General features: G+C 61.0%; 53 protein-coding genes (1 of these 53 only partly in view). 15 read left to right on the top strand and 38 right to left on the bottom strand.

The annotated features are described in order from the left end of the window. From M5G11_RS20290 to fabB, 3 genes are all read left to right on the top strand, one after another. Window positions 1-623 carry the end of a response regulator gene (locus M5G11_RS20290; protein ID WP_273910430.1) on the top strand. The gene continues 1306 nt to the left of window position 1, outside the view, so the window shows 623 of its 1929 coding nt (coding positions 1307-1929); its start codon lies beyond the left edge, outside the window; it ends in the stop codon at window positions 621-623. Between the two features lie 206 nt (window positions 624-829). Then, window positions 830-1345, top strand: a complete 516-nt coding sequence (gene fabA, locus M5G11_RS20285; RefSeq protein ID WP_011060067.1) for a 3-hydroxyacyl-[acyl-carrier-protein] dehydratase FabA — start codon at window positions 830-832, stop codon at window positions 1343-1345. A gap of 11 nt (window positions 1346-1356) precedes the next feature. Then, a complete protein-coding gene (fabB, locus tag M5G11_RS20280; protein WP_273910431.1) occupies window positions 1357-2577 on the top strand; it encodes a beta-ketoacyl-ACP synthase I in 1221 nt (406 codons plus the stop codon). A gap of 213 nt (window positions 2578-2790) precedes the next feature. On the opposite strand, the gene M5G11_RS20275 is transcribed toward fabB, so the two are convergent. The 3 genes from M5G11_RS20275 to M5G11_RS20265 form a co-directional block, all read right to left on the bottom strand. Continuing rightward, entirely contained in the window at window positions 2791-4416 is a 1626-nt protein-coding gene (locus tag M5G11_RS20275) for a methyl-accepting chemotaxis protein (protein WP_273910432.1), read from the bottom strand. A gap of 139 nt (window positions 4417-4555) precedes the next feature. Then, the gene (locus tag M5G11_RS20270; RefSeq protein ID WP_273910433.1) at window positions 4556-5020 is read right to left on the bottom strand and encodes a DUF3859 domain-containing protein; all 465 of its coding nucleotides are present in this window, start codon (window positions 5018-5020) and stop codon (window positions 4556-4558) included. Window positions 5021-5088: 68 nt separating this feature from the next. Beyond that, window positions 5089-6093: an amidohydrolase family protein gene (locus tag M5G11_RS20265; RefSeq protein ID WP_420793806.1), complete on the bottom strand. Its 1005-nt coding sequence runs from the start codon at window positions 6091-6093 to the stop codon at window positions 5089-5091. A 115-nt stretch (window positions 6094-6208) separates the two neighbouring features. On the opposite strand from M5G11_RS20265, the gene M5G11_RS20260 reads away from it, so the two are divergent. Further along, window positions 6209-7072 carry a pirin family protein gene (locus M5G11_RS20260; RefSeq protein WP_273910435.1) on the top strand — a complete coding sequence of 288 codons (864 nt, stop codon included), beginning with the start codon at window positions 6209-6211 and terminating at the stop codon, window positions 7070-7072. An 80-nt stretch (window positions 7073-7152) separates the two neighbouring features. Here M5G11_RS20260 and M5G11_RS20255 read toward each other — a convergent pair whose 3' ends face one another. The 4 genes from M5G11_RS20255 to M5G11_RS20240 form a co-directional block, all read right to left on the bottom strand. Next, window positions 7153-7878, bottom strand: a complete 726-nt coding sequence (locus M5G11_RS20255; RefSeq protein ID WP_273910436.1) for a dienelactone hydrolase family protein — start codon at window positions 7876-7878, stop codon at window positions 7153-7155. A 56-nt stretch (window positions 7879-7934) separates the two neighbouring features. Further along, window positions 7935-9839, bottom strand: a complete 1905-nt coding sequence (gene htpG / locus M5G11_RS20250; protein WP_273910437.1) for a molecular chaperone HtpG — start codon at window positions 9837-9839, stop codon at window positions 7935-7937. A gap of 114 nt (window positions 9840-9953) precedes the next feature. Next, complete coding sequence (locus tag M5G11_RS20245; RefSeq protein ID WP_273910438.1) at window positions 9954-10409, bottom strand: PaaI family thioesterase; 456 nt, start codon at window positions 10407-10409, stop codon at window positions 9954-9956. Beyond that, window positions 10406-10882: a PaaI family thioesterase gene (locus M5G11_RS20240; RefSeq protein WP_273910440.1), complete on the bottom strand. Its 477-nt coding sequence runs from the start codon at window positions 10880-10882 to the stop codon at window positions 10406-10408. Before M5G11_RS20240 ends, M5G11_RS20245 begins: the two co-directional genes overlap by 4 nt. Before the next feature lie 157 nt (window positions 10883-11039). Here M5G11_RS20240 and M5G11_RS20235 point away from each other — a divergent pair, with 157 nt between their 5' ends. Then, window positions 11040-11324, top strand: a complete 285-nt coding sequence (locus M5G11_RS20235; protein ID WP_273910441.1) for a hypothetical protein — start codon at window positions 11040-11042, stop codon at window positions 11322-11324. Between the two features lie 48 nt (window positions 11325-11372). Here the strand turns inward: M5G11_RS20235 and M5G11_RS20230 are convergent, their stop codons facing one another. The 12 genes from M5G11_RS20230 to sdhC form a co-directional block, all read right to left on the bottom strand. Next, on the bottom strand, window positions 11373-11774 hold the full coding sequence (locus M5G11_RS20230; protein ID WP_273910443.1) for an MAPEG family protein: 402 nt from the start codon (window positions 11772-11774) through the stop codon (window positions 11373-11375). Then, a complete protein-coding gene (locus tag M5G11_RS20225; protein WP_273910444.1) occupies window positions 11771-12511 on the bottom strand; it encodes a DUF599 domain-containing protein in 741 nt (246 codons plus the stop codon). Before M5G11_RS20225 ends, M5G11_RS20230 begins: the two co-directional genes overlap by 4 nt. Before the next feature lie 197 nt (window positions 12512-12708). Continuing rightward, window positions 12709-14022, bottom strand: a complete 1314-nt coding sequence (gene brnQ / locus M5G11_RS20220) for a branched-chain amino acid transport system II carrier protein (protein ID WP_273910446.1) — start codon at window positions 14020-14022, stop codon at window positions 12709-12711. Between the two features lie 465 nt (window positions 14023-14487). Next, window positions 14488-15372, bottom strand: coding sequence for a succinate--CoA ligase subunit alpha (sucD, locus tag M5G11_RS20215; RefSeq protein ID WP_273910447.1), 885 nt, complete (start codon window positions 15370-15372; stop codon window positions 14488-14490). Beyond that, the gene (sucC, locus tag M5G11_RS20210; protein ID WP_038613110.1) at window positions 15372-16538 is read right to left on the bottom strand and encodes an ADP-forming succinate--CoA ligase subunit beta; all 1167 of its coding nucleotides are present in this window, start codon (window positions 16536-16538) and stop codon (window positions 15372-15374) included. Before sucC ends, sucD begins: the two co-directional genes overlap by 1 nt. Window positions 16539-16716: 178 nt before the next feature. Beyond that, window positions 16717-18153: a dihydrolipoyl dehydrogenase gene (gene lpdA / locus M5G11_RS20205; protein WP_273910449.1), complete on the bottom strand. Its 1437-nt coding sequence runs from the start codon at window positions 18151-18153 to the stop codon at window positions 16717-16719. 124 nt (window positions 18154-18277) lie between these two features. Then, window positions 18278-19486 carry a 2-oxoglutarate dehydrogenase complex dihydrolipoyllysine-residue succinyltransferase gene (odhB, locus tag M5G11_RS20200; RefSeq protein WP_273910450.1) on the bottom strand — a complete coding sequence of 403 codons (1209 nt, stop codon included), beginning with the start codon at window positions 19484-19486 and terminating at the stop codon, window positions 18278-18280. Window positions 19487-19528: 42 nt separating this feature from the next. After that, window positions 19529-22360 carry a 2-oxoglutarate dehydrogenase E1 component gene (locus M5G11_RS20195; protein WP_273910451.1) on the bottom strand — a complete coding sequence of 944 codons (2832 nt, stop codon included), beginning with the start codon at window positions 22358-22360 and terminating at the stop codon, window positions 19529-19531. Window positions 22361-22605: 245 nt separating this feature from the next. Next, window positions 22606-23310, bottom strand: a complete 705-nt coding sequence (locus tag M5G11_RS20190; RefSeq protein WP_273910452.1) for a succinate dehydrogenase iron-sulfur subunit — start codon at window positions 23308-23310, stop codon at window positions 22606-22608. 11 nt (window positions 23311-23321) lie between these two features. Beyond that, window positions 23322-25094 (bottom strand): succinate dehydrogenase flavoprotein subunit, encoded by a 1773-nt coding sequence (gene sdhA / locus M5G11_RS20185; RefSeq protein ID WP_273910453.1) that lies wholly within the window; start codon window positions 25092-25094, stop codon window positions 23322-23324. A gap of 3 nt (window positions 25095-25097) precedes the next feature. Continuing rightward, window positions 25098-25466, bottom strand: a complete 369-nt coding sequence (gene sdhD, locus M5G11_RS20180; RefSeq protein WP_273910454.1) for a succinate dehydrogenase, hydrophobic membrane anchor protein — start codon at window positions 25464-25466, stop codon at window positions 25098-25100. After that, window positions 25460-25846, bottom strand: coding sequence for a succinate dehydrogenase, cytochrome b556 subunit (sdhC, locus tag M5G11_RS20175; protein ID WP_273910455.1), 387 nt, complete (start codon window positions 25844-25846; stop codon window positions 25460-25462). The genes sdhD and sdhC overlap by 7 nt, the downstream gene beginning before the upstream one ends. Window positions 25847-26197: 351 nt before the next feature. Here sdhC and gltA point away from each other — a divergent pair, with 351 nt between their 5' ends. Beyond that, complete coding sequence (gene gltA, locus M5G11_RS20170; protein ID WP_273910456.1) at window positions 26198-27487, top strand: citrate synthase; 1290 nt, start codon at window positions 26198-26200, stop codon at window positions 27485-27487. A gap of 124 nt (window positions 27488-27611) precedes the next feature. On the opposite strand, the gene M5G11_RS20165 is transcribed toward gltA, so the two are convergent. From M5G11_RS20165 to M5G11_RS20125, 9 genes are all read right to left on the bottom strand, one after another. Further along, a complete protein-coding gene (locus M5G11_RS20165) occupies window positions 27612-28217 on the bottom strand; it encodes an START domain-containing protein (RefSeq protein WP_273910458.1) in 606 nt (201 codons plus the stop codon). Between the two features lie 33 nt (window positions 28218-28250). Then, window positions 28251-28505, bottom strand: coding sequence for a YkgJ family cysteine cluster protein (locus M5G11_RS20160; RefSeq protein ID WP_273910460.1), 255 nt, complete (start codon window positions 28503-28505; stop codon window positions 28251-28253). 125 nt (window positions 28506-28630) lie between these two features. Next, window positions 28631-29128 carry a translation initiation factor 2 gene (locus M5G11_RS20155; RefSeq protein WP_273910461.1) on the bottom strand — a complete coding sequence of 166 codons (498 nt, stop codon included), beginning with the start codon at window positions 29126-29128 and terminating at the stop codon, window positions 28631-28633. A 69-nt stretch (window positions 29129-29197) separates the two neighbouring features. Then, window positions 29198-30643, bottom strand: coding sequence for an aminotransferase-like domain-containing protein (locus tag M5G11_RS20150; RefSeq protein ID WP_273910463.1), 1446 nt, complete (start codon window positions 30641-30643; stop codon window positions 29198-29200). A gap of 214 nt (window positions 30644-30857) precedes the next feature. Beyond that, window positions 30858-31637 (bottom strand): OmpA family protein, encoded by a 780-nt coding sequence (locus M5G11_RS20145; protein WP_273910492.1) that lies wholly within the window; start codon window positions 31635-31637, stop codon window positions 30858-30860. 26 nt (window positions 31638-31663) lie between these two features. Next, on the bottom strand, window positions 31664-32017 hold the full coding sequence (locus M5G11_RS20140; protein WP_273910464.1) for a DUF4398 domain-containing protein: 354 nt from the start codon (window positions 32015-32017) through the stop codon (window positions 31664-31666). A gap of 9 nt (window positions 32018-32026) precedes the next feature. Continuing rightward, a complete protein-coding gene (locus tag M5G11_RS20135) occupies window positions 32027-32833 on the bottom strand; it encodes a substrate-binding periplasmic protein (RefSeq protein ID WP_273910493.1) in 807 nt (268 codons plus the stop codon). 99 nt (window positions 32834-32932) lie between these two features. Continuing rightward, window positions 32933-33862, bottom strand: a complete 930-nt coding sequence (locus tag M5G11_RS20130) for an electron transfer flavoprotein subunit alpha/FixB family protein (protein ID WP_273910465.1) — start codon at window positions 33860-33862, stop codon at window positions 32933-32935. Further along, window positions 33863-34612: an electron transfer flavoprotein subunit beta/FixA family protein gene (locus M5G11_RS20125; protein WP_273910466.1), complete on the bottom strand. Its 750-nt coding sequence runs from the start codon at window positions 34610-34612 to the stop codon at window positions 33863-33865. A gap of 545 nt (window positions 34613-35157) precedes the next feature. On the opposite strand from M5G11_RS20125, the gene M5G11_RS20120 reads away from it, so the two are divergent. Beyond that, complete coding sequence (locus M5G11_RS20120) at window positions 35158-36822, top strand: electron transfer flavoprotein-ubiquinone oxidoreductase (RefSeq protein ID WP_273910467.1); 1665 nt, start codon at window positions 35158-35160, stop codon at window positions 36820-36822. 74 nt (window positions 36823-36896) lie between these two features. Here M5G11_RS20120 and M5G11_RS20115 read toward each other — a convergent pair whose 3' ends face one another. The 5 genes from M5G11_RS20115 to M5G11_RS20095 form a co-directional block, all read right to left on the bottom strand. Further along, entirely contained in the window at window positions 36897-37298 is a 402-nt protein-coding gene (locus M5G11_RS20115; RefSeq protein WP_273910468.1) for a type II toxin-antitoxin system MqsA family antitoxin, read from the bottom strand. Between the two features lie 2 nt (window positions 37299-37300). Next, window positions 37301-37597, bottom strand: coding sequence for a type II toxin-antitoxin system MqsR family toxin (locus M5G11_RS20110; protein ID WP_273910469.1), 297 nt, complete (start codon window positions 37595-37597; stop codon window positions 37301-37303). Window positions 37598-37723: 126 nt separating this feature from the next. Further along, window positions 37724-39040, bottom strand: a complete 1317-nt coding sequence (locus M5G11_RS20105; RefSeq protein ID WP_273910470.1) for an MFS transporter — start codon at window positions 39038-39040, stop codon at window positions 37724-37726. A gap of 85 nt (window positions 39041-39125) precedes the next feature. Next, the gene (locus M5G11_RS20100) at window positions 39126-39611 is read right to left on the bottom strand and encodes an ANTAR domain-containing protein (protein ID WP_273910471.1); all 486 of its coding nucleotides are present in this window, start codon (window positions 39609-39611) and stop codon (window positions 39126-39128) included. A 180-nt stretch (window positions 39612-39791) separates the two neighbouring features. Further along, on the bottom strand, window positions 39792-40289 hold the full coding sequence (locus tag M5G11_RS20095) for a sigma-70 family RNA polymerase sigma factor (protein WP_273910472.1): 498 nt from the start codon (window positions 40287-40289) through the stop codon (window positions 39792-39794). Between the two features lie 251 nt (window positions 40290-40540). Here M5G11_RS20095 and M5G11_RS20090 point away from each other — a divergent pair, with 251 nt between their 5' ends. The 3 genes from M5G11_RS20090 to M5G11_RS20080 are packed head-to-tail and all read left to right on the top strand — an operon-like array spanning window position 40541 to window position 45088. Further along, complete coding sequence (locus M5G11_RS20090; RefSeq protein WP_273910474.1) at window positions 40541-41722, top strand: efflux RND transporter periplasmic adaptor subunit; 1182 nt, start codon at window positions 40541-40543, stop codon at window positions 41720-41722. Continuing rightward, complete coding sequence (locus M5G11_RS20085) at window positions 41723-43690, top strand: MacB family efflux pump subunit (protein ID WP_273910475.1); 1968 nt, start codon at window positions 41723-41725, stop codon at window positions 43688-43690. It abuts the gene before it with no gap. Between the two features lie 3 nt (window positions 43691-43693). Further along, entirely contained in the window at window positions 43694-45088 is a 1395-nt protein-coding gene (locus M5G11_RS20080) for an efflux transporter outer membrane subunit (RefSeq protein WP_273910476.1), read from the top strand. Window positions 45089-45219: 131 nt separating this feature from the next. Here M5G11_RS20080 and pvdP read toward each other — a convergent pair whose 3' ends face one another. From pvdP to M5G11_RS20055, 5 genes are all read right to left on the bottom strand, one after another. Continuing rightward, window positions 45220-46842, bottom strand: coding sequence for a pyoverdine maturation tyrosinase PvdP (pvdP, locus tag M5G11_RS20075; protein ID WP_273910477.1), 1623 nt, complete (start codon window positions 46840-46842; stop codon window positions 45220-45222). 146 nt (window positions 46843-46988) lie between these two features. Further along, the gene (locus M5G11_RS20070) at window positions 46989-48401 is read right to left on the bottom strand and encodes an aspartate aminotransferase family protein (RefSeq protein ID WP_273910478.1); all 1413 of its coding nucleotides are present in this window, start codon (window positions 48399-48401) and stop codon (window positions 46989-46991) included. Window positions 48402-48525: 124 nt separating this feature from the next. Beyond that, a complete protein-coding gene (locus tag M5G11_RS20065; protein WP_273910480.1) occupies window positions 48526-48999 on the bottom strand; it encodes a GNAT family N-acetyltransferase in 474 nt (157 codons plus the stop codon). 109 nt (window positions 49000-49108) lie between these two features. Further along, the gene (locus M5G11_RS20060; protein WP_273910481.1) at window positions 49109-50437 is read right to left on the bottom strand and encodes an ATP-binding protein; all 1329 of its coding nucleotides are present in this window, start codon (window positions 50435-50437) and stop codon (window positions 49109-49111) included. Next, entirely contained in the window at window positions 50437-51117 is a 681-nt protein-coding gene (locus tag M5G11_RS20055) for a response regulator (protein ID WP_273910483.1), read from the bottom strand. Before M5G11_RS20055 ends, M5G11_RS20060 begins: the two co-directional genes overlap by 1 nt. A gap of 174 nt (window positions 51118-51291) precedes the next feature. Here M5G11_RS20055 and dsbD point away from each other — a divergent pair, with 174 nt between their 5' ends. The 5 genes from dsbD (at window position 51292) to M5G11_RS20030 (ending at window position 56582) form a co-directional block, all read left to right on the top strand. Continuing rightward, window positions 51292-53019 carry a protein-disulfide reductase DsbD gene (gene dsbD, locus M5G11_RS20050; RefSeq protein ID WP_273910484.1) on the top strand — a complete coding sequence of 576 codons (1728 nt, stop codon included), beginning with the start codon at window positions 51292-51294 and terminating at the stop codon, window positions 53017-53019. Then, window positions 53019-53864, top strand: coding sequence for a TlpA disulfide reductase family protein (locus M5G11_RS20045; protein ID WP_273910485.1), 846 nt, complete (start codon window positions 53019-53021; stop codon window positions 53862-53864). The genes dsbD and M5G11_RS20045 overlap by 1 nt, the downstream gene beginning before the upstream one ends. Next, on the top strand, window positions 53861-54616 hold the full coding sequence (gene dsbG, locus M5G11_RS20040) for a thiol:disulfide interchange protein DsbG (RefSeq protein ID WP_273910486.1): 756 nt from the start codon (window positions 53861-53863) through the stop codon (window positions 54614-54616). Before M5G11_RS20045 ends, dsbG begins: the two co-directional genes overlap by 4 nt. 285 nt (window positions 54617-54901) lie before the next feature. Continuing rightward, the gene (locus M5G11_RS20035; protein ID WP_273910487.1) at window positions 54902-55699 is read left to right on the top strand and encodes a DUF6708 domain-containing protein; all 798 of its coding nucleotides are present in this window, start codon (window positions 54902-54904) and stop codon (window positions 55697-55699) included. 64 nt (window positions 55700-55763) lie between these two features. After that, window positions 55764-56582: a DUF6708 domain-containing protein gene (locus M5G11_RS20030; protein WP_273910488.1), complete on the top strand. Its 819-nt coding sequence runs from the start codon at window positions 55764-55766 to the stop codon at window positions 56580-56582. Window positions 56583-56736 lie beyond the last annotated feature (154 nt).

The raw sequence follows: 56736 nt of genomic DNA, 5'->3' as shown, positions 1-56736 counted from the left end.
TGTTCGTGGCCTTCCAGCAGGCTGACAGCTCGATTTCCCGGCGCTATGGCGGCACCGGGCTGGGCCTGTCGATCGCGCGTAACCTGGCCGAACGCATGGGCGGCAGCTTGCGCGCCGAAAGCCGCGAAGGCGTGGGTTCGACCTTCACCCTGGAAATGCCCCTGGCACTCTGCGCCCAGCCGCTGGCCGCGCTGCCGGCACGCAGCGCCAGGGAGCAGGAGGAAGGCCAGGGCCGGCGCATCCTGCTGGTCGAAGACAACCCGGTGAACCAGACCGTGATCCAGGCCATGCTGCGCAGCCTGGGCTTTGAAGTCTGGGTCGCGGCGGACGGTGCCCAGGCCGTGGCCCAGGTCGCCCGCCAGCGCTTCGCCGCGACCCTGATGGATTGCCGCCTGCCGCTGATCGATGGCTACGAAGCCACCCGGCAGATCCGCCAGTTGCCCCAGGCCTCGGGCATGCCGATCATCGCCCTGACTGCCAATGCGCTGCAGGGTGACCGCGAGCGCTGCCTGGACGCGGGCATGAACGACTACCTGGCCAAGCCGTTCAAACGCACTGATCTACAGCAAATTCTGCAACGCTGGCTGCCCGGCACGACATCTGTGACTGGCGATAAATGCTAAAGTGCGGCAGTCTAAGAGACTGAACCGGGCCCTTGCCGGGCTTGTCATAAAATTTTCAGTGCACAAGTGTACATTCTCGTCCGCTGTGCTGTGACTTTCACCACAACGCAATAGTCTATGTGTAGGCTGCCGCCCCAAGCCCAAGGCTTTTGGGGACGGTCGGGAAGATTTGCCCCCTGCCACACGGGGACTATTGAGGAGCTCGCATGACCAAACAAAACGCCTTTACTCGGGAAGACCTGCTGCGCTGCAGTCGCGGTGAGCTGTTTGGCCCAGGTAACGCGCAACTGCCCGCCCCGAACATGCTGATGGTTGATCGCATCACCCATATCAGCGAAGAGGGTGGCAAGTACGGCAAAGGTGAATTGGTCGCCGAACTGGATATCACCCCGGACCTGTGGTTCTTCGCCTGCCACTTCGAGGGTGATCCGGTAATGCCAGGTTGCCTGGGCCTCGACGCCATGTGGCAGCTGGTAGGCTTCTTCCTGGGTTGGCAAGGCCTGCCAGGCCGCGGTCGCGCCCTGGGTTCGGGTGAAGTCAAATTCTTCGGCCAGGTCCTGCCGACCGCCAAGAAAGTCACCTATAACATCCATATCAAGCGTGTCCTGAAGGGCAAGCTGAACATGGCCATCGCCGATGGTTCGGTCAGTGTCGACGGTCGCGAGATCTACACCGCCGAAGGCCTCCGGGTCGGCGTTTTCACCTCCACTGACAATTTCTAAGGGTTATTCGCATGCGCCGCGTCGTAATCACCGGTCTGGGCATCGTATCGTGCCTGGGCAATGACAAAGAGACCGTCTCCGCTAACCTGCGAGCAAGCCGCCCTGGCATCCGATTCAACCCGGAATATGCCGAAATGGGTCTGCGCAGCCAGGTTTCCGGCTCCATTGACCTGAACCTCGAAGAACTGATCGACCGCAAGATCTATCGCTTCGTTGGCCACGCTGCGGCCTATGCCTACCTGGCAATGAAGGACGCGATTGCCGACTCTGGCCTGGCCGAAGACCAGGTGTCCAACCCGCGTACCGGCCTGGTTGCCGGTTCCGGCGGCGCCTCGACCCTGAACCAGATGGAAGCGCTGGACATCCTGCGCGAAAAAGGCGTCAAGCGCGTTGGCCCGTACCGTGTCACCCGCACCATGGGCAGCACCGTATCGGCTTGCCTGGCTACGCCATTCAAGATCAAGGGCATCAACTACTCGATCTCTTCCGCTTGCGCCACCAGTGCACACTGCATCGGTACCGCGATGGAACAGATCCAGATGGGCAAGCAGGACATCGTCTTCGCCGGTGGTGGTGAAGAAGAGCATTGGAGCCAGTCGTTCCTGTTCGACGCCATGGGCGCCCTGTCCAGCAAGCGCAACGACACCCCGGAAAAAGCCTCGCGTGCCTACGACGCTGACCGTGACGGTTTCGTCATCGCCGGCGGTGGCGGCATGGTCGTGGTCGAGGAGCTGGAACACGCTCTGGCCCGTGGCGCCAAGATCTACGCCGAACTGGTTGGCTACGGCGCGACCTCCGACGGCTACGACATGGTTGCCCCAAGTGGCGAAGGCGCGATCCGCTGCATGCAGCAGGCGCTGTCCACCGTCGACACCCCGATCGACTACCTGAACACCCACGGCACTTCGACCCCGGTCGGTGACGTCGCGGAAATGAAAGGTGTGCGTGAAGTGTTCGGCGACAAGGCCCCGGCAATCAGCTCGACCAAGAGCCTGTCGGGTCACTCGCTGGGCGCTGCCGGTGTTCACGAAGCGATCTACTGCCTGCTGATGATGGAAGGCAAGTTCATTGCCGGTTCGGCCAACATCGACGAGCTGGACCCGGAAGTGGCCGACCTGCCAGTTCTGCGTGAAACGCGCGAAAACGTTGAGCTGAACACCGTGATGAGCAACAGCTTCGGTTTCGGCGGCACCAACGCCACCCTGGTGCTCAAGCGCTGGGAAGGCAAGTAAGGGTCAACCCCTTACCCTGAAAACGCCCCGACTGGTTCGGGGCGTTTTTGTTTGTCTGGGTCAGGAATAGTCCATGAACAGCGACCGTGCGAAGAGTCCTGTGGGAGCTGGCCTTGCCAGCGATGGGCCTAGTGATGTGCACACCAGGCTGCAGCCGCCAGCCGTACCGGCCTCATCGCCGGCAAGGCCGGCTCCCACAGGGTTCGCAGAGCCTCAAACAGAGAACCTGCCCACAAGCGTATTCAACTCGATCGCCAATTGCGACAACGCCTGGCTCGCCGCACTGGTCTGGTTCGCCCCCGCCGAGCTCTGCAAGGCCAGGTCGCGGATATTGGTCAGGTTGCGGTCCACTTCCCGCGCCACCTGGGCCTGCTGCTCCGACGCACTGGCAATCACCAGGTTGCGCTCGTTGATCAAGTGAATTGCACTGGCAATTCCCTCCAGCGCCTCCCCCGCCGCATGCGCGCCCTCCAGCGTGCCACGCGCACGCAAACTGGTCTGCTGCATGCCCTCCACCGCTCGGTTGGTGCCCTGCTGGATACCATCGATCATCTGCTCGATTTCCCGCGTCGACTGCTGCGTACGGTGCGCCAATGCCCGCACCTCGTCAGCCACCACGGCAAACCCACGCCCGGCATCCCCCGCCCGCGCCGCTTCAATGGCCGCGTTGAGCGCCAGCAGGTTGGTCTGCTCGGCAATCGCACCAATCACGTCGAGCACCTTGGTAATCCCGTGAACCTGCAGCGCCAACTGCCCGACCTCCTCGGAGTTGGCCGTGACACCCGCAGCCAATGCCTCAATCGAGGTGACCGTAAGGCGTACCTGCTCGCGCCCCTGATGGGCAATGCGGTTGGACTCCTGGGAGGCCTCGGAGGTCGCCACCGCGTTGCTGGCCACCTCCTCCACCGCCGAGGTCATCTGGTTCACTGCGGTTGCCGCCTGCTCGATTTCCTGAGTCTGCTGGTGCAGCCCACGGGTGGCATCTTCGGTCACCGCACTCAGCTCCTCGGACGCCGAGGCCAGCTGATTGGACGAATCGGAGATGCGCCCGATGGTATCGCGCAGGCTCTGCTGCATTTGCTTGAGCGCCGTGAGCAGACGCGCCGGCTCATCCTTGCCCTCGATGGTGATCTGCGGCGTCAGGTCGCCTGTGGCCACCACCTCCGCCACATGCAGTGACTGCGCTAGCGGGCCGACGATACTGCGCGTCAAGGTCAGCGCCAGCACCACCGTCAGCACCACGGCAGCCACCAACAGCCCGACGACCCAGACCCAGGCACGCTTGTACACCGACTCGGACAGGTCCGTCGCGGTGTTGGCGTGATGGGTATTGAGGGCAATCAGCTCGTTGAGGCTGGCCGTGAGCTGATCAGCCAGCTGGTTCATTTCGCCATTGACCAGGGCAATGGCCTGCTCCACCTGGTTCTGCGCCGACAGCTGGGTGACCTGCGCCTGCAAGGCCAGGTACTGCTTCTCATGGGCGAGGTAACGGTCGAACAGCGTCTGCTCTTCGGGCAGCACGATCAACGCCTGGTAAGCCTGCTGGGCCTTGACCAGGCCCAGCTTGATCTCTTCGACACGGGCTTTGTTCTGTTGCAGGGCGGCGTCGTCGCGGTTGACCAGCAGACGCAGGGTCAGTGCGCGAATACGCAACATGTCCTGGCTGATCTGCCCCACCGCGATCACGCTGGGCAGCCAGTTGCTGTCCACCTGCTCGGATTGTTGACGCATGCTGGTCATCTGGATCAGGGCGAACGCGCCCAATGCAACCACCAGCAGCGCCACCAGGCCGAATCCCAACCCGGCCCTGGGCGCGATGTTCAAGCTTCTGAGACTCATCTTCCGGTTCCTTCCAAAAGCGCTGCATCGGTCATGCAGCAGACCTGCTTTAGACGGTATCGGCCCCTCAGAATTTTGCGTAAGACCAAAAGCTGATATCAAAACCGCTTATGATTTCGACAGCAGTGTCACCATGCCATCAGCGAACGTTGAAACGTTGTTCGGCCAACAGGCGGTCACCCTGGAACACCATGAAGCGCCACTCGCCGCGCACGACCTCGTGATTTTCGGTGAATTCGTAGGCCATCACGTCCTGCGGGGCGCCTGGCACCAATTTCTGCACCACTTCGAATTTGTCGTGACGCTTGCCGTCCGGGGTAATCACGCCCGGGGTGAAATAAAGCAGCGTCAGCGGGGTATCCTCGGCGACCTTGCCTTCCAGGCGATAACGCATGCCAAATTTGCTGCCCAATTTGGCCGGCACCTGGTCGGTCGGCTGAATGGCTTGGCCATTCTGGGCCAGGATCCGCTCCCCCGACTGGAAATCCTGATGGCGGCTTTCAAACACACCGTATTCCACCGGCCCCTGAACACGCACCTCGGCATTCACCCCAGTACCTACCAGCATCAGCGCAGCCAGTGCACCCAAACGACGAATCAACATACCGCTCTCCCTCACGATTGATGGCGGCAGGCTATGTGGATTGCGTGACAGGCTGATGACAGTTTTGCTTAGCGAGCCTTGGGCAGCACGGCGAGGAAGTTGTCCCGGGCGACTTTCTGCGCCACATCTGCAGGCAAGGCATCGAGGAACGGGTCAAAACCGTGCAGTTGCTCGCCCAGGCTGCCATAGCGCCCGACCACATCGGAGCCAAGCATGAAACGCTCGGGAAAGCGCTGCACCAGCGCCAGCCACTGCGGCCTCGGCACGCCCTGCTCGTCCAGCAGGTACGGCTGCAAGACGCTCCAGGACAGGTCGACGAACAGATTGGGGTAGTCCTCCAGCAGGCGCGTCAGGGTGGGGAGCAGAAAGTCCATCCGGGTCTGGTGGCGGTGAATTTCCAGGCTGGTCCCGGCGTGGGCCCAGATGAAGCGGGTGTGCGGATGATTGCGCAGTGGCTCTTCGATTTCTGCCAGGTACAGTGGGTTGCGCTCACGCTTGGAGGTGATGTTGGAGTGGATCAGCACCGGCATGTCCTGCTCGGCGGCCAGGTGGTAGATACGGGTCATGGCTTCGTTATTGGCGCGCGGGGTATCACCGCTGGTCAGCGCGGTCAGGTCGTCGTGCCGGGTGAAGACCTCGCCGATTCCCTGCCAGAGGCCTGGATAGAGCTCGAGCATGCGCTCGATGTGGGTCACGGCGTTCTTGTCCACCGGGTTGAAGCCGGTCAGGAAGGGATGGAAGCGCTTGCGTTGCTCGGCCGGCAACTTCTGTAGCGCAGCAGCCACATAGACGTCGGTTGCGCTGTACCAGTAGGCGTCGGCATCGTCCCCAGCATAGTAACGCGGGCGCTTGGGCTCATCTTCGTGCCACTTCTTGGCCACCGACACACCGGAGATCATCGACTGGTCGATGCGCGCCGCATCCATGGCCTTGAGCAAGGCCGGCATGCCTTCGCTTTCCTGGAAGAAATCGACGTAGTGCAGGTGAGCGTCGCTGTAGCGATAGTCGCGCGCTTGCGCAGCGTCGATCAACGCCCCCACCAGCAACAATCCACCCAGGCATCTGGCAAACATTGGCTTCCCCCTTGAGTTGTTCAGACAGGGTAGACCTGCGCCCGGCACGCTGGGTTCAGCCTTGACCGGGAAAGCGTTATGCTGGGCGCATCACGAATTGGCCTGGAGCCCAGCCATGCACACTCCCCTGGTGATCGTACCCCGCGCCGAATCGGTCGAAGGCCAGCCCATCCTGCGCCCGCTGCCTTCGGCGAAATGCCGCAGTGTCGGGCCCTTCGTGTTCTTTGATCACATGCTGGAGACCGACTACGCGCCGGGGCACGGCATGGATATCCGCCAGCACCCGCATATCGGCCTGTCGACCCTGACCTACCTGTTTGCAGGCGAGATCCTGCACAAGGACAGCCTGGGCTCCGATCAGCGGGTCAAGGCCGGCGAAGTCAGCTGGATGACCGCGGGCAGCGCCATCGCCCATGTCGAGCGCACTACACCGGAGGGCGTGCGGGAAGGCTCGCGGCTGCATGGCTTGCAGGTGTGGCTGGCCTCGCCACAGGCCGATGAGCAAGGGCCGGGCAGCTACAGCCACCATCCAGTTGCGAGCCTGCCGCTCAGTGACAACCTTGGCGTACAGATCCGCATGATTGCCGGCAGCGGATTCTGCCTGGAGTCACCAGTGCCGGTGCTCTCGCCCACCTTGTATGCCGAAGTGCACATGCTTTCAGCGACCACGCTGGTGGTGCCTAGCGAGCACGCTGAACGGGCGCTGTACGTGATTGCCGGGGAAGTCAGCCTGGGCGATGGCGTGATCGAGCCTTGCAGCCTGGTGGTGTTGCCTGAAGGCGAGGACGTCACCCTGTATGCCGAAGAGGATAGCCACCTGGTGCTGATCGGCGGTGCGCCGCTGGATGGGCCACGACGGATGAACTGGAATTTCGTCGCCAGTGACCCGGCGCTAATTGAGCAGGCGCGGGCGCGCTGGGCGGCCGGGGATTGGCCGGTGGTTCCGGGGGAGCATGGGCGGATTGAGTTGCCACGCTGACTGAACAGAACCCGATCTGTGGGAGCCGGCCTTGCCGGCTCCCACAGGGTTTGAGGTCTGGTTCTGGATTGGAGCCTGAATCAGGCCTTGAACACTTCGTCCAGCAAATTGAACATCGCCCGGAAGGCGCGCTTGGAAGTCTTGGCGTCGTACTTCATCTTGCCCGGGAAATTGGCACTGATATCGGTGAACGAGTGCACCGCACCGCCGTAGCTGATGATTTGCCAGTCAACCTTCGCAGTATCCATCTCTGCCCCAAAGGCCGGCAACTGCTCCGCGGGCACGAACGGGTCGGCAGCCCCATGCAGCACCAGCATCGACGCCTTGGTCTTGCCATCCTGAGCCGGATGCGGTGAGTCCAGCGTGCCGTGGAACGACACCGCAGCCTGCAGGCGCTCATCCTCACGTCCCAGCTCCAGCGCACAGCAACCGCCAAAGCAGAAGCCGAACGTCGCCAGCTTGCCCGGCGCCAGCACTGCTCGCGACTGCCCCAGCAACTGGTCTAGCGCCTGCTTCATGCGCTTGCGCAGTTCAACGCGATCATCCTTGAGCGGCATCATCGCCGCCCCGGCTTCATCCATGTTCGACGGTCGCAGGGTCTGCCCATAGATATCGGCGACCAGCACCACATATCCCCGCTCGGCAACATCCCTAGCAATGCGCTCGGCGCCTTCGCCGATGCCCATCCAGTTCGGTGCCATCAGCAGGCCTGGCTGCCCGAGGGCACCCGGGGTATAGAACAAACGACTCTCATAGGCTTTGCCGGCAACATGATAGACCAGCGACTCAACGGTAACCTTGCTCATGCACTCCTCCTTGCACCATGAAAAAAGCCCGCCGAAGCGGGCTTTCCTGCAACTACTTAAGCCGATAACTCGACCAGTAGCTTGTTCAGTCGACGAACGTACGCCGCAGGGTCCTTCAAGCTGTCACCCGCCGCCAGCGCTGCCTGGTCGAAGAGGATGTGCGAGAAGTCGGCGAAACGGTCTTCGCTCTGCTCGTGGTCCAGCTTCTCGATCAGCGGGTGGCTCGGGTTGAATTCGAAGATCGGCTTGGAGTCCGGCACCTTCTGCCCGCTGGCTTCAAGGATCTGGCGCATTTGCAGGCCCAGGTCCTGTTCACCGATGGCCAGGATCGCTGGCGAATCGGTCAGGCGGTGCGACACGCGCACCTCGCTGACGGTATCACCCAGGGCAGCCTTCAGACGTTCGATCAGGCCTTCCTTGTCCTTGGCGACTTCTTCCTGGGCCTTCTTGTCCTCTTCGGAGTCCAGCTTGCCCAGGTCCAGGTCACCACGGGCGACATCAACAAAGCTCTTGCCGTCGAATTCGCTCAGGTAGCTCATCAGCCACTCGTCGATACGGTCGGTCAGCAGCAGCACTTCGATGCCTTTCTTGCGGAAGACTTCCAGGTGCGGGCTGTTCTTGACCTGCGCGTAGGACTCGCCGGTGAGGAAGTAGATCTTGTCCTGACCTTCCTTGGCGCGGGCCAGGTAGTCAGCCAGGGCAACACTTTGCTCGCCGCTGTCGTCCTGGGTGGAGGCAAAGCGCAGCAGGCCGGCGATTTTTTCCTTGTTAGCGAAATCTTCGGCCGGGCCTTCCTTCATCACCTGGCCAAAGTTCTTCCAGAAGCCCTTGTACTGCTCAGGCTCGTTCTTGGCCAGCTTCTCGAGCATGTCCAGTACGCGCTTGGTCAGTGCCGACTTCATCGAATCGATGATCGGGTCTTTCTGCAGGATTTCCCGCGAGACGTTCAGCGACAGGTCGTTGGAGTCGACCACGCCCTTGATGAAGCGCAGGTACAGCGGCAGGAACGATTCGGCCTGGTCCATGACGAACACGCGCTGCACATAGAGCTTCAGGCCGCGCGGTGCTTCACGCTGGTACAGGTCGAACGGCGCGCGCGCCGGGACGTACAGCAGCGAGTTGTATTCCAGCTTGCCTTCGACCTTGTTGTGGCTCCAGGCCAGCGGGTTTTCGAAGTCATGCCCGATGTGCTTGTAGAACTCCTGGTATTCCTCGTCCTTGATTTCGGTACGCGGACGGGTCCACAGGGCGCTGGCGCGGTTGACGGTTTCCCATTCCTCGGCAGGCTGCTCTTCGCCTTCAGCCGCTTCGACCTGCTTTGGCAGTTCGATCGGCAGAGCGATATGGTCGGAGTATTTCTTGACGATGTTGCGCAGGCGCCAGCCATCGGCGAACTCTTCCTCATCCTTTTTCAGGTGCAGGACGATGCGGGTACCGCGCTCAGGCTTGTCGATGGTGGCAACGTCGAACTCGCCTTCACCTTTGGAGGACCAGTGCACGCCTTCCGAAGCCGGTGCGCCGGCGCGGCGGCTGTAGACGTCAACCTTGTCGGCAACGATGAAGGCCGAGTAGAAGCCCACGCCGAACTGGCCGATCAGGTGCGAATCCTTTTTCTGGTCGCCGGTCAGGTGCTTCATGAAGTCAGCGGTGCCGGACTTGGCAATGGTGCCCAGGTTGGCGATGACGTCTTCACGGCTCATGCCGATGCCGTTGTCTTCGAGGGTGACGGTGTTGGCCGCCTTGTCGAAGCTCACCCGGATTTTCAGTTCCGCGCCACCTTCAAGCAGCTCTGGCTTGGCCAGCGCTTCGAAGCGCAGCTTGTCCACAGCGTCGGAAGCGTTGGAAATCAGCTCGCGCAGGAAAATTTCCTTGTTCGAGTACAGCGAATGGATCATGAGGTGCAGCAGCTGCTTTACCTCGGTCTGGAAGCCCAGGGTTTCCTTCTGAGTATCAACACTCATGGTCTTCAAAACTCCAATCTGATGGCAGTGGTCGCTTCGACAGGTGGGCCAAAAGGCACACACCTGGCCGATTGCGGCGGGATGAACAGCAGATGGGGGACGCGACGGACTATTTCAAGGGGCCGGCAACTCTTTGATCTTGAAGTGTGCCCGGGCGGTAGCAATCGGCTGCGCCGGATCGGCCTGCCAGGCGGTGATCGATACGTTGGTCACACGCCGTCCCTGGCGCCATAACTGGCAGCGCGCGTAGGTATCGCGGTACAGCCCGGCGCGCAGGTAGTCGATGGAAAAATCGATGATCTTCGGGATCGCCGCGCTTTCGCTGAAAATCAGCAGGTACAACGCCGCCGACAGCTCCATGAAGCCTGCAATCACCCCGCCGTGTATCGCCGGCAGCAACGGGTTGCCGATGTTGTCCTGGTTGGCGGGCAGACGGAACAGCAGGTCGTCGCCCTCACGCGTGCATTCGATACCGATCAGCCCGGCATAGGGGATCAGCGCCAGCAGCGGCTCATAGTTGCCCTGGCCATGGGCCTCGCGCAGCTGTGCAAGTACATCGAGCGGGATCATTGCGCACTCCCCTTCAGCCGTTGGGAGAAGCCCAGGCCGCCTTTGATGTCCTTACCCAGGCGCATATAGGTGCCAACCGCCTGGGCGATAGGCCGGGCAGGATCGTCCTGATAGGCCGAACCGCGAATGAAGATCACGTCGCGGGTGACGCGAAAACACTCGGCATACCCGTACACATCGTGGTCGGCAATGCTGGAGTGCAGGTAATCGATGCGCAGGTCGAGGGTTGGGCACACTTCAAAGGCGCCGAGCCCACAGAGAATGGCCATGCCGCAGGTGGTGTCCATCAAGGTGGTGATTGCGCCACCGTGGATCGCGCCGTTCTGCGGGTTGCCGACAATGCGTGGCGAATAGGGCATGACCAGGGTCATGCCCTTTTCATCCGCCGCGTCGACACGCATCTGTAAAACCTGACAATGGCGCAACGCAGAGAGAAAGCGCTGGGCTTGAGCCTTCAACGGTGTTTCGTTCATCGGTGCGGCACCTTGCTTAATTATCCAGGCGATGCACATGCCTAGAAAAAAGTCTATATGGATCCGATACTTATATATGTGTAAAGTGCGCGGAACTAATTCAGGACGCTTGAACTCTTATGGTTCAAGTAAGTTATTCCACAAGGAGAAACACCCCATGCGTAAAACTTTTGCTTATGCCGCCATGCTCGCCGCTGCTCTGGGTCTCGCCGCTTGTGACAAAGCCGAAGACAAGGCTCAGGACGCTCAACAACACGCGGAGCAAGCCCAGCAGAAGATGGACGAAGCTCAGGATAAAGTGAACGACGCCGCTAAAGAAAACGCCGAAGCCGCCAAAGACAGCGCTGAAGCGGAACAAAAGCGCGCCGAGGAAGCCGCACCGGCCACTCCTGCTGCTCCAGCTGCCGCTCCAGAAGCTACTCCGGCAGAGCCTGCCAAGTAAGCAGCCTCTCTGGAATAAAAAAAACCCGACACTGTCGGGTTTTTTTATTTAGGCCAGAAGTTGGCGAAAGGTCGGGCTCAGCATCAATAACAATGAGCACACCAAGCCCACCGCCCAGACCAAACTTCGCTGCCAGGCAAAGTCATACCAATACAGCGGCAAATAGAAGATTCGCGCCACGACAAAGATGATCGCCAACGCATCAATCAGAAAACCCTGGGTTTGCGTGGTATGCGCCATCAATACGCCGACGGCGAACAACATGAACGCCTCGAAACTGTTCTGGTGCGCCGCCACTGCCCGTGCGCCAAGGCCGGTCAACTGCGCCTGCTGGCTGCGTGGCTGATGATTGTCATAACCGCCCTGCGCCTTCATCGCCCGGGCCACCGGCATCCGCGCCACGAAGATCAGGATCGCGCTGACCAATACACACCAGAACGGGATACTCATCCGACCAACTCCTTGTTCACCTCAGGCAACGGCGCCTCTGTAGGGGTATAGACCATCACGTCGAGTACGTCGGAGTGAAATTCGCGGCGATACAGCACCAATACCACGCCCGTGCTCATCAGCATGAACAGCCACGGGCTGATGAACCAGCTGAGCATCGCCATGCCGAAGTAGTACGAACGCAGGCCGAAGTTGAACTGGTTGGCCGCTAGCGAAATAACCCGTGCCGCACGCAGGGCAAAACCCTTGCGCTCCTGCTCGCTGACCTGACGCTCGCCGACCATCGGCGCCGAGCCCACCAGCACGGCGGCAAAGTTGTACTGGCGCATGCACCAGCTGAAGGTGAAGAACGCGTAGACAAACACCGTGGCCAGGCACAGCAGCTTGACTTCCGACATGCCCTGGGATGCCTGCTGCACCATCGGCAGGTCAGCCAGCAACGACAGTGCGCGGTCTGACGCGCCCAGCACAGTCAGGATACCGGCGAGGATGATCAGCGTACTGGAGGCGAAGAACGACGCGTTGCGCTCCAGGTTGCCGATCACGCTGGCGTCTGCGATGCGGTTGTCACGCAGCAGCATGCGGCGCATCCAATCTTCCCGGTAGAGGTGCAGCACACTGGCCAGGCACGCGGTATCACGCCCCTTCCAGGTGGCATAGCGGGTGTAGCCGCCCCAGCAGACAGCGAACCAGCAGACAGCGAGCAAGTTGATCAGATTGTTTTGAATGAAGCTCATGAGCGATCCCGATCGAAGGTGGCCTGCACCGTTCAGTGCATTGACCGGCTTTCGACGCTGACCGGCTGAAAAAGACACGTCAAACAACCAAAAACGAAAAAGCCCCACGTTCGCTTGCGAACGTGGGGCTTTTCAGGTGGTGTCAGGGCCGGCTATCCCGGCTTGTGGCCCAAGCAGGCCCTGGCAACACCGCAGGCCTAGGCCGTGACTTCGCGCGTCTTGCCGGCTACCAGGTCAAACAGCGCGGCAAATGCCAGCACCACGACCGATGGCACCAACCACGCCAGGCCCTGCTCGCTCAGCGGCAGGTGAGCCATCCAGGTTGGCAGCCAGGCATCCAGGCCGGCGCCCTTGAGGGCATCGATCACACCGAACACCAGCGAAACCGCCATTACCGGCACCATGATGCGCGACTGCGAGTTCCACAGCTCTTTGCAGAAGCTCAGCGCCACCAACACGATGCACGGCGGATAGATCGCCGTGAGCACGGGAATGGAGAACTGGATCAGCTTGGTCAGGCCCAGGTTCGAGATCATCAGCGAGAACAAGACCAGCAGCACCACCAACACACGGTACGACAACGGCAGGATGCGGCTGAAGTATTCAGCACAGGCGCAGGTCAGGCCGACTGCCGTGACCAGGCAGGCCAGCGCGATCAGCACCGCAAGGAAACCGCTGCCCAGCGAGCCGAAGGTGTGCTGCACATAGGCGTGCAGTACCGCAGCGCCGTTGGTTGCACCCATGGCGATGTCATGGCTGGCTGCACCGAGGCGGAACAGGCTGATGTACACCAGGGCCAGGCCGACACCGGCGATCAGGCCGGCGATGATGGCATAGCGGGTGATCAGCTGAGGCGACTCGACACCGCGCGAGCGGATGGCGTTGACGATGACGATACCGAACACCAGGGCGCCCAGGGTATCCATGGTCAGGTAGCCATTGACGAAGCCTTGCGAGAACGGCGCGGCGACGTAGGCGGGTTGCGCCTCGCCGATGGTCCCGGCTGGCAGTGCGAACGCGGCAATGCCGAGTACCGCCAGGGCGAGGATCTTCAGCGGCGCGAGGAAGCGACCCACGGTATCAAGCAGCTTGCCCGGGTACATCGACACGGCCAGCACCACAGCGAAGTACACCACGCTGTAGATGAACAGGGCTGTCGGGCTTTCACCGGTCAGCGGGGCAACGCCCACTTCGAACGACACGGTTGCGGTACGCGGGGTAGCGAACAGCGGGCCGACCGAGAGGTACGCCGCCGCCGCCAACAGGCCGCCAGCGACCTTGCCGATCGGGCTGCTCAGCGCATCCATGCCGCCGCCGACCTTGGCCAGGGCGACCACGGTGATGACCGGCAGGCCAACTGCGGTGATCAGGAAGCCCAGGGCTGCCATCCACACATGTGGACCGGACTGCAAGCCAACGATAGGCGGGAAAATAATATTGCCAGCACCGACGAACAAGGCGAACGTCATAAAGCCGAGTGCCAGGATGTCCTGGCCTTTCAACACTTTCATTAAGGAAATACCACACTTCTGAAATCGGGATTTAGAGGAGGATTTCCCCTTGGGTGAGGGAAATGCTGTCTACCCTGGTGGAGCAGACCCGTTTAGCGTGTAGCTCCCTTTTGGGGGGCTGGCACAAAGTGAGTCGTAGGGTAACGAAATCGGCGGGGAAACGCGATGCTAGAGGGGTGCTTGTCCGATGAGCGCATCTGTTTGTCGCGTAAATGACAGCATTTGAGTAGCACTTGGCGCAACCGAATATAAAAATTGGTTTTTTGGGTGCAACCTGAACATTTGGAGAGGGGGGAGCGGGCTGGTCCCGCGATGCTTTTTCTGGGTTCTTGGTTTTTTGGGGGGCCAGCAACAGCCCACAAGAACCGGATAAGCCCACAGAACGGAACGGAACCCACACCCCAGAACGCACAAAGGCCACCCGAAGGTGGCCTTTGTGGCTAAAAAGCGAAAGTCAGCCGCAGCTTACTTCTTCGCTTCCCAACCAGTCAGCTCAGCCAGGGCCTTGCCGATGTCTGCCAGCGAACGCACGGTTTTGACACCTGCGTCTTGCAGTGCAGCGAATTTCTCGTCTGCAGTGCCTTTGCCGCCAGAGATGATGGCGCCAGCATGGCCCATGCGCTTGCCCGCAGGGGCAGTCACACCAGCAATGTAGGAAACCACTGGCTTGGTCACGTGTGCCTTGATGTAGGCAGCCGCTTCTTCTTCAGCCGAACCACCGATCTCGCCGATCATGACGATCGCTTCGGTCTGTGGGTCTTCCTGGAACAGCTTCAGGATGTCGATGAAGTTCGAGCCTGGGATCGGGTCACCGCCGATACCAACGCAGGTGGACTGACCGAAACCAGCGTCAGTAGTCTGCTTGACCGCTTCATAGGTCAGGGTGCCGGAACGCGAAACGATACCGACCTTGCCTGGCAAGTGAATGTGACCTGGCATGATGCCGATCTTGCACTCGCCTGGAGTGATGACGCCTGGGCAGTTAGGGCCGATCAGGGTAACACCCAGCTCGTCGCACTTGACCTTGGCATCCAGCATGTCCAGGGTAGGAATGCCTTCAGTGATGCAAACGATCAGCTTGATGCCGCCGAAGGCCGCTTCCAGGATCGAGTCTTTGCAGAAAGGAGCCGGAACGTAGATGACCGAAGCGTCAGCACCGGTAGCCGCTACGGCTTCTTTAACGGTGTTGAACACTGGCAGGTTCAGGTGGGTAGTACCACCCTTGCCTGGGGTCACGCCGCCAACCATCTTGGTGCCGTAGGCGATGGCTTGCTCGGAGTGGAAAGTACCTTGCGAGCCGGTGAAGCCCTGGCAGATGACTTTGGTGTCTTTATTGATCAGGACGCTCATTACTTGCCCTCCGCAGCTTTGACAACTTGTTGAGCAGCGTCGGTCAGGCTGGTTGCCGCAATGATGTTCAAACCGCTTTCTGCCAGTACTTTAGCGCCCAGTTCAGCGTTGTTGCCTTCCAGACGAACAACAACCGGCACTTTCACGCCGACTTCTTTCACTGCACCGATGATGCCTTCGGCAATCATGTCGCAACGAACGATGCCGCCGAAGATGTTGACCAGTACCGCCGCGACATTGCTGTCGGACAGGATGATCTTGAACGCTTCGGTAACGCGTTCTTTGGTAGCACCACCACCAACGTCGAGGAAGTTGGCAGGCTTGCCGCCATGCAGGTTGACGATGTCCATGGTACCCATGGCCAGGCCAGCACCGTTGACCATGCAGCCGATGTTGCCTTCCAGCGCCACGTAGTTCAGCTCGAAGCTGGCAGCGTGTGCTTCACGAGGGTCGTCTTGCGACGGGTCGTGGAAGGTTTTCAGCTTAGGCTGACGGTACATTGCGTTAGCGTCGATGTTGATCTTGGCATCGAGGCAGTGCAGGTCGCCGTCGGCCTTGATGACCAGCGGGTTAACTTCCAGCAGGGCCAGGTCGTGTTCTTTGAACAGCTTGGCCAGGCCGACGAAAATCTTGGCGAACTGTGCAACTTGCTTGCCTTCCAGACCCAGCTGGAACGCCAGTTCACGACCCTGGAACGGCTGAGCGCCAACCAGTGGATCGATAGTAGCCTTGATGATCTTCTCAGGAGTGTCGTGAGCGACTTTCTCGATGTCCACGCCACCTTCGGTGGAAGCCATGAACACGATGCGACGGCTCGAACGATCCACTACAGCGCCCAGGTACAGCTCTTTGGCGATGTCAGTGCAGGATTCAACCAGGATCTTGGTCACTGGCTGACCGTTGGCGTCGGTCTGGTAAGTCACCAGACGCTTGCCCAACCACTGCGCAGCGAACGCCTTGGCGTCTTCTTTGCTGCGAACCAGCTTGACGCCGCCCGCTTTACCGCGACCACCGGCGTGAACCTGGGCTTTGACAACCCACTCGGTGCCACCGATCTTTTCGCAGGCTTCTGCTGCAGCTTCAGGGGTGTCGACTGCGAAACCCTTGGAAACTGGCAGGCCGTATTCAGCGAACAGCTGCTTACCCTGATACTCGTGAAGATTCATGCTTTTTACCGTCTTCGTTAGGTACTGCGCTTCGGCGCTGCGCTCTTTGGGAGTGCCGCGCCACCTGTGACCGCTTACCAGCGAGGTTTTCCCCGTCAGGCTTGAGTCCGGCGGAGTTTCCGCGGTGAGTCATGCACGCAAGACTCACGACGGGCCGTCCGCCGTGGTTTCTTATTATTTAACGCTTTTTACGGTTGGCTACGTGGATGGCGCCGCCATTCACTGCCAGTGCGGCTTCGTGCAGCGCTTCAGACAGGGTCGGATGGGAGAAGACCATCATGCCCAGATCTTCGGCGCTGGTGCCGAATTCCATTGCGATTGCACCCTGCTGTACCAGTTCGGCAGCGCTTGGGCCAATCACGTGTACACCCAGAACGCGGTCGGTCTTGGCATCGGCGATGACCTTGACGAAACCACCGGTGTCGTTGGCAGCCATTGCACGGCCGCTCGCCGCGAACGGGAAGGTGCCCACGTTAACCTCAACGCCTTCAGCCTTCAAGGTTTGTTCGGTTTTACCGACCCACGCGATCTCCGGGTGGGTGTAGATAACCGATGGGATCAGGTCGTAGTTCATCTGGGCCTTGTGGCCCTTGATGCGCTCGACAACCATGATGCCCTCTTCCGAGGCCTTGTGGGCCAGCATCATGCCGCGAACCACGTCACCGATGGCGAACACGCCCGGTACGCTGGTAGCGCAATGATCGTCGACGAAGACAAAACCGCGCTCGTCGATTGTCACGCCGCTGTCGGCAGCCAGCAGATCAGTGGTCACCGGACGACGGCCGACCGCAACGATCAGTTTGTCGAAGGTGATTTTCTGTTCGCCGTTGGCGTCGGTGTAGGTCACTTCAACTTCGTTGCCGTTGACCTTGGAACCGGTGACGCGAGCGCCCAGCTTGATGTCCAGACCTTGCTTGGTCAGGGTTTTCAGCGCTTCCTTGGAAACAGCGTTGTCCGCTGCCATCAGGAAGGTGTCCAGTGCTTCCAGAACGGTGACTTCAGCACCCAGGCGAGCCCAGACCGAGCCCAGCTCCAGACCGATGACACCAGCACCGATAACGCCCAGGCGCTTAGGTACGGCCTGGAATTCCAGGGCGCCGGTGGAGTCGACGATGACGTTCTGGTCGACCGGAGCCGGCGGAATGTCGATCGGACGCGAACCGGAAGCCAGGATCACGTTCTCGGCTTCGATGATTTCGGTGGTGCCGTCAGCCTTGGTGACTTCGACTTTCTTGCCAGCCAGCAGTTTGCCGTGGCCCTGGATCGAAGTAACGCCGTTGGCCTTGAACAGGGTGGCAACACCGCCGGTCAGGTTCTTGACGATGCCGGCCTTGCGGCCAACCATTGCGGCGACGTCCATTTTGACTTCGCCGGTCGAGATGCCGTGGACGTTGAAGCTGTCTTTGGCTTCCTTGTATTTCCAGGAGCTGTCCAGCAGCGCCTTGGAAGGAATGCAGCCAACGTTCAGGCAGGTACCGCCGAGGGCCAGCTTGCCCTCGCCGTCAGTGTACTTCTCGATACAGGCAGTCGTCAGACCAAGTTGCGCAGCCTTGATAGCAGCTACGTAGCCGCCAGGACCTGCGCCAATCACTACCACGTCGAATTTCTGGGTCATAACACATTCCTTATCGAATCAAACCGGGCAACCCCTTGTGGGGGCTGCCGTGGGACGAAGCTGAATCTTTTTCGACCGCAAGCCGGTGCACGCCTTGCGGCGAACACCGGCCCGGGAAACGCTATCAGATGTCCAGCAGCAGACGCGCTGGGTCTTCCAGCAGGTTCTTGATGGTCACCAGGAAGGTCACAGCTTCTTTACCGTCGATCAGGCGGTGATCGTAAGACAGCGCCAGGTACATCATCGGACGGATGACCACTTGACCATTGATCGCCATTGGACGCTGGATGATGTTGTGCATACCCAGAATCGCGGCCTGCGGCGGGTTGACGATCGGGGTCGACATCATCGAACCGAAAGTACCACCGTTGGTGATGGTGAAGGTACCACCGGTCATCTCGTCGATGGACAGCTTGCCGTCACGGGCCTTCTTGCCGAAGGTGGCGATGCCGTTCTCGATTTCAGCCAGGCTCATCTGCTCGGCGTTACGCAGAACAGGTACCACCAGGCCACGGTCGCTGGACACGGCAACGCCGACGTCGGCATAGCCGTGGTAGACGATGTCGGAACCGTCGATCGAGGCGTTGACAGCCGGGAAGCGTTTCAGCGCTTCGGTGGCAGCCTTGACGAAGAACGACATGAAGCCCAGGCGCACGCCGTTGTGGGACTTCTCGAACAGGTCCTTGTACTTCGAACGCAGGGCCATGACTTCGGTCATGTCGACTTCGTTGAAGGTGGTCAGCATCGCCATGTTCGACTGTGCTTCTACCAGGCGCTTGGCCACGGTAGCGCGAACGCGGGTCATCGGCACACGCTTCTCGGTGCGGTCGCCAGCGGCAACTACTGGAGCAGCGGCAGGCTTGGCAGCCGGCGCAGCAGCAGGTGCGGACTTCTTGGCAGCCACGGCAGCCACGATGTCTTCCTTGGTGATACGACCGCCTTTGCCGGTGCCAGCAACGGAAGCCAGGTCGATACCGTTCTCTTCAGCCAGCTTGCGAGCAGCCGGTGCAGCGATCGGGTCATCTTCGCCAGCGTCGGCAGCAACCGAGGCAGCAGCAGGAGCAGCGGCGGCAGCCGGAGCGGCAGCAGCAACGCCGCCTGCTTCGATGGAGCCCAGGACTTCGTCGGACAGAACGGTGTCGCCTTCGTTCTTGACGATAGCGCCCAGCACGCCGTCGGCAGTGGCCAGTACTTCCAGGACGACCTTGTCGGTCTCGATGTCGACGATCAGGTCGTCACGCTTGACGGCGTCGCCCGGTTTTTTGTGCCAGGTGGCAACGGTGCCATCGGCAACCGATTCCGGGAAAGTAGGGGCTTTGATCTCGATAGCCATTATCAGTGGTTCCTTAAATTCGGTTTCTGGTGCGCGATGGCATTAAACAGTGAAGGCATCTTGCAGCAGTTTTTCCTGCTGCTCGGCGTGCATCGAAGCGTAACCACAGGCAGGTGCTGCCGACGCGTCACGACCGGCGTACTCAAGGACCAGGTCCTTTTTGTGACGAGTCAGGATGCGACGCATGTGGTGCTGGCTGCTGTACCAAGCGCCCTGGTTCATCGGTTCTTCCTGACACCACACCACGTTTTGCAAGTTGGTGTATGGCGCGAGGATTTCAACCAGATCGTCTTCAGGGAACGGATACAGTTGCTCGATACGCACGATGGCGATGTCTTCACGACCTTCGGCACGGCGTTTTTCCAGCAGATCGTAGTAGACCTTGCCGCTGCACAGGACCAGGCGGGTAACCTTGGCCGGATCGAGGGTATCGATTTCCGGGATTACCGTCTGGAACGAGCCTTCGGCCAAGTCTTCCAGGGTCGAGATGGCCAGCTTGTGGCGCAACAGCGACTTGGGTGTCAGTACGATCAGCGGCTTACGCAGCGGACGAATGACCTGACGACGCAGCAGGTGGTAGATCTGTGCCGGGGTAGTCGGGACGCAGACCTGGACGTTGTGCTCGGCGCACAGCTGCAGGTAACGCTCCAGACGTGCCGAGGAGTGCTCAGGCCCCTGCCCTTCATAACCGTGTGGCAACAGCATGGTCAGACCGCACAGACGGCCCCACTTGTGCTCGCCGCTGGTGATGAACTGGTCGACAACCACTTGTGCACCGTTGGCGAAGTCGCCGAACTGTGCTTCCCAGATAACCAGTGCATTTGGCTGGGTAGTCGAGTAGCCGTACTCGAATGCCAGCACGGCCTCTTCGGACAGGAACGAATCGTACAAGTCGAAACGTGGCTGACCTTTATAGAGGTTCTGCAGCGGAATGTAGGTGCTGGCGTCTTTCTGGTTGTGCAGTACCGCGTGGCGGTGCGAGAACGTGCCGCGACCGATATCCTGACCCGTCATGCGGATCTGGTGACCTTCGAAGGCCAGGGTGGCGTAGGCCATGGTTTCGGCATAGCCCCAGTTGATCGGCAAGCCACCGGCCTGCATCTTCTGGCGGTCTTCGTAGATCTTCGACACTTGGCGCTGAACCACGAAGCCTTCTGGCAGCTCGAGCAACTTGGCCGACAGCTCTTGCAGGGTCTTCAGGTCGAAGCGGGTGTCGTGACGCGCAGTCCAGGCGTGGCCCAGGTACGGACGCCAGTCGACGAACAGTTCCTTGTTCGGCTCTTTGACCAGGCTTTTTACCACGTGCAGACCGTTGTCCAGCGCATTGCGGTACTCGTCGACCTTGGCCTGGACGCGCTCGACATCGAGACGACCGGACTGGATCAGGCTTTCGGCGTACAGCTCGCGGGTGGTGCGCTGCTTGGTGATCTGCTGGTACATCAGCGGTTGGGTGCCGTTAGGCTCATCCGCTTCGTTGTGACCGCGACGGCGGTAGCAGACCAGGTCGATGACCACGTCACGCTTGAACTGCATGCGGTAGTCGACGGCCAGCTGGGTCACGAACAGCACGGCTTCCGGATCATCACCGTTAACGTGCAGGATCGGCGCCTGAATCATCTTGGCGACGTCGGTGCAGTACTCGGTGGAACGCGAGTCCAGCGGGTTGCTGATGGTGAAACCAACCTGGTTGTTGATCACGATGTGAACAGTACCGCCGGTCTTGAAACCGCGGGTCTGCGACATCTGGAAGGTTTCCATGACCACGCCTTGACCGGCGAAGGCAGCATCACCGTGCAGGTTGATCGGCAGAACCTTGTCACCCACGCTGTCGTTGCGACGGTCCTGACGGGCGCGCACCGAACCTTCTACCACTGGCGAGACGATTTCCAGGTGGGAAGGGTTGAACGCCATGGCCAGGTGGACTTCGCCGCCTGCGGTCATCACGTTGGACGAGAAGCCCTGGTGGTATTTGACGTCACCGGAACCCAGCTCGACCTTCTTCTTGCCTTCGAACTCGTCGAACAGCTCGCGCGGGTTCTTGCCGAAGGTGTTGACCAGCACGTTCAGACGGCCACGGTGGGCCATGCCGATTACAACTTCCTTGGTGCCGTAGGAACCGGAGCGCTGAATCAGCTCGTCCAGCATCGGAATCAGGCTCTCGCCACCTTCCAGGCCGAAACGCTTGGTGCCCGGGTATTTGGTACCCAGGTACTTTTCCAGGCCTTCTGCTGCAGTGATGCGCTCGAGCAGGTGGCTTTGGATATCCGCGGAGAAAGCTGGGCGCCCACGAACGCTCTCCAGACGCTGCTGGAACCAGCTGCGCTGCTCGGAGTCGACGATGTGGGTGAATTCGGCGCCAATGGTGCGGCAATATGTCTGCTGCAAAGCGTCGAAGATTTCGCGTAGGCTCGCTTCCTCTTTGCCGATGAACAGGTCGCCGGCACGGAAGGTCGTATCAAGATCGGCATTGGTCAAGCCGTAATGATTGATCGACAGGTCTACTGGCGCAGGGCGCTGCCACAACCCCAGGGGGTCGAGCTTCGCGGCTTGGTGGCCGCGCATACGGTAGGCCTGGATCAGTCGCAGCACTTCAACCTGCTTCTTCTCGTGTTCACTGCTCACGCTCCCGGCGGAAACCGGTTGGGCGCGGCGCTGGTTCTTTGCCAGCAGTACGAAATGGTCGCGGATCGTCGAGTGCGATACATCGGTGGCAGTGCTGCCTTCAGCGGGCAACTTCTGGAAGTAAGTGCGCCACTCTTCTGGCACAGCGTTAGGGTCGTGCAGGTAGAGCTCGTAGAGCTCTTCCACATAGGCAGCGTTACCACCTGAAAGGTGGGCGCTGTTCCACATGCGCTGCATCACGCTTTCTTGCATGCTTGGTCACCCTCGGTTCGGGGCCTCGATCGGCAAGAACCACAGCAAGCCTGGGTTGAGTCCGTGTGCAGCGACTGAACCAAAGCCACCTAGTTTCCCGCTGATTTACCGGGTACCAGCCCGGACGCCCCTGCTGGTCTCATATCTTCATAGGTACAAGCTCGGGCTTTTGGCCCTCACTCGGGTTTCACCTTGGTGCGGGCACATGCCCGCACCTCGGCGTACTACGGGTACAACACTTTGAATCAGGTGCCGCTTTGCAGCAGCATGTTACGTACGTGACCGATTGCCTTGGTCGGGTTCAGACCTTTAGGGCAAACGTTTACGCAGTTCATGATCCCGCGGCAGCGGAATACGCTGAACGGGTCATCCAGGGACGCCAGGCGCTCCTGGGTCTTGGTGTCACGGCTGTCTGCCAGGAAGCGATACGCTTGCAGCAGTGCAGCTGGACCCAGGAACTTGTCAGGGTTCCACCAGAAGGATGGGCAGGAAGTCGAGCAGCAAGCGCACAGGATGCACTCGTACAGACCGTCCAGCTTCTCACGCTCTTCCGGCGACTGCAGACGCTCGATGGCCGGGGCCGGCGTGTCGTTCTGCAGGAATGGCTTCACCTTCTCGTACTGCTTGTAGAAGATGCTCATATCGACGACCAGGTCACGGATAACTGGCAGACCCGGCAACGGACGCACAACCAGTTTGTTACCTTTTACGACAGCGGACAGCGGCGTGATGCACGCCAGGCCGTTTTTGCCGTTGATGTTCATGCCGTCGGAACCGCAAACGCCTTCACGGCAGGAGCGACGATAGGAGAAACCTTCGTCCTGCTCCTTGATCAGGGCCAGCACGTCCAGCACCATCAGGTCCTTGCCACCGGTGTCGACTTCAAACACCTGGGTTTTAGGCGACGAGTCGGTATCCGGGTTGTAACGATAAACTTCGACTTTCAACATAGCGGCCACCCTTAGTAAGTCCGGACTTTTGGTTCGAACGCCGGTACGGTCTTCGGCGCGAAGTTGACTGCGCGCTTGGTAACCCGCTTCTCACCTGGGAAGAACAGGGTGTGGCACAGCCAGTTTTCGTCGTCACGGTCTTCGAAGTCTTCACGGGCGTGAGCGCCGCGGGACTCTTTACGGACTTCTGCAGCGATGGCGGTCGCTTCGGCAACTTCCAGCAGGTTCTGCAGCTCCAGCGCTTCGATGCGCGCGGTGTTGAAGGCCTGGGACTTGTCGTTGATCTTGACGTTGGCGATGCGTTCACGCAGCTCTGCCAGTTGCGCGATACCCTTCTGCATGTATTCGCCAGTACGGAATACACCGAAGTAGTTCTGCATGCAGCTTTGCAGCTCGCGACGCAGGGTCGCAACGTCTTCACCGTCGGTGCGCTGGTTGAGCTTGTTCAAGCGGCTCAGGGCGACTTCGATGTCGGTGTCGCTGGCGTCGAGGTATTCGATACCGTCGCTCAGCGCTTTTTCCAGGTGCAGGCCAGCAGCACGACCGAACACGACCAGGTCGAGCAGCGAGTTGCCGCCCAGACGGTTGGCACCGTGAACCGATACGCACGCCACTTCACCTACCGCGAACAGACCCGGGATGATGTGGTCAACGCCATCGGCGTCCTGGGTCATGGCCTGGCCATGAATGTTGGTGGCAACGCCGCCCATCATGTAGTGGCAGGTTGGAACCACCGGCACCGGCGCGACCACTGGGTCAACGTGGGCAAAGGTCTTGGACAGCTCACAGATACCTGGCAGGCGGCTGTGCAGCACTTCCTCGCCCAGGTGGTCGAGCTTGAGCATCACGTGGTCGCCGTTAGGGCCACAGCCGTTGCCGGCGATGATCTCTTTAACCATGGAACGGGCCACAACGTCACGACCGGCAAGGTCTTTGGCGTTAGGCGCGTAACGTTCCATGAAACGCTCGCCGTGCTTGTTGATCAGGTAACCGCCTTCACCGCGGCAACCTTCAGTGACCAGTACACCTGCGCCGGCAATACCGGTTGGGTGGAACTGCCACATCTCGATGTCTTGTACTGGCACGCCTGCACGCAGGGCCATGCCGATACCGTCACCGGTGTTGATCAGGGCGTTGGTGGTGGACGAGTAGATACGACCTGCACCGCCGGTGGCCAGAACGGTGGCCTTGGCTTTGATGTACAGGGTTTCGCCGGTTTCGATGCAGATCGCGATCACACCGACGAACGCGCCGTCCTGGTTCTTCACCAGGTCAACTGCGTAGTACTCGTTGAGGAACGTGGTGCCTGCCTTCAGGTTGCCCTGGTACAGGGTGTGCAGCAGTGCGTGACCGGTACGGTCGGACGCTGCGCAGGTACGGGCAGCCTGGCCGCCTTTACCGAAGTCCTTGGACTGGCCACCGAATGGACGCTGGTAGATACGGCCAGTTTCGGTACGCGAGAACGGCAGACCCATGTGGTCCAGCTCGAACACCGCGGCCGGGCCTTCCTGACACATGTATTCGATAGCGTCCTGGTCACCGATGTAGTCGGAACCCTTGACGGTATCGTACATGTGCCAGCGCCAGTCATCGTTCGGGTCAGCCGAAGCGATGGCGCAGGTGATGCCACCCTGGGCCGACACAGTGTGCGAACGGGTCGGGAAGACCTTGGTGATCACGGCAGTCTTGTGACCGCCCTGGGCCAGCTGCAGCGCTGCGCGCATGCCGGCACCGCCACCACCAACAATGATGGCGTCGAAAGAAATCGTTGGAATGATAGCCATGAATCAGATACCCCAGAGAATCTGCACACCCCAGACGAAGTACGCGAACATCGCGACACCACATACCGCCTGGAACAGGAAACGTATTGCAGTCGCCGACTTGCCGAACGCCATAGGCGTCAGGTAGTCAGTTGCGATGGTCCACATGCCGACCCAGGCGTGAGCGCCCAGGGCAACCAGTGCCAGCAGACTGAAGATACGCATCGCGTTGTTGGAGAACAGGGCGTGCCACTGGGCATATTCCATGCCAGGGTGCGCCACCAGGTAGCCGATCAGGAAAATGAAGTAAGCCGCGAGAACGACCGCAGATACGCGCTGCGCCATCCAGTCATAGAGGCCCGAACGCGACAGGTTCGTGACATTGGTTACCATATCCAAACTCCCGCCAGAACGATCACCACCACGGAGATGACGATGACAATTTTCGAGCCCAGTTTGCCGCCTTCCAGCGTCTCACCGATGCCCATGTCCATGATCAGATGGCGCACACCGGCCACCAGGTGATACAGCAAGGCGGACAGCAGGCCCCAAATCACGAGCTTGGCCAGCGGACTGGTCAGACACGCCTTCACCTCTCCAAAGCCTTCTTCCGAACCCAGGGATTTGCCCAATGCATAAAGCATGATGGCCAGGCCCAGGAACAAAATAATGCCGGAGATGCGGTGGAGAATGGACGTGTAAGCGGTGATCGGGAGTTTGATGGTCCTTAGGTCTAGGTTTACAGGTCGTTGGCTTTTCACGGCTTTTTTCACACTGAAGAGCCCCTAGCAAGCAGGGCAAAGTTGTTGGTAAGTGTACTGGTCAGGTACCCACCACCCAGGGAGCGGCGACCCCCAGTTAATCGGGCTCTGAAGCCCCTGGTAGTCGGGTGCCGAGTATAGACAGTTAGGCTACTAATGACAACGTGAAGGCCTAGCCCAAATAGCTCATTGCCTTTACCGGATAAAAGGCGTAAACGGGCGACAATTTCGAGGAAAAACCAGCCTTCAAGCCCTTTACAACCGTGCTTTAGGCAAATTGACATTCGAATTTATCTCACTATAGTGGTGCGGGCCCTGCGTGGGGGGTCTGTCTGATGATTTCAAGCATTAATAGGAGGCCACATGGCTGACAAAAAAGCGCAGTTGGTCATCGAGGGCGCAGCCCCCGTCGAGCTGCCCATTTTAACCGGCACCGTTGGTCCAGATGTAATCGACGTTAGAGGGTTGGGGGCCACGGGTCACTTCACTTTCGACCCTGGTTTCATGGCGACCGCATCTTGCGAGTCGAAGATCACCTACATCGATGGCGACAAGGGCATCCTGCTGCATCGCGGCTACCCTATCGAACAGCTCGCCGAGCAATCCGACTATCTGGAAACCTGCTATCTGCTGCTCAACGGCGAACTGCCGAATGCCGAGCAGAAGGCCCAGTTCGTCAGCACCGTGAAGAATCACACCATGGTGCACGAGCAGTTGAAGTCCTTCTTCAACGGCTTCCGCCGCGACGCCCACCCAATGGCCGTCATGTGCGGCGTAGTAGGCGCCCTGTCGGCGTTCTACCACGACTCGCTGGACATCAATAACCCGCAACACCGCGAAATCTCTGCGGTGCGCCTGGTCGCCAAGATGCCGACCCTGGCAGCGATGGTGTACAAGTACTCCATGGGTCAACCCATGATGTACCCGCGCAACGACCTGTCGTACGCGGAAAACTTCCTGCACATGATGTTCAACACGCCGTGCGAGATCAAACCGATCAGCCCGGTACTGGCCAAGGCAATGGACCGGATCTTCATCCTCCACGCCGACCACGAACAGAATGCGTCGACTTCCACCGTGCGCCTGGCCGGCTCTTCGGGTGCCAACCCGTTCGCCTGTATCGCCGCCGGTATCGCTGCGCTGTGGGGCCCTGCCCACGGCGGTGCGAACGAAGCCGTACTGACCATGCTCGATGAAATCGGCGATGTTTCCAACATCGACAAGTTCATCGCCAAGGCCAAGGACAAGAACGATCCGTTCAAGTTGATGGGCTTCGGTCACCGCGTTTACAAAAACCGCGACCCGCGCGCCACCGTGATGAAGCAGACCTGCGATGAGGTCCTGCGCGAGCTGGGCATCACCAACGATCCGCAACTGGAACTGGCGATGCGCCTGGAAGAAATCGCCCTGACCGACCCGTACTTCATCGAACGTTCACTGTACCCGAACGTCGACTTCTACTCGGGCATCATCCTCAAGGCGATCGGCATTCCGACCAGCATGTTCACCGTGATCTTCGCCCTGGCGCGGACCGTCGGCTGGATCTCGCACTGGAAAGAAATGCTCTCCAGCCCGTACAAGATTGGCCGTCCACGCCAGCTGTACACCGGCTACGAGTCGCGCGACATCGTCAAACTGCAAGACCGCAAGTAAGCCCTGCGCTGAAAACGAAAAAAGGCTGCCTTCGGGCAGCCTTTTTTATTGGCAGTCTGCGTCTGCGTGCAAAGCATCGCAGGCGCAATAACAGTTATCTCAAAATAAACTGAAAACCTAACTGTTACGGCTTCTCAGCCCTTTCCTTCAACGCTTTCAGTGTGTTGAACGGCGCATCCACCACAAATTTGTTTGCCACCATCGACGGCACACTGCCGCCTGGCTCGGTGTGGACCTGGTAGGTCACTTCAGTACCGCCGTCTTTTGGCACCAATTTCCAGAAACCTTGAACCTGGGCCACACGCACGAAACCTTTTTCTTCAGGCAGGTACTTCGGCACGCCTTCCAGCTTGCGGGTCAGGCTGCCGTCGGCTTCCTTGATGGTCGTCACATGCAGGACCGAATCACGTGGCGTGACCGGCCACGGGGTATTGAACTGGGTATAGGTCCAGCTCTGGTCACCCTCGGTCTTGAGCAGCTTCTGCGACTTGCACTCGTGAATCCAGGCACAGGCGCCGGCCACGTCTTCCTGCAGGGCCTGAACCTTGGCCAGTGGCGCCTTGATGAAGGTAACGCCGCGATAAGCCTTGTAGTCGGAGCCCGACACAGCGGCGAGGGAGATCTTGATACCGCCCTCGTCCTTTTTCACTTGCCAGTCTTCAGCATGCGCCACCGACACCAGTGCCGCGCTCAACCCCATCATCAGTGCTACGTGCTTAAACGATCCCATGGTCTTTTTCCTTGTTGTCGAAGATCTACGCAATCAAGCTGCCGTCACTTGCTCCAACCACCCCAAGACCCTGATCGCTTCGTCGCGATCCTCGCCACACACCTCCCTGTCCGCCTTGAAACCTGAACACACCGGCGGCCGCTCGGGCCGACCAAACAGGTCGCAGAGGTTTACTACAGACAAATGGATACAACGCTCACCCGCCGGCTTGCCCTTGGGCATGCCGGGAATCGGCGAACTGATGGACGGTGCAATGCAGCAAGCGCCACAGCCTTCACGGCAATTCATGACGTCAGAACCTCGGGGTAACAAATGATGCATGAAGGGGGATAGTAACCGCTAAAACGACCGTTTGAAATTACTGGCCGGATGAAATATCACCGAACAGATATGACCGATCAGTCGTGCCGGAGCTACTGTTTGAACTCGAACTCGATTGCCGCGCCTTCAATTTCCTGCTGGCGAGCATCATTGCGCAACTGCAACTGCATTTCATTGCTGAGCAGTCGGCCGTTGAGCTGGAAGGGGCTGTTGCTGGTAGGTTTTTCACCGAACATCGCCGGTAGCAGTGGCTGGCGCACCTGCGCCTCAGCCTGACCCGGCGCCTGCAGGCCCTTGACCATGTCAGGTGGCAGGCTCAGATCCAGCTTGGCCTTGGGCAAAGGCGCTGCAACGACGTCCGACCCCTTGCGCTGATTTGTCTTGGCAGGGGCTTTTTTCGCAACCGGGGGCTTGGCCTGGGTTTTCGGCCTTGCAGCTTCAGGCTTTTTTACCGGAGCCGGCTTCTTCTTCGCCTGTAGCGCATTCGTCGAGTCGACAGAAGGCGAAGCCGTCGCGGCGAACACCGGGGCAACCGATGGCAGCAGACTCAGGCACAGCAATAGAAGACCAACACGGGACAACACTTTCATAGGCAACAACGAACATCGCGCAAAAGTGCGTATGCTCCTCGTTCCCGAAGTAACTGGCAAGCCTCCTGGCTAAAGGAATACACCCGCTGCTGTCTCCTGACAGAGTTGATTGGCCAGCATCCCCAACGTGAGCACCGCCCGCTCTGCCTCACGATTCCATGGAATGGCGCAGTTGAGCCGAATGCAATGGTTGAATTGCTCGGTGTTACTGAAAATCAGCCCCGGCGCGATACTGATCCCCTGCTGCAGTGCCCGCACATGCAACTCCTGGGTATTGACCCGCCCCGGCAAGCTGATCCACAAAATGAAGCCGCCCGTAGGCCGGGTCATCTGCGTACCCTCCGGGAAGTGCTGCTGCACTGCCAGCTGATAGGCGTTCAAGGTGCGCCGGTATTCCTGGCGAATGAAACGCAAATGGCGGTCATAACCGCCATTTTCCAGATAGGCCGCAACGGCCATCTGGGTCACGCTGCACGCCGAATGGGTGGTGAAGGTCTGCAAGCGCTGGATATCCTGCTGATACTTGCCAGCAATGATCCAGCCGATACGCACACCCGGCGACAAGGTCTTGGAAAAACTCGAACAGTAGATGACCCGATCCAGCCGATCGAAGGCTTTCAGTGATTTGGTCCGGCCCTGCTCGAACATCAGTTCGCCATAGACATCATCTTCGACAATCTGGATATCGAAATCCGATGCTAGCCGCAGCAACTGCTTCTGGCGGTCTTCCGGAATGGTGCCACCCAGGGGATTGCTCAGTCGCGCAGTCAACACCAGTGCCTTGATCGACCACTGGTTGGCCGCCAACTGCAAAGCTTCGAGGCTGATCCCGGTCGATGGATCGCTGGGGATCTCGATGACTTTCAAGCCCAGCAAGTCAGCCAGTTGCAGCAACCCATAATAAGTAGGTGATTCTGCGGCGATCAGGTCGCCCGGCCGGGTCAGTACGCGCAATGACATCTGCAAGGCATCGACACAGCCATGGGTGACCACCACTTCAGACGGGTCGACCACCACACCGGCATCGCGCATGCGAATGGCGATCTGCCGACGCAGCGGTTCGAAACCCGGGCTGAACATATAGCTGAACGCCCTTGGCGCCTGAAACCGCGTGACCTTGCTCAACTGCTGGTGCAAGGCACGCACCGGCAGGTATTCAACATGCGGGGTGGCAGCACCAAACGGAAAGACGCCATCGCGCCGCGCCTCGATCAGTACCTGCTGGATGATGCTGCTGCGCGTCACCAACCCCGGGCGCTCTACACGGGCGATATCCGGTGTGGGCGCGGTCAATGCCGGGGTTTGGTGAACGTAATAACCTGATTGCGGCCGCGCGCGGATCAGACCCTGGTCTTCCAGGTTGGCATACGCCTGCAATACGGTGGCATGGCTGACATTGAGCTGTGCGCTCATCTTGCGTACTGACGGTACGCGCTCACCGGGCTGGTATACACCCCGGCGAATGTCTTCGGCCAGCTGCTGGGCAATGCGCTGGTAGAGCAACAGGTTGGTCATGATCTAACTCTCGACACGCAGGCAATCTAGTTATTCTTGTGTAGACCGAGGGAGAATACCGAAACAGTTCCCAAGTGTACTGGGACAGTTCGCAGAATAGTCGACATTACAGTTGTGTGATACCTGCAATTGTGAACAATTTGGCATAAGAGATTCATACCGGCATAAAAAAACCCGATGAGCATTACTCATCGGGTTGTTGATCGGCCGAGCCTCAGCGTGCGGCGCCGAGCCTGCCTTTTTCGTCGGAGAAGACGATCTCCACACGACGGTTCTGCGCCCTGCCCCGCTCCGAGGCATTGGCCTCAACAGGATACTGGTCGCCATACCCTTCAACCTGGATACGCTTCTCGTCGACCCCCAGGTCGACCAGCATGTCCGCAACCGACTGGGCGCGCGCCTTGGACAAGGTCAGGTTGTCTTCCGGGCTACCGGTACTGTCGGTATAGCCCTCGATACGCACCACACGCTTGGGGTTGAGCTGAAGGAACTGCACCAGCTTGAGCACCGTGCGGCTGGCCGAGTTTTTCAACTCTGCATGCCCGGTATCAAACAGTACATCACCCAGGGTCATGACCAGGCCGCGATCACTTTGCTGGGTGGCCAGGCTGACGATCTGCTCTTCAAGCCATTTACCCTGCTGCTGGACGCTGACCAACTTGGCCTCACGCAGGGCCAACTGCAAGCGCTGGCGCTCCAGTTCGAGCTTGGCCTGACGCTCCTGGTTCAACACCAGGTTGGTGTGTTCGCGGGCGATTTCGCTGTAGCGCTGGCTCAGGTACGCGTACTGGCGCACATCGCTACCGGTCCCCATGTAGGTGGCCAGACGATCGGCACGCGCCAGCGATTCACCAGCGCGGATCACATCACGCGGCGCACTGCGCAACACATTGGAATCATCTTTCACCGACTGGAAGCTGGCGATGGCCTGGTCGAGCGCTGTTTCACTGCGCTCACTGGCGCAACCTTGCAACCCCAGCGCGCCCAGCAACATCAGTGTGGTCAACGGTTTATTCGAGCTCACTGCTGCTCCCCCAGTTGCTTGCGAAGACGGTTGACCCGGGTTTGCAGCAGGTCGAGCTGCTCCTGGCTTTTCAGGGTCAGCACGCGCGCTTCGGCCAGGCGTGCATCCAGCTCAGCCTGCTCGGCACGCATGCGCGCATCGCGATACGACTCACTGAGCATGTTGGCTTGGGCCCGGGCCAGCTTCTCTTCAGCCAGCTTGAGCTCGGCAACCTCATCAGTGGCGCCCACGGCTTTGGCCTGCGCCACCGCCTGTTCAGACAAGCGCAACTGTTCATGGGGTGCCGGGTCAGCGGCGCAACCGGCCAGGGCCAGCAGCGCCAGGGCAACGAATAGCGGTTGAGTTCTCACACAATCTTCCTACTGTTTGGGGGCGTCGAGCGGTTGCTGCAATTGCGCCTTCCAGCGCTCGACATTGCGTTGCAATACTGCCTGGGACACGCCAGAGGGGGGCAATTCTGTCAGTTTTTTCGCCAGCTGTCCGCGCAACCACGCGTCATTGCAGGCGGAATTGTGCGACAGCGCCAGATAAAGACCCGGGCGATCCAATGGCACGCCACGGGCGACGAGGTCAGTCGCCATCCCCAGGGTCTGCACCATGGCCATTCCGGCATAGCGCCCGGCCAGCACGTAGTCCACCTGGCCCAATAAAAGCTTCTGGAATGCCTGGGTCAGGTTCTGGGTCGAGACCAGCTTCAACTGGTCCTTGGTGAAGGTCGCGAACTCGGGAGTCAGGCGGGCCTTTTCAGAGATTGCGCCTTGATGCTGGTGCAGGTCCGCCAAGCCTTCATAGACCAGCGACGAGTCATGGCGCGTCCACACCAGGTATTCATTCTGCAACAGCGCGGGGTGGATGTAGTCCACTACCGTGAGATTGGCGAGTGCCATCGGCGCATCGACCAGCATGTCCATGCGCCCACTGCGCACTTCATCCTGGGCTTCACTGCGCTTGCCGGCGTACAGCACCTCGACCTTCAAGCCCAGCTCACCCGCCATCTGTTGCAGCAGATCGACATTGGCGCCGATCAGGTGCCTTGGGTTCTGCGGGTCACGCCAGACATAGGGCGGCGCGTCTGGGCTACCGGTCGCGACCAGGCGTTCGCACTTGCCCACTGCCAGTACCTGCGCTGGCAACACAGCAACACCTAGCAGCCCTGCTGCGATCATCCGGCCCAGCCACCCCATGCAACGCCTCCCTACATTTATGCGCCTGAAATAAAAAAGCCCGATCAAAGGATCGGGCTCTTTATAAGTGAAGCCGCTGGATTAAACCAGCTTCTCCAGCTCAGGGACGGCTTCGAACAGATCCGCCACCAGGCCGTAGTCGGCCACCTGGAAGATCGGTGCTTCTTCGTCCTTGTTGATCGCAACGATCACCTTGGAGTCTTTCATGCCGGCCAGGTGCTGGATCGCGCCGGAGATACCGACGGCGATGTACAGCTGTGGCGCGACGATCTTGCCGGTCTGACCGACCTGCATGTCGTTCGGCACAAAACCTGCGTCGACTGCGGCGCGCGAGGCACCAACAGCAGCGCCCAGCTTGTCGGCCAGGGAGTACAGGTGCTTGAAGTTGTCACCGTTCTGCATGCCACGGCCGCCAGAAACGACGATCTTGGCAGCGGTCAGCTCAGGACGGTCGGACTTCGCCAGCTCTTCGCCGACGAAGGACGATTTGCCTGCGTCGTGCGCAGCGCCAACCGCTTCAACAGCAGCCGAACCACCTTCAGCTGCAACGGCGTCGAAACCGGTGGAGCGTACGGTGATGACCTTGACGGCAGCATTCGATTGCACGGTGGCAATCGCGTTACCGGCGTAGATCGGGCGCTTGAAGGTGTCTGCCGATTCAACCGAGATGATCTCGGAGATCTGGTCAACGTCCAGCAGCGCAGCAACGCGCGGCAGGATGTTCTTGCCATTCGAGGTGGCAGGCGCCAGCACGTGACTGTAGGCCTTGCCCAGCTCAGCTACCAGCGGTGCAACGTTTTCTGGCAGTTGATGTGCGTAGGCAGCGTTGTCGGCAACCAGCACCTTGGCCACGCCAGCAATCTTGGCGGCAGCTTCAGCGACACCACCGACGTTCTGGCCAGCGACCAGGACGTGGATGTCACCACCGATCTTGGCGGCAGCCGCGACGGTGTTCAGGGTAGCTGGCGCAACGGCACCGTTTTCGTGTTCAGCGATAACCAGGATAGTCATTTAGATTACCTTCGCCTCGTTCTTCAGTTTCTCGACCAGTTCAGCCACCGACTTGACCTTGATACCCGCGCTGCGTGCTGCTGGCGCTTCGACTTTCAGGGTCTTGTTGGTGGAGGCGGTGGAAACGCCCAGGGCGTCCGGAGTAACGGTTTCCAGCGGCTTCTTCTTGGCCTTCATGATGTTCGGCAAAGAAGCGTAGCGCGGCTCGTTCAGACGCAGGTCGGTGGTGACGATGGCTGGCAGGTTCAGCGCAACAGTCTGCAGGCCGCCATCGATTTCACGGGTAACGTTGACCTTGTCGCCAGCCACTTCGACCTTGGAGGCGAAGGTGCCCTGACCGAAACCGGTCAGCGCAGCCAGCATCTGGCCGGTCTGGTTGTTGTCGCTGTCGATGGCTTGCTTGCCAAGGATCACCAACTGAGGCTGTTCCTTGTCGACAACGGCCTTGAGCAGCTTGGCCACGGCCAGGGAATTGAGCTCGTCAGCACACTCGACCAGCACGGCGCGATCGGCACCCAGTGCCAGCGCGGTACGCAGCTGCTCCTGGGCAGTTGCCGGGCCGATGGTAACGACGACGATCTCGGTCGCCACGCCTTTTTCTTTCAGGCGTACGGCCTCTTCTACGGCGATTTCGCAGAAGGGGTTCATGGACATCTTGACGTTAGCAAGGTCGACGCCGGAGTTGTCCGCCTTGACGCGAACCTTGACGTTATAGTCGACCACTCGTTTGACAGCTACAAGAACCTTCATGGATTCCTCGTTACTCTCCGGTGAAAAGAATGTCGCCTGGGCCAAACCCGGCGATAGCGCGTGGGTACAAGGGCACCTCTAAAAAACAATTGCAGGCGGGGGAATTTAGCCTGACTCAGCGGTCTCGTTCCGACCCTTCATCGCAAAACCCGTAAGTCATTTTTTGTCGTGGTGTGTAAACTCCACTACAAAGCGGGTTGTGGCCTAACTGCCCTGCTTTCTGCCAGGTTTTTAGGGGTGCACCTGCATCCTACGATCAGCCTACGGCGAACGTAAAACCGCTCGTATCTTGACCGTAACGCCCAATCCGGTCAATACGCCAAAACGGTCAGCGTCACGCCGCCTCTCTTTGATTTTACTGGCCTGCGGCAAATTCAAACAAACGTTTGTATTGGACCTCGCAAGTGGTGTAGATATAATGCGCGGCCAAGAGAAAGCGGTGTAGTCCGTCATCGTCCGAGCTACAGGCCCGGGCACTTCGAAAATGACCGCCTGACACACGCCAATAAAGCAAAAACCGATGAGCCTTGAGTAGGAGAGAACCTGTGGAACGCGAATACATGGAATTCGACGTGGTCATCGTCGGCGCTGGCCCGGCGGGCCTGTCCGCCGCCTGCCGACTGAAGCAGAAGGCCGCCGAAGCCGGTAATGAAATCAGCGTCTGCGTGGTTGAGAAAGGCTCCGAAGTCGGTGCTCACATTCTCTCCGGCGCGGTCTTCGAGCCGCGTGCGCTCAACGAGCTGTTCCCAGACTGGAAAGAGCTGGGCGCCCCGCTGAACACCGAAGTCAAACGTGACGACATCTACGTGCTCAAAGATGGTCAAAGCTCGATCAAGGTGCCTGACCTGTTCGTGCCCAAGACCATGCACAACCAGGGTAACTACATCATCTCCCTGGGCAACCTGTGCCGCTGGCTGGCGCAGCAGGCCGAAAACCTGGGCGTCGAGATCTACCCGGGCTTCGCGGCCCAGGAAGCGCTGTTCGACGAGAACGGTGTGGTGCGCGGGATCATCACTGGCGACCTGGGTGTCGACCGTGAAGGCAACCCGAAAGAAGGCCTGTACACCCCCGGCATGGAACTGCGCGGCAAGTACACCTTGTTCGCCGAAGGCTGCCGTGGGCACATTGGCAAGCAGCTGATCAAGCGCTTCGACCTGGACAGCGCTTCCGATGTCCAGCACTACGGCATTGGCCTGAAGGAAATCTGGGAAATCGACCCAGCCAAGCACCAGCAAGGCCTGGTCGTCCACACTGCCGGCTGGCCGTTGAACGTGTTCGGCACCGACGACACCGGTGGCTCGTTCCTCTATCACCTGGAAAACAACCAGGTGGTTGTCGGCCTGATCGTTGACCTGTCCTACAGCAACGCCTACCTGTCACCGTTCGACGAGTTCCAGCGCCTCAAGCATCACCCGGTGATCAGCCAGTACCTCGATGGCGGCAAGCGCATCAGCTACGGCGCCCGCGCCCTGGCCAAGGGTGGCATCAACTCGCTGCCGAAAATGGTCTTCAAGGGCGGCGCGCTGATCGGTTGCGACCTGGGCACCATGAACGTGGCCAAGATCAAGGGCAGCCACACCGCCATGAAGTCCGGCATGCTCGCTGCCGAAGCAGTAGCCGACGCGCTGCTGGCCGGCGGTGAAGGCGGTGACGAATTGACCGCATACGTCGATGGCTTCAAGGCCAGTTGGCTGTATGAAGAGCTGTTTGCCAGCCGCAACTTCGGCCCGGCCATGCACAAGTTCGGGCCGATGCTCGGTTCGGCCTTCAACTATGTCGACCAGAACTGGTTCAACGGCAAGCTGCCGTTCACCCTGCACGACACCAAGCCGGACTACGCCTGCCTGAAGCTGGCATCCGACTCGAAGAAAATCGACTACCCGAAACCCGATGGCAAGCTGAGCTTCGACAAGTTGAGTTCGGTGTTCCTCTCCAGCACCAACCATGAAGAAGAGCAGCCCTGCCACCTGAAACTGACCGATGCCGGCATCCCGATCGGCACCAACCTGCCGCTGTACGACGAACCGGCGCAGCGCTACTGCCCGGCCGGCGTATACGAAGTGGTCAGCCAGGAAGACGGTAGCAAGCGTTTCCAGATCAACGCCCAGAACTGCGTGCACTGCAAGACCTGTGACATCAAGGACCCTTCGCAGAACATCACCTGGGTCACCCCGGAAGGCGCTGGCGGCCCGACCTACCCGAACATGTAAGTCGCGCTGAACAAAAAGCCCCCTCGCACCGGCCGGTGCGAGGGGGCTTTTTTGTACACGGTGGTATCAGCCGATCAGGCGGCTCTTACTTCATTGAGCAACTCGGGGTGCCGATCCAGCAGACGCAGCAATTTGACAAGCGCCAGCGGTGGTTTGGTCTTGCCGTTTTCGTAACGCGAAAAAGCGTTGGCGCCTCCGCCGAAAATCTCCGCAGCCTCGCGCTGATCGAGTGACAGCTTCTTGCGCACACTGGCAATGAAGCCCGGATCGACAAACGTGCTGTTGACCTGACGACTGAACGCCAGCATCGCCGCACTGACTCGCGCCGACTCTGCCGCATCCAGCACCGCTTCGCCGCACGCCGGGCAGAACTCGCCGGATACGGCGGGAATCACCAGCGACTCCCCTTTGTACACGTAGGGCAGGTCACGTATGGACGCTTCCAGTTCGACCGCCCCGCAGACAGGACATTTCATGCCTACAGCTCCTTGAACGAGACGATCAGCACGTCATCGATCACCGTCAGTTTCAAATAGACCGCACCGGTGCCCGCGCTCGTTCGATAAACGTCTTGCCACACCCGATGATCGGCGTGGGTCGACATGCTTTTGTAAAAATCCGCAGGTGTCAGGGCCATGACGACGTCCAGCATGTCCTCAAAATCCATGCCCAGCGTGGCCGCTCCCGACAGCGCAGAGAAGGTGGACTTCACCTGCCCTTGCACTATCAGCCGCTTGACCACCGACAATCTGCAATGTGGCGTTCTTTTCTCCATGAAGACGCTAACCTGTTTGGCTGAATTTGGCAACTTGGTTAATCGCTAGGCGATCAGTAAAAGTCTGCCGCAGCCCCGCCAACAAGTAACCCGGGCCTTTGTCACAAGGCATTGAAGCCGCGCCGTTCAGCCCTTGATCAACGCCAGGTCGTCCTCGGCGTGCAATTGCTCACGCATGCCGAAATACAGGCCGCTGAGCACGCCCACCGTGCCCATGACCAGGCAGAAACCCACGCACACCCACGGGCTCCAGGGCATCAAGGCGATCAGCAGCAACGGTGTGGTGCTCGCCCACAGGGCGTAGGCCACGTTGTAGGTAAAGGAAATACCCGAGACGCGGATGCGCGCCGGGAACAGCCCGACCATCACCGATGGCACCACACCCACGACACCACAGGCCAGCCCGGCCAAGGCATACGCCGGCCCGGTCCAGCCCCAGCCGGCAATCAGGTTGCCGTACAGGCCCGCGATGCCCAGCGGCAGCAACAGGCTGTAAACCATTAGTGCCCGCCAGGCGCCAATGCGGTCCACCAGCAGGCCGGCGAGCACACAGCCAATGTTCAGGAAGACGATGCCCAGGCTGCTCAGGGCGAAGGTGTGGGCCGCGCTCATGCCGAAGCGTTGCTGCATGACGGTTGGGGTGATTACCACCAGCACCACTACTGCCGAGGTCAGCACGCAGGTCAGCAAGGCGGCGGGGACCAGCGCCCGACGGTGTTCGCGCAGTACCTCGCGCAACGGGAAGGCCACCGGCTGCTCGCGGCGCTCTTGCAACGCCAGAAACACCGGTGTCTCGCTAAGCCAGCGACGCAACCAGACACCGATCACCCCGAATACGCCCCCCAGCAGGAACGGATAGCGCCACGCGTAATCGAGAATTTCCTGCGGGGTAAAGATTTGCGCCAGCGCTGTCGCCGTCAAGGCACCCAGCAGGTAGCCAAAGGTCAGCCCGGCCTGGAGGAAGCCCAACGCATAGCCGCGTCGCCCAGCTGGCGCGTGCTCGGCGACGAACGTCCAGGCGCTCGGCACCTCGCCGCCCACCGCCGCACCTTGCAGGATGCGCAAGGCCAGCAGGATCAACGGCGCGGCATAGCCGATATCGGCATAGGTCGGCATCACCCCGATCAGCAGGCAGGGCAGCGCCATCATCAGGATGCTCAGGCTGAACACCTTCTTGCGCCCCAAATGGTCGGCAAAGTGCGCCATGAGAATGCCGCCCAGCGGCCGGGCCAGGTAACCGGTGACGAAAATCCCGAAGCTTTGCAGCAGGCGCAGCCACTCCGGCATTTCCGGTGGGAAGAACAGCTGGCTCAAGGTCAGCGCGAAGAACACGAAGATGATGAAATCGTAGATCTCCAGCGCCCCGCCCAATGCAGCCAGGCTCAGGGTCTTGTGGTCGCTGCGCGAAAAGCGCAAGGCGCGCGCCGGGTCGTTGGCAGTCATAAAGGCTTCCGCTTCGAATAACAATCCGCGCGCCAGCGGGCGCGACAGAACAAGCGCAAGAGGATAACAAAAAGACCGGCGTCACTCAGGGCTGACGGGAAAACAGCGAATGCCCCTGGTTCATCCAGCGCCGAGGGTGGCCGTGGGGCGCAGGCTGGCCCGACGGATTGGCCACCTGCCCGACCAGGCGCGGCCCATCGATGATCGCCATGAACGCATGCAGCGCCTCGTCATCGGGCACCTTGGGCAGGCTGATGCTCACGGCCTGGCGCTGGGCTGCCGGGACACTGGGCACTTTCAGGTGTTGCGACTCGTACAGCAGCGCATGCCTGACCTGGGTATTGACCCGGCAAAAACGCTCAAGGTCGACCCCGGCATGGCTGGCCAGGTCGGTATTGCCGATCAGCAGGTCGAACGGCAGCAGTGCGTTCTGCACCAGGTGCTGCAGGTCTTCGAAGGTGTGTACCGGCGCGACCCGGTAATAGCCCATGCCATTGAGCAACTTCTCCATCTGCAACAGCTGCATGGGGTGCTCATCGGCAATCAGGATACGCAGCGACTTGTTTGGCATCGTGTATGACCAAGGTGATGAGCGTGGATAACGTTCCTTGACCATCACTGCGCCAGTCAAACACAGCAGGCTGTGGCGGGCACTTCGCCAATTGAAGGGTCTGTCTAGATACTTGTCGTGAAAGTGGAGGAAATCAAGTCGCCCCACATAATTGTTATTAGTTATTTCGAAATAAGCCGCTCAGGACGCCCATTGCTGCATGCGTAGGCGGCAATGCTTCATGGCGTTGACGATGTGTTTTTCCACCACGCTGCGCGAAACCCCCATGCGCTCAGCGATGTCCTGGTGCGACAGGCCCTCCAGCTTGCGCAACAGGAAGCAATCACGGCAATTGCCACTCAGCTCCGCCAGCGCCCGCTGCATCAGCTCCAGGCGCTGGTTGAGGTCCATGCTGTGCTGCGGTGCTGGCGAGAAGAATCGCTCGTCGTTGTCCAGCACCTCCAGCGGTTCGCTCTGGCGCAGCTGGTTGCGGCGGTGCCCGTCGATCACCAGGTTCAGCGCAGTGCGATAGAGGAACGCACGCGGGTGCTCGATCGCGTCTGCACCTGCCCGCTCCAGCACGCGCACATAGGCATCGTGGGCGACATCCTCGGCCACCTGACGATTGCCCAGGCGGGCGTTGAGGAAACTCACCAGTTCGCGATAGTAGGTTTCCAGAAGTACACCTGGCTGCGTCATGTCCAGAGAGGTTCCTTGGCGGCAAGCCAGAAGGCCAAAATGATGGCCATATGATTTACCATAAATTAGAATAATTCTCAGCAAGATTTGGCGACTGCGTCACATCCTACAGCGTACTCACCAACCGATCCTTCGACCAGCGCGGGTAAATTCCCGCACTGGATTCTCGTTAAACATGGAGCTTCCCGTGCCTGCCGAGTTTCCTCGCCAGGACCACCTCACGGACCGAACCCCTCTGGCCGGAACCCCGCATGAGTCGTCAAACCGTCAAACGCCGCCTGTTGTTCTGCGGCCTGGGCCTCATCAGCCTGGGCGCCCTGGTTGCCTGGAAAACCCTGCCCGGCAGTGGTGACCCATTGAACACCGTTGCGGTGACGCGGGGGGATATCGAAAGCAGCGTGACCGCCCTGGGCACCTTGCAGCCCAGGCGTTATGTCGATGTCGGCGCGCAAGCTTCCGGGCAGATCCGCAAGCTGCACGTGGAGGCCGGTGACCGGATCGAAGAAGGTCAGCTTTTGGTCGAAATCGACCCCTCGACGCAACAGGCCCGCCTTGATGCCGGGCGTTTCTCGATTGAAAACCTCAAGGCGCAGCTGGCCGAGCAGCAAGCCCAGTACCAACTCGCCGAACAGCAGTACAAACGCCAGCAGCACCTGGCCAGCGGTGGCGCCACCCGCGAAGAGGATGTGCAGAGCGCCCAGGCACAATTGAAGGTGACCCAGGCGCGCATCGCCATGTTCCGCGCGCAAATTCTCCAAGCCCAGGCCAGCCTGCGCAGCGATGAAGCCGAGCTCGGCTACACACGCATCTACGCGCCGATGTCCGGCACCGTGGTTGCCGTCGACGCTCGTGAAGGCCAGACCCTCAATGCCCAGCAGCAAACGCCATTGATCCTGCGGATCGCCAAGCTCTCGCCGATGACCGTGTGGGCCCAGGTCTCCGAAGCGGACATCGGCCATGTAAAGCCGGGCATGACGGCCTACTTCACCACCCTCAGTGGCGGCAAGCGGCGCTGGAGCAGCACCGTGCGACAGATCCTGCCGATCCCGCCCAAGCCGCTCGATCAATCCAGCCAGAGTGGCACCGGCAACAGCGGCACCAGCAGCAGCGGCGCGGCCAGTGGCAAGGTCGTGCTGTATACCGTGTTGCTTGACGTCGACAATGCCGACAACACCTTGATGGCCGAGATGACCGCGCAGGTGTTCTTCGTTGCCGGCCAGGCCAAGAACGTCCTCACTGCCCCACTGTCGGCACTGGAAGACGGCGAGGGCCAGAATGACCAGCGCACCGCCCAGGTGATCGCTGCCAACGGCAAGATCGAACAGCGCCAGGTGCGCACCGGCCTCAGTGACCGCTTGCGGGTGCAGATCCTCGACGGCCTGGCCGAAGGTGACCACCTGCTGATCGGCGCACCTGTCGCCAGCGGGGGTTGAATGTCCACGCCGCTGATTGAACTGCGCGACATCCGCAAAGCCTATGGCGGTATCGACACGCCGCTCGTCGAGGTGGTCAGGGGCATCAGCCTGGCCATCCACCCGGGTGAGTTCGTCGCCATTGTCGGCGCCTCGGGTTCCGGCAAGTCGACCCTGATGAACATCCTCGGCTGCCTTGATCGACCAACCTCCGGCGAGTATTACTTCGCAGGCAAGGACGTCGCCATGCTGGACAGCGACGAGCTGGCCTGGCTGCGCCGGGAAGCCTTTGGCTTCGTGTTCCAGGGCTACCACCTGATCGCCTCGGGCTCGGCCCAGGAGAACGTCGAAATGCCGGCCATCTATGCCGGCACCCCCGCTGCCGAACGGCATGCCCGCGCGGCCGCCCTGCTCGACCGCCTGGGCCTGGCCAGCCGCACCGCCAACCGCCCGCACCAGTTGTCTGGCGGCCAGCAGCAGCGTGTATCGATTGCCCGGGCGTTGATGAATGGCGGCCATATCATCCTCGCCGACGAGCCGACCGGAGCGCTCGACAGCCAGAGCGGCGCTGAAGTCATGGCATTGCTCGATGAGCTGGCAAGCCAGGGCCACGTGGTCATCCTCATCACCCATGACCGCGAAGTGGCGGCCCGGGCCCAGCGCGTGATCGAGATTCGCGATGGCCTGGTGGTCAACGATTCGGCCAACGAGCAGGCGCCGCCTCCCACCAGCCACCCCGGCCTGCAAGCCGAAGACCTGCGCCAGCGCCTTGATCGCGGCGCCACCGAAAGCGGCGCCTGGAAAGGCGAGCTGCTCGAAGCGCTGCAAGCGGCCTGGCGGGTCATGTGGATCAATCGATTCCGCACCGCCCTGACCTTGCTCGGCATTGTCATCGGCGTGGCTTCGGTAGTGGTGATGCTCGCCGTCGGTGAAGGCAGCAAGCGCCAGGTGATGGCGCAGATGGCTGCCTTCGGCTCGAACATCCTCTACCTCAGCGGCAAGTCAGCTACCTTGCGTGAGCCGGCGGGCCTCATCACCCTGGACGAGGTGGCGGCGTTGTCCGGGCTGCCCCAGGTGAAGATGATCATGCCGGTGATCGGCAACAAGATGATGGCGCGCCACGGCAACAACAACGGCTCGTTCTATGTCGGTGGCAACAACACCTACTTCCCCGAGATCTTCAACTGGCCGGTGGTCGAAGGCGCCTTCTTCACCGAAGCCGACGAGCAATCGGCGGCAGCGGTGGCGGTGATCGGGCAGAAGGTGCGCGACAAGCTGTTCGGCCCGCAGGCCAATGCCCTGGGGCGCTACATCCTCATCGAGAATGTGCCCTTCCAGGTGCTTGGCGTGCTGCAAGGCAAGGGCGCCAGCTCCGGCAGCGAGGACAGCGACGAGCGTATCGTGGTGCCCTACTCCGCCGCCGCCATCCGCCTGTTCGGCAGCCGCGACCCGGAGTACATCACCATTGCCGCCGCCGATTCACGTCGCGTCAAGGAGACCGAAGCAGCCATCGACCACTTGATGCGCAAGCTGCACAACGGCAAGCAGGACTACGAACTGACCAACGATGCCGCGCTGATCCAGGCTGAGGCCCGGACGCAGAACACCCTGTCGCTGATGCTTGGCTCGATTGCCGCCATCTCCCTGCTGGTGGGCGGTATCGGGGTAATGAACATCATGTTGATGACGGTGCGCGAGCGCACCCGGGAAATCGGCATCCGCATGGCCACCGGTGCACGCCAGCGCGACATCCTGCGCCAGTTCCTGACCGAGGCGGTGCTGCTGTCGATGGTCGGCGGCGTTACCGGCATTGCCTTGGCGGTGCTGATTGGCGGCGGCTTGCTGCTGGCCAATATTGCCGTGGCGTTCTCTCTTGGCGCCGTCCTGGGTGCCTTCGCCTGCGCCGTGATTACCGGCGTGGTCTTCGGTTTCATGCCGGCGCGCAAAGCCGCCCGGCTTGATCCGGTCAAAGCCCTTACCAGCGAATAATCGATGACATTGCCCAGCCGTCTCAGTTTTTTGTCCGTTTGCCTGATGTTGGGTGCTTGCAGCAGCACCCTGGAGGCACCCGCGCCAGTACCGGCACCCGCCGACTGGCAGTCCGCACACAGCGCCACGGCCCGCATCGAGGGCGACTGGTGGCGGGCATTTTCCAGCCCGGAGCTGGACCGCCTGATCGAGCGCGCGCGCCTTAACAGCTTCGACCTGGCGGCGGCCATGGCACGGGTGCGTCAGGCCCAGGCCACGGCGATTGTCGCTGGTGCCCCGCTGTTGCCCGAAGTGAAGTTCGGCCTGGATGCCAGCCGCCAACGACTGATGCGCGGGGATGGCTTCAGCGGCATTGACGCCAGCAACAACCAGCGCACCTACACCTCCTACAGCACCACCCTGAGCGCCAGCTACGAGATTGATTTCTGGGGTGGCAAGGCAGCGGCGCGAGACAGCGCGCTGGCGGCGCTGGATGCCAGCCGCCATGACCGGGCAACCGTCGAGTTGACCCTGTTGAGCGGGGTTGCCAACAGTTACCTGCAATGCCTGGCATTGACCGAGCAGGTACGCATTGCCCGGCTCAACCTGGCCAATGCGCGCAGTGTGTTGCAGGTGGTCGAGACACGTCAGCAAGCCGGCTCCGCGACAGCGCTGGAGCTGGCCCAGCAACGCAGCCTGGTGGCCAATCAGGAGCGGCAACTGCCGCTGCTGGAGCAACAACTGCAAGACAGCCGCATCACCCTGGCGACATTGCTGGGTGATCCGGTGCAGACGTTGCAGCTGGGCGGGGTTGCGTTTGCCGCTATCAGCGGGCCGGTGATTGGCGCTGGCGTGCCGAGTGACCTGTTGACGCGACGCCCTGATATCGCCACCGCCGAGGCGCGCCTGCTGGCGGCGCAGGCCAACGTGCAGGTGGCGCGTGCAGCCATGCTGCCGAGCCTGACCCTGGGGGCCAACCTGGGTTCGGGGGCGCAGCACTTTGCCGACTTGGTACGCAGCCCTTATTACAGCCTGACGGCGGGTTTGGCTGCGCCGATCTTCAACAACGGGCGCCTGGCGGCGGAACGCGACCGGGCCAAGGCCGAGCAGGAAGAACTGCTGCAGAGCTACCACGGTGCGATTGTTGCGGGCTTTGCTGATGTCGAGAAAGCGTTGAACGGCATTGAGGGTGTTGAGCGTCAGCGCCAGTGGCAGGACGAGGAAGTGCGTCAGGCGCGGATCGCCTTCGAACTTGCCGACAGCCGATATCAGGCGGGGGCGGAGACGTTGCTGACGGTGCTGGAAACCCAGCGCACCTTGTACCAGGCCCAGGACCAGCAGGTGCAGTTGCGCCTGTCACGGCTGCAAGGAAGTGTAGGGTTGTACAAGGCACTGGGTGGGGGCTGGGCGCTGCGCTGAGCGCAACATCCATCAGCCTCACACTGCACCTGTGGGAGCCGGCCTTGCCGGCGAATGATCGCGCAGCGATCACCGAATGTCGCTGCCAGTTATGGCCCTATCGCCGGCAAAGCCGGCTCCCACACGGGATGTCAGGTACTGATCCCGCGCATCGACAGGTGCCGTGCATACCACGGCCGCTGCGGCACACGCTTGAACAGCGGGGCCATCTTGTCGTCTTCGCCAAAGACGATCCGCAACGCCAGCTTCATGGTCTCCACATCCATTTCCACCGACTTGCCAACGAATGTCCCCGGCACCGTGCTGCAACCGTGAGTGGTCGGCCCCAGCCACGGGTCATCGACATCCACCCAGCGCCCCGGCGCAAACCAGTTCACCCCATTGACCTGCAAGCGGCTCACCTGCCCCGGGTTGTGCCGCTCGTGCGCCCGGTACCAGTCTTCGATACGGTCATCGATCCAGCCATGGAACCCCCAGAACACCGGGCTCACATGCGAAGAGAACGGATCACCAAGGAAGTCATTTTCCGGCCCGTACCAGCGCGCCGCAAAATCCGCCGGGTCCCGCGCAAGCGGCACCGGCGCGCCATTGGACGGATCACGCGGCACCGACGCCCAGCACATGTGTAGCCAGTCGTGCAGGTTCATCTCCAGCTCCGAACCAAATGCCCCCAGGGTCAGCTTGGACAGGTACACCGGGTCCTGATACTGCGATTCCCACACCTGGAAATTGCTGCAGAAGGTTTCCTGCGCCTTGATCGCAGCGACCCATTGCGTGTAGTCGGCATCCGCAGGCGCGCGCCAGGTCGGCGGCACACTGTAGCCGTCATGGTTATCGAAGTAGCGGGCAAAACCATGCCGGTCGAATTCGACATTCGGCTGCGGCAACGGGAAATGCGGCCAGGACGGCAGCTCCTGGAACGACCGCGCCGTCCCCAGCATGTGCCGGTGCATGAACAGAAAATCCACCCCCGAACCATTGCGATGCTTGCGCGGCCCCCGCGCATCGCGCTCCTTGTCTCGCGGCCCGGGCTGCCAGCCCAACCCGCGCAGGGCGCCATGCTTTTCTTCGGACAGCCGATGCCACTTGTCGCGGGTCGCGTGCCAGAGCTGGTGGAACAGACGATGCTCCAGGCTGATCAGCCAGGCACTCAGCTCAGGGGTGTAGGCAATGCGTGCCCGCGCTTCCGGGAACATGCGCTTGACCGCCACGAACTGACTGTCGGGCAAGGGCAACATCAATGAGCGATCCAGAGGCTGTACGCGCCCGGTCAGGGTGCCGCTGCCGGCATTGCCGAAGCTGCCCCAGACCTCATCCAGGGTCGCCGTGCATTCATAACCCGGGCCGCCCTGGTTGCTCAGCAAGCGCCAGCGCACCTGGGCAGTCGAAGCGCCGACCAGGTCGCCCAGCAGGCGGTAGGCGGCAGGCCCCTGGCCATCGAGGGCGGCCTGGGTGTCGAGCACACCGCGCAACCCACGGCCCTTGGCGGCGATATCCAGATACAGCGTCACGCCCTCGCGGGGCAGCCCTTGCAAGCCAGCGTCGGCGCCCTGGAAACGCACATCCCAGACACCGCGCAATTGATTGGCCAGTTGCTGCCCGGCAATGTCGGCAAGCTCCACACTGGCTTCACCGGGTGTGACGATGTCGTCCTCGGGGTCATGAGTCAGCTGCCGATGGCCGTAGTACACCGCCGGTACTGCCGCACCGGTCAACGCCAGACCTGCTATGAATCCTCGTCGCGATATCGTCATTGCCCTACCCGTGTCAGCCATGAAACAGCCTTTGTCCAAGCTAGGACGTTGGCTGGGGCAGGAAATTTAGGGAGAGAAGCTGCTGCAAACTTCACGTTTCAAGCAGCAAGCGGGCATTGCCTGGATGCCCGCCTGGAGGGGTTGCTTTACAAGCGCAGCAAGGCGGCTGCAAGCGCACGGCTGAAGCGGCGCATGACTTCGTCGATCTGCTCGGCAGTGATGATCAGCGGCGGCAGGAAACGCACCACGCTGCCATTGCGCCCACCCAGTTCAAGAATCAAACCGCGCTTGAGGCATTCGTTCTGCAGCAACGACGCCAGCTTGCCGAAAGTCGGTGGATGGCCCTGCACATCCAGTTGGCCCTGCGGATCGACCAGTTCGACCCCCAGCATCAGGCCACGGCCACGAATATCGCCCAGTTGCGGGAAGTCGCGCTGCAACACCGTCAGGTGCTCACGCAAGCGCTCGCCCATGGCTTCGGCGTGGCCGGCCAGGTCGTGCTCCTTCAGGTAGCGCATCACCGCAGAGCCAGCAGCCATGGCCATCTGATTGCCACGGAAGGTGCCCGCGTGTGCGCCAGGCTGCCAGGTGTCCAGCGCTTCACGGTAAACCACCACGGCCAGCGGCAGGCTGCCACCAATGGCCTTGGACAGCACCACCACGTCCGGCACGATGCCGGCGTGTTCGAAGGCGAACATCTTGCCGGTACGGCCAAAGCCGCTCTGGATTTCATCGACGATCAGCGACACACCGGCTTGCTCGGTGATCCGCCGCAGGCCGCGCAGCCAGTCGAGGTCTGCCGGGATCACCCCGCCCTCGCCCTGCACCACTTCGACGATGACTGCGGCGGGTAGTTGCACCCCGGCCTCCGGGTCATTGAGCAGGTTTTCCAGATAGTGCAGGTTGGCCCGCACCCCTTGCTCACCACCTAGCCCGAACGGACAACGGTAGTCGTACGGGTACGGCATGAACTGCACGCCGTTGCTCAACAGGCCAGCCAGCGCCTTCTTCGGCCCCAGGCTGCCCATCAGGCTCAAGGCACCCTGGCTCATGCCGTGATAACCGCCCTGGAACGACAACACGGTGCTGCGCCCGCTTGCCGTGCGCACCAGCTTCAGCGCAGCTTCGACAGCATCGGTGCCGGTCGGCCCGCAGAACTGGATTTTGGCCTGGGCACTGAATTCGGCAGGCAGCAGGCCGAACAGGTCCTGGACGAACTGGTCCTTGACCGGCGTGGTCAGGTCCAGGGTGTGCAGCGGCAGTTCATCGGCCAATACCTGCTGGATCGCCTCGATCACCACCGGATGATTGTGCCCCAGCGCCAGGGTGCCCGCCCCGGCCAGGCAGTCGATGAACTGGCGACCTTCGACGTCTTCGACATAGAGACCACGGGCGCGCTTGAGCGCCAAGGGAATGCGCCGTGGGTAGCTGCGCGCGTTGGACTCCTGCTGTTTTTGCCGGGCCAGCAGTGGTGATTCCTCGAACTGGTAGAGCGTTTCACCGGGCTCGGCGGCCGAAGAAGCCGGCAGCGGCTCGGCAAGGCGGGTAGCGACTGACATCTGAAGTAACCTCGCAAGCAAGCGGATAAGCCCTTCACGCGCCTGTCGCCAGATGAGTGTCGGGAAATGTTCTCGCTTGAAAAACGCACCAGCGCGCTGCGGATTTAGCCCCCTGCCGTCGGCGTCACCAGGTTTTCTCCATGGGCCGCAAACGCAGCCCGTGAAACAGCAGCGCCGCGCCGCTGCAACGGTAGCCAAGGCGGTGGAAGAAACCCTGCGCGCTACCGGTGCTGTAGAGCGTGGCACGCGTCAGGCCCCACGCCTGGAGCTGGCTTTCCAGATCGCTGACCACTGCACGCCCCAGCCCCTGCCGCGAATATTCGGGCGCGACATGGCACTGGCAGATCTCGCCGCTGCGCAAGGCGATGGCAACCGCTATGGGCCGCCCCTGGCAGCGGGCGACGCGCACAGCCAGCGCTGCGTCGTCGATCCATCCGGCCAATGCGGCCGGGGACTTGTTGCTCAGCCAGTCGGCGAGGATCTGCGGGTCATTGCCATGATCGGGCACACAGCCCAGGCGAATCGAGGCATCGATCAGGCAACTGAGCGCCTGGGCATCAGCGGCAAGCGCCTTGGAAAAAATGATGGGAAGGTGCATCGGCATACCTGCGGGGCAGTTCATGGCCTGCCCCCGTCCATGGGAGCAGATCGCCTCGGCAGGGTAGCGCGGTTGGCGGCCAGGCAGGCGCCCGGCGCTGTAACCGTATTTAAACGACCGCGCGAATCGGCATGTGCAACCTGACCCGTAGCCCATCAGGCTGGCTATCGAAGTGCAGTGCACAGCCGCAGCGCTGCACGATGGCCTGGACAATCGCCAGGCCCAGGCCGCAACCACTGCTTTGAGCATTGCGCCAGAAACGTTGGGTGAGGTGCTGCACATCCTGCTCGGCAATCCCCGGCCCGTGATCGCGCACGCAGAACACCACGCGGTCCTTTTCCAACTGCACCGCCAGTTCCACGGGCTGGTCTTCAGGGCTGTGGCGCAAGGCGTTGTCGAGCAAGTTGCGCAAGGCCACGGTGGCCAGGGCATTGGGCATCTCAAGCATCACTTGCGCGGCCTCGGCCGGCGTCTGCAGGCTGATCCGACTGTTGTCACCAAAGCCGGCATCATGCACGGCCTGGCGGGCCACCTGCTCGGCGCTGCACGTGGCGCCATCGTCGAACGACAGGCTGCCTTCGACACGCGCCAGCAACAGCAACTGTTCCAAGGTCCGGTGCAGGCGATCGGCGCCCTCCTCGGCATGCTCCAGCGCCTGCTCGCGCACACTGCCATCGGTCATGCGCGCCACTTGCAGGTGGGTCTTGATCGCAGTCAGCGGGCTGCGCAGTTCATGGGCGGCGTCGCCGGTCAGGCGGCGCTCGCGCTCGATGGTCTGGCCGATGCGCTGGAACAGCTGGTTCTGGGTTTCCAGCAAGGGTTGCAGCTCACTGGGCAAGGCTTTTACCTGCAACGGCTCCAGCGAGTCCGGGCTGCGCCGGCGCAGGGCATCGCGCATGCGATTGAGCGGCGCCAGGCCCTTGCCGACCCCCACCCACAGCAACCCCAAGCTGCCCAGCAAGGCCACCAATACTGGCGCCGAAGCGGCCAGCAGGATCGAACGGTTCAGCGCTTCGCGCTCCAGATGGCGGTCGGCGGTGGTGATCCGCACATCGCCACGGGCATAGGTAAAGCTGCGCCAGAGGGCACCATCGATCATCTGGTCGTGGAAGCCGCTGCGCTGGTCGTCCAGGGTTTGCTCGCCATTGTTGTGGCTGCGCGCAAGGATCTCGCCGCGCAACGAACTGACCTGGCAGGCCATGCCATCGGGAATGCTCAACTGGTCCGCGCTCAGGCGCGTCTCCTCGCCCTTGCTGGTCAGCGGCGCCGGCATCTGGTCGATCAGGCCGGCGACCATGCGCGCCGACGCCACCAGGCGCTGGTCGAGGGAGAACATCATCTGCTGGCGCAGGTCGCGCAGCATCCAGGCAGCTGCCAGGGCCCAGATCACCACGAAGGCGGTGCCGAGAATCAGGCTCAGGCGCAGGCGCAGGCTCATCACGGCGCAACCTCCGGCAACTGCGCCGGCCCCAGGCGATAGCCAAGCCCGCGCACGGTCTCGACGATGCCGTTGCCCAACTTGCGCCGCAGGTGATGGATATGCACGTTGAGCGCGTTGCTTTCGACTTCATCGCTGAAGCCATAGACGCTGTCCTTGAGCTGCTCGCTCGACAGCACCCGCCCGCGATTCTGCAACAGCGCCTGCAGCAGGGCCTGTTCGCGGCGCGACAAATCCACCAGCTGACCGCCCAGGCTGACCTCGCAATTGCTCGGATCGAAGGTCAGCGGGCCATGCTCGATCACATTGACGCAACGCCCCGCCACGCGACGCAGCAGGGTGTGCAGGCGTGCGGCCAGTTCACGCAGGTCGAAGGGCTTGAGCAGGTAATCGTCGGCACCGGCTTGCAGGCCCTCGACCCGGTCGGTTACCGCGTCACGCGCCGTCAGGATCAATACCGGCAGGCTGTGGCCCTGCTGACGCAGGCGCTGCAACAGTTTCAAGCCGTCTTCATCCGGCAGGCCAAGGTCCAGCACCATGACGTCAAAATGCGCCGCCTGCAGCATGGCCTTGGCCGCGCTGGCATTGGCCACGCGGTCGACGGTCAGGCCCTGGGCGCTCAGGCCGGCGATGATGCCGCTGGCGATCAGGTCGTCATCTTCACAAAGCAGTACGTGCATGGTCGGGCTCGGTCACATTGCAAAGGGTGCCAGTACAGCACCGGCGGATTAACCCAGGATTATGCCCCCTGCACTGCACAACGTCGCCTGTCGGGCGACGGTTGCACCGGGTTAACCCTGGCTTAATCGACGCGAGGCAGTCTGGGACGCTAATCGCACTGCCAAGGCTTTCTCATGCGTGTCTTCTTGCTTGCCCTGCTGGCGCTGTTCAGTTCCCTGAGCCAGGCCCAGCCCTTTGCCAACCCCTTCGCCCAGAGCGATTTCCTGCCGGTGGACAAGGCCTTCGTGTTCAGCGCCGAGCGCCAGCCCAGCGGCGAAATGCGCCTGCACTGGAAAATCACCGACGGCTACTACCTGTACCAGAAACGCCTGAAATTCGATGGCGTCGAGCCGCAAGCGGTCCCGGCATTGCCGCCGGGGCTGGCGCACAGCGACGAGTTCTTCGGTGACACGCAGGTCTACCGTGGTGAGCTGGAGTTGTTGCTGCCCGCCTCCGCCAAAGGGCAATTGCGCATGGGTTGGCAAGGCTGCGCCGATGCCGGCCTGTGCTATCCGCCGCAGACCTCGGTGGTTGACCTCGGTGGCGCGCCCAGCAGCGCCGCCCCGGCCCAGGCCAGCGACCAGGCCCTGGCCGGCACCCTTGGCGAGCATGGCCTGGCCTGGGGGCTGCTGGCGTTCTTCGGCCTGGGCCTGCTGCTGGCCTTTACCCCGTGCTCGCTGCCGATGCTGCCGATCCTCGCCGGGCTGGTCATGGGCAATGGCGCCAGCGCCCGCCGTGGCTGGGCGCTGGCGGGCGCCTATGTGCTGAGCATGGCGTTGGTGTACGCCGCCCTGGGGGTAATCGCCGCCCTGCTCGGCGCCAGCCTGCAAGCCTGGCTGCAACAACCGTGGTTGCTGGGCGCACTGGCTGGCCTGTTCATCCTGCTGGCCCTGCCGATGTTCGGCGCCTTCGAATTGCAACTGCCCAGCTTCGTGCGTGACCGCCTTGAGCGCGCCGGGCGCAACACCCGTGGCGGCAGCCTGTACGGCGCCGCCCTGCTGGGCGGGCTGTCCGGCCTGCTGATGGGCCCGTGCATGACCGCCCCGCTGGCGGGGGCCCTGCTGTATATCGCCCAGAGCGGCAATGCCGTGCACGGTGGCCTGGTGCTGTTCAGCCTGGGGCTGGGCATGGGCCTGCCGCTGTTGTTGCTGGTGACCCTGGGCAACCGCTACCTGCCGCGCCCGGGGGCGTGGATGAACCTGGTCAAGGGCTTGTTCGGCTTTGTCTTCCTCGCGATGGCCTTGTACACCTTGCGCGTGGTGCTTGCCCCGAGCCTGTGGCTGGGCCTTGCCGGCGCTTGGCTGCTGGCCCTGGCGTGGAGCGCGTGGCCGGCCCTGAAGCCGATTCGCGCCTTGCAGCCCGCACTGCTGTTGGCCGGGTTGTGGGGCACCTTGTCGATTGTTGGCGCAGCCGCCGGCGGCGACAACCTGTGGAAACCCCTGGAACCCTTCGCCGGCAAAGGCCAGGGCACCGCGATCAGCCAGGCGCATGCCGACGCCTTCACCACTGTCACCCAGCCCGCCGAGTTAAAGGCTCAGCTTGAGCAGGCCAAGGCCCAGGGCCAGTGGGTGTTTGTCGACTACTATGCCGACTGGTGCGTGTCGTGCAAGGTCATGGAAAAGCAGGTGTTCGCCCGCCCGGATGTACTCGCCGCCTTGCAGGGCGTGCGCCTGATCCGCCTGGATGTCACCGCCGACACGCCAGCCAGCAAACAACTGTTGCAGCACTACGAAGTACCGGGCCCGCCGAGCATGATCTGGATCGGCCCGGAGGGTGATGAACGCCGGGCTCGGCGCATCACTGGCGAAGTCGATGCCGCGACCTTCCTGCAACACTGGATTGCCACCCGGAGCCAAGGCTGATGCTGACCGTTAACCTCGGCCCCGTGGCCATCGCCCTGGATCATCTGTTGCTGCTGTTGGCGTTGGGCCTGGCCACGCTGGTGGGCTGGCGGGTGGCCAAGCGCGGTGGCGACAACCCCGAGTCGACGCTGTTCAGCCTGTTCCTGATTGGCCTGCTCGCAGCGCGGGTGGGCTTTGTGCTCAGCTACTGGTCGATGTACCGGGAAGACCTGCTGCAGATCGTCGATATCCGCGACGGCGGTTTCCTCGGCTGGGCCGGCTTGTTGGCCGTGGTGCTGGGTGCGCTGTGGTACGGCTGGCGCCGCGTTGCGTTGCGCCGCCCGCTGGGCTGGGGCTTGCTCAGCGGCGCGCTGTTCTGGTTGCTGGCCAGCTGGGCCAGCCAGATCTACGAGCAAGGCACGCAACTGCCGAACCTGACCCTGCGTGATGCCCAGGGCCAGTCGGTGGCGCTGGAGCGCTATCGCGGACGGCCGCTGGTGATCAACCTGTGGGCCACCTGGTGCCCGCCTTGCCGGCGTGAAATGCCGGTGTTGCAACAGGCCCAGGACGAGTTCCCGGACGTGCACTTCGTCTTCGTCAACCAGGGCGAGACGCCGCAGATCGTCACCACCTTCCTCGCCACCACCGGCTTGAACCTGTCCCATGTGCTGTTCGATGCCGGTGGCCAACTGGCGCAGCAGGTGGGCTCCATGGCATTACCGACTACCCTGTTCTACGACGCTGAAGGGCGCCTGGTTGGCAGTCACCTGGGCGAATTGTCCCGGGCCAGCCTGCGCCATGCCCTCGGTGCCATTGACCGCAGTGCGCCGCAGCGTACTACCGAACCTGAAAGGAATCCGCAATGAAAGTAGCGTCCCTGTCCCTGGCCCTTGGTTTGCTCGCGAGCCCTTGGGTGTTTGCCGAAGAACTGCCCAAGGCGGTGCAGCAGATCGAGGCCAAGGGGGCGAAGATCCTTGGCAGTTTCGATGCGCCCAATGGCCTGAAGGGCTATGCCGCGCAGTACCAGAACCGTGGCATGGCGTTGTACCTCACGCCTGATGGCAAGCATGTGCTGGTCGGTAGCCTGTTCGATGAACAGGGCAAGGACCTGAGTGCCGAGCCGCTGGAAAAACTGGTGTATGCGCCGATGGGCAAGGAAGTCTGGGCGAAGATGGAGAAGACCTCGTGGATTGCCGATGGCAAGGCCAATGCGCCGCGCATCGTCTATCTGTTCAGCGACCCCAACTGCCCGTATTGCAACATGTTCTGGCAGCAGGCGCGGCCGTGGGTGGAGTCGGGCAAAGTGCAGTTGCGCCATATCATGGTCGGCATCATCCGCGAGGACAGCCCGGCGAAGTCAGCGGCCCTGCTGGCCGCCAAGGACCCGCAAAAAGCCCTTGAGCAGCATGAGAAAGCCGGCAAGGCCAGCACGCTGAAGGCGCTGGACAAGATCCCGGCGGATGTACAGGCCAAGCTTGATGGCAACCAGGCGGTGATGGAGGAACTCGGTTTGTCGGCGACGCCAGCGATCTTCTATCTGGACGACAACAAGCAGATGCAGAGCCTGCAAGGCGCGCCACGCCCGGAAATGCTCGGGGAGATTCTGGGCAAGCGCTGAGTCGAAGCCGTGACGGCCGAGCGTAAGACATCGAGTTACGAGCATAGGGAAACATCCTACTTCCGTTAAGGAATCGGCCGACTCCCAACATTGAGCAAGTGCTTCTAGCGTCAGGTAACCCACCTGCCATGGAAGCACCGATGCCTACTCTGCCGCTGTGCACGACACGCTCAAGGGGGCAGACCCCTTGAGCATCAGCCAACTTATTGCCATCTCCATCGCCGAGGCCGCCTTGCCGGTCAGATCGTCAATGCGCAGCATCTGTGCTGATCTGGTAGCACAGAAATGAAACCGCTGACCTCAAAACCCCCGGGTTGGAAATACAACCTACCTGCGCCAAACCAAGAGGCGTCTACATCACCACGCCCAAACTTCCTTGACCATCCACCAAACTGCTTGACTAGCGTTTACCTGGAACTACACAGGTCCTCTCTTCTCGTGCGTGGACTTTGGCTCTTTCTTGGGGGCACCGCTTCGGCGATGACGGTTTCGTTCACACTGGTCTACGTCTATCTATTTATTTTTTTTGCAGAAGCTCGGCATATTGTTCCACTCAGTGGCAGCCTTCTTATTTTCATGTCAATGGTATGGGGAGCAATCCCCATGATTCGCATCGACATAGCCCTACCCCGAGATGAACCCATACGCTTCAATCGTCTACGCCGTAAGGTGTATGTTTACCGTTTCCACCATAGTTGGTTGAAACCCTTCAGTCGTCGTGCCTGGGGTGTTCGACCTGTCGCCTACAACTGGGATGATTTGCGCGCCGAAGCCTGGATGATCTATGCACCCATGGGTACAGGCGGTTTGAAGGAAGGTATTACGTTGGCAGTAATCAAACCTGGGACAGATGAGGTCATTGACCGCTTTCATTTCGCACAAGATATTCTCAAAGGCGAGATCTACTGGGCCTTGGTTCAGCAGTTCATGCAACAGGGTCCGCAAGCACTTCCGACGTTCCCAAGACCACCCCGCGATTGGAACAACGAACCCGCCACGTTCAACCTCGCCCGCCGCTGGGCTCCGAAAGTTCAGTGGCCGGCCGACATGGACCTCGAGTCTCGTACGGCGCCTGACCAGTGACCTACTGGCCAGACCGAGAAACACCTGGCTCTTATGCCGAACTGGTAGTGCTGGAGCGCAATCAATGAGTTATCAAGAGTTCCCTCTACCGCCTAAGCCACTGGGTTGGAAATACAACTTACCTGCCCCCAACCAGAACACCTCCAGCCGAGCCGACTCAACCTCAATTCACCCACCCCCCAATAAACTGAACAACATTTACATAGAGTTTCACTATGCGTCACTTCTCGCACGTGGAGTCTTGATATATCTCGGCGCCATGATAGCCATCGCAGCGTTGGCATTCGCCATTTTCTGCATATGTCTTAGCATCACCTTTCCCGAAAGCAGACCTATTGCTCCAGCACTAGGTCTCTTAATCACGACTGTATCTATTATTTACGGGGCAGCTCCGATGATACGTCTGGACTTGACGTTGCCCCGGGATGAACCCATACGCTTCAATCGCCTTCGCCGTAAAGTGTATGTCTACCGTTTCCACCATAGTTGGTTGAAACCCTTAAGTCGTCGTGCCTGGGGTGTTCGACCTGTCGCCTACAACTGGGATGATTTGCGCGCCGAAGCCTGGATGATCTATGCACCCATGGGCACAGGTGGCTTGAAGGAAGGTATTACGTTGGCGGTAATCAAACCTGGAACAGATGAGGTCATTGACCGCTTTAATTTCACGGAAGGTATTCTCAAAGGCGAGATGTACTGGGCCTTGGTTCAGCAGTTCATGCAACAGGGCCCGCAAGCACTTCCGACGTTCCGACGACCACCCCGCGATTGGAACAACGACCCCGCCACGCTCAACCTCGCCCGCCGCTGGGCGCCGAAAGTTCAGTGGCCGGTCGACATGGATCTCGAGTCTCGTACGGCGCCTGAGCACCCGCCGGGGTAGCGTTGGTACTGCGGATCAAACGTGCGAAACGGATTGCCAGATTCTGTGGGAGCGGGCTGGCCCCGCGATGTAGCCGCTGCCGACAGGCTGCGCTCGCCTGCAACGCAGGCGCCGCTTTTGGGAGCCCTTGCGGACTCCAGCGCAGCCTGGCGGC

The organism is Pseudomonas fontis, assembly GCF_028656955.1.
GTDB classification, from domain to species: Bacteria; Pseudomonadota; Gammaproteobacteria; order Pseudomonadales; family Pseudomonadaceae; genus Aquipseudomonas; species Aquipseudomonas fontis.
This window is presented reverse-complemented; position numbering and strand designations above follow the sequence as displayed.

What these genes read in the sequence shown, in the direction of transcription:
- fabA (WP_011060067.1), top strand. Translation starts at nt 830, where the DNA reads ATGACCAAACAAAACGCCTTTACTCGGGAAGACCTGCTGCGCTGCAGT.
- fabB (WP_273910431.1), top strand. Translation starts at nt 1,357, where the DNA reads ATGCGCCGCGTCGTAATCACCGGTCTGGGCATCGTATCGTGCCTGGGC.
- M5G11_RS20275 (WP_273910432.1), bottom strand. Translation starts at nt 4,416, where the DNA reads ATGAGTCTCAGAAGCTTGAACATCGCGCCCAGGGCCGGGTTGGGATTC.
- M5G11_RS20270 (WP_273910433.1), bottom strand. Translation starts at nt 5,020, where the DNA reads ATGTTGATTCGTCGTTTGGGTGCACTGGCTGCGCTGATGCTGGTAGGT.
- M5G11_RS20265 (WP_420793806.1), bottom strand. Translation starts at nt 6,093, where the DNA reads ATGTTTGCCAGATGCCTGGGTGGATTGTTGCTGGTGGGGGCGTTGATC.
- M5G11_RS20260 (WP_273910435.1), top strand. Translation starts at nt 6,209, where the DNA reads ATGCACACTCCCCTGGTGATCGTACCCCGCGCCGAATCGGTCGAAGGC.
- M5G11_RS20255 (WP_273910436.1), bottom strand. Translation starts at nt 7,878, where the DNA reads ATGAGCAAGGTTACCGTTGAGTCGCTGGTCTATCATGTTGCCGGCAAA.
- htpG (WP_273910437.1), bottom strand. Translation starts at nt 9,839, where the DNA reads ATGAGTGTTGATACTCAGAAGGAAACCCTGGGCTTCCAGACCGAGGTA.
- M5G11_RS20245 (WP_273910438.1), bottom strand. Translation starts at nt 10,409, where the DNA reads ATGATCCCGCTCGATGTACTTGCACAGCTGCGCGAGGCCCATGGCCAG.
- M5G11_RS20240 (WP_273910440.1), bottom strand. Translation starts at nt 10,882, where the DNA reads ATGAACGAAACACCGTTGAAGGCTCAAGCCCAGCGCTTTCTCTCTGCG.
- M5G11_RS20235 (WP_273910441.1), top strand. Translation starts at nt 11,040, where the DNA reads ATGCGTAAAACTTTTGCTTATGCCGCCATGCTCGCCGCTGCTCTGGGT.
- M5G11_RS20230 (WP_273910443.1), bottom strand. Translation starts at nt 11,774, where the DNA reads ATGAGTATCCCGTTCTGGTGTGTATTGGTCAGCGCGATCCTGATCTTC.
- M5G11_RS20225 (WP_273910444.1), bottom strand. Translation starts at nt 12,511, where the DNA reads ATGAGCTTCATTCAAAACAATCTGATCAACTTGCTCGCTGTCTGCTGG.
- brnQ (WP_273910446.1), bottom strand. Translation starts at nt 14,022, where the DNA reads ATGAAAGTGTTGAAAGGCCAGGACATCCTGGCACTCGGCTTTATGACG.
- sucD (WP_273910447.1), bottom strand. Translation starts at nt 15,372, where the DNA reads ATGAGCGTCCTGATCAATAAAGACACCAAAGTCATCTGCCAGGGCTTC.
- sucC (WP_038613110.1), bottom strand. Translation starts at nt 16,538, where the DNA reads ATGAATCTTCACGAGTATCAGGGTAAGCAGCTGTTCGCTGAATACGGC.
- lpdA (WP_273910449.1), bottom strand. Translation starts at nt 18,153, where the DNA reads ATGACCCAGAAATTCGACGTGGTAGTGATTGGCGCAGGTCCTGGCGGC.
- odhB (WP_273910450.1), bottom strand. Translation starts at nt 19,486, where the DNA reads ATGGCTATCGAGATCAAAGCCCCTACTTTCCCGGAATCGGTTGCCGAT.
- M5G11_RS20195 (WP_273910451.1), bottom strand. Translation starts at nt 22,360, where the DNA reads ATGCAAGAAAGCGTGATGCAGCGCATGTGGAACAGCGCCCACCTTTCA.
- M5G11_RS20190 (WP_273910452.1), bottom strand. Translation starts at nt 23,310, where the DNA reads ATGTTGAAAGTCGAAGTTTATCGTTACAACCCGGATACCGACTCGTCG.
- sdhA (WP_273910453.1), bottom strand. Translation starts at nt 25,094, where the DNA reads ATGGCTATCATTCCAACGATTTCTTTCGACGCCATCATTGTTGGTGGT.
- sdhD (WP_273910454.1), bottom strand. Translation starts at nt 25,466, where the DNA reads ATGGTAACCAATGTCACGAACCTGTCGCGTTCGGGCCTCTATGACTGG.
- gltA (WP_273910456.1), top strand. Translation starts at nt 26,198, where the DNA reads ATGGCTGACAAAAAAGCGCAGTTGGTCATCGAGGGCGCAGCCCCCGTC.
- M5G11_RS20165 (WP_273910458.1), bottom strand. Translation starts at nt 28,217, where the DNA reads ATGGGATCGTTTAAGCACGTAGCACTGATGATGGGGTTGAGCGCGGCA.
- M5G11_RS20160 (WP_273910460.1), bottom strand. Translation starts at nt 28,505, where the DNA reads ATGAATTGCCGTGAAGGCTGTGGCGCTTGCTGCATTGCACCGTCCATC.
- M5G11_RS20155 (WP_273910461.1), bottom strand. Translation starts at nt 29,128, where the DNA reads ATGAAAGTGTTGTCCCGTGTTGGTCTTCTATTGCTGTGCCTGAGTCTG.
- M5G11_RS20150 (WP_273910463.1), bottom strand. Translation starts at nt 30,643, where the DNA reads ATGACCAACCTGTTGCTCTACCAGCGCATTGCCCAGCAGCTGGCCGAA.
- M5G11_RS20145 (WP_273910492.1), bottom strand. Translation starts at nt 31,637, where the DNA reads ATGTTGCTGGGCGCGCTGGGGTTGCAAGGTTGCGCCAGTGAGCGCAGT.
- M5G11_RS20135 (WP_273910493.1), bottom strand. Translation starts at nt 32,833, where the DNA reads ATGATCGCAGCAGGGCTGCTAGGTGTTGCTGTGTTGCCAGCGCAGGTA.
- M5G11_RS20130 (WP_273910465.1), bottom strand. Translation starts at nt 33,862, where the DNA reads ATGACTATCCTGGTTATCGCTGAACACGAAAACGGTGCCGTTGCGCCA.
- M5G11_RS20125 (WP_273910466.1), bottom strand. Translation starts at nt 34,612, where the DNA reads ATGAAGGTTCTTGTAGCTGTCAAACGAGTGGTCGACTATAACGTCAAG.
- M5G11_RS20115 (WP_273910468.1), bottom strand. Translation starts at nt 37,298, where the DNA reads ATGAAATGTCCTGTCTGCGGGGCGGTCGAACTGGAAGCGTCCATACGT.
- M5G11_RS20110 (WP_273910469.1), bottom strand. Translation starts at nt 37,597, where the DNA reads ATGGAGAAAAGAACGCCACATTGCAGATTGTCGGTGGTCAAGCGGCTG.
- M5G11_RS20105 (WP_273910470.1), bottom strand. Translation starts at nt 39,040, where the DNA reads ATGACTGCCAACGACCCGGCGCGCGCCTTGCGCTTTTCGCGCAGCGAC.
- M5G11_RS20100 (WP_273910471.1), bottom strand. Translation starts at nt 39,611, where the DNA reads ATGCCAAACAAGTCGCTGCGTATCCTGATTGCCGATGAGCACCCCATG.
- M5G11_RS20095 (WP_273910472.1), bottom strand. Translation starts at nt 40,289, where the DNA reads ATGACGCAGCCAGGTGTACTTCTGGAAACCTACTATCGCGAACTGGTG.
- M5G11_RS20090 (WP_273910474.1), top strand. Translation starts at nt 40,541, where the DNA reads ATGAGTCGTCAAACCGTCAAACGCCGCCTGTTGTTCTGCGGCCTGGGC.
- M5G11_RS20085 (WP_273910475.1), top strand. Translation starts at nt 41,723, where the DNA reads ATGTCCACGCCGCTGATTGAACTGCGCGACATCCGCAAAGCCTATGGC.
- M5G11_RS20080 (WP_273910476.1), top strand. Translation starts at nt 43,694, where the DNA reads ATGACATTGCCCAGCCGTCTCAGTTTTTTGTCCGTTTGCCTGATGTTG.
- pvdP (WP_273910477.1), bottom strand. Translation starts at nt 46,842, where the DNA reads ATGACGATATCGCGACGAGGATTCATAGCAGGTCTGGCGTTGACCGGT.
- M5G11_RS20070 (WP_273910478.1), bottom strand. Translation starts at nt 48,401, where the DNA reads ATGTCAGTCGCTACCCGCCTTGCCGAGCCGCTGCCGGCTTCTTCGGCC.
- M5G11_RS20065 (WP_273910480.1), bottom strand. Translation starts at nt 48,999, where the DNA reads ATGCACCTTCCCATCATTTTTTCCAAGGCGCTTGCCGCTGATGCCCAG.
- M5G11_RS20060 (WP_273910481.1), bottom strand. Translation starts at nt 50,437, where the DNA reads ATGAGCCTGCGCCTGCGCCTGAGCCTGATTCTCGGCACCGCCTTCGTG.
- M5G11_RS20055 (WP_273910483.1), bottom strand. Translation starts at nt 51,117, where the DNA reads ATGCACGTACTGCTTTGTGAAGATGACGACCTGATCGCCAGCGGCATC.
- dsbD (WP_273910484.1), top strand. Translation starts at nt 51,292, where the DNA reads ATGCGTGTCTTCTTGCTTGCCCTGCTGGCGCTGTTCAGTTCCCTGAGC.
- M5G11_RS20045 (WP_273910485.1), top strand. Translation starts at nt 53,019, where the DNA reads ATGCTGACCGTTAACCTCGGCCCCGTGGCCATCGCCCTGGATCATCTG.
- dsbG (WP_273910486.1), top strand. Translation starts at nt 53,861, where the DNA reads ATGAAAGTAGCGTCCCTGTCCCTGGCCCTTGGTTTGCTCGCGAGCCCT.
- M5G11_RS20035 (WP_273910487.1), top strand. Translation starts at nt 54,902, where the DNA reads ATGAAACCGCTGACCTCAAAACCCCCGGGTTGGAAATACAACCTACCT.
- M5G11_RS20030 (WP_273910488.1), top strand. Translation starts at nt 55,764, where the DNA reads ATGAGTTATCAAGAGTTCCCTCTACCGCCTAAGCCACTGGGTTGGAAA.